At 39.0% G+C, this 42,513-nt stretch carries 30 protein-coding genes and 2 pseudogenes; 22 read left to right on the plus strand and 10 right to left on the minus strand.

Going from position 1 to position 42,513, the window contains the following annotated elements; all coding sequences use genetic code 11:
- Positions 1–630 precede the first annotated feature (630 nt).
- Positions 631–2,406: an SWIM zinc finger family protein gene (locus tag RM049_RS01735; protein WP_322703049.1), complete on the minus strand. Its 1,776-nt coding sequence runs from the start codon at positions 2,404–2,406 to the stop codon at positions 631–633.
- A 429-nt stretch (positions 2,407–2,835) separates the two neighbouring features.
- Between RM049_RS01735 and lpdA the strand changes: the two genes are divergently transcribed.
- The 4 genes from lpdA to RM049_RS01755 all read left to right on the plus strand — a co-directional run bounded on the left by lpdA (position 2,836) and on the right by RM049_RS01755 (position 6,549).
- Positions 2,836–4,260: a dihydrolipoyl dehydrogenase gene (gene lpdA / locus RM049_RS01740; protein ID WP_322702946.1), complete on the plus strand. Its 1,425-nt coding sequence runs from the start codon at positions 2,836–2,838 to the stop codon at positions 4,258–4,260.
- 118 nt (positions 4,261–4,378) lie between these two features.
- Positions 4,379–5,269 (plus strand): indole-3-glycerol phosphate synthase TrpC, encoded by an 891-nt coding sequence (gene trpC, locus RM049_RS01745; RefSeq protein WP_322702947.1) that lies wholly within the window; start codon positions 4,379–4,381, stop codon positions 5,267–5,269.
- A 242-nt stretch (positions 5,270–5,511) separates the two neighbouring features.
- Positions 5,512–5,763 (plus strand): DUF5340 domain-containing protein, encoded by a 252-nt coding sequence (locus tag RM049_RS01750; protein ID WP_069072137.1) that lies wholly within the window; start codon positions 5,512–5,514, stop codon positions 5,761–5,763.
- 117 nt (positions 5,764–5,880) lie between these two features.
- On the plus strand, positions 5,881–6,549 hold the full coding sequence (locus RM049_RS01755; RefSeq protein ID WP_322672108.1) for a carbonic anhydrase: 669 nt from the start codon (positions 5,881–5,883) through the stop codon (positions 6,547–6,549).
- A 420-nt stretch (positions 6,550–6,969) separates the two neighbouring features.
- Here RM049_RS01755 and RM049_RS01760 read toward each other — a convergent pair whose 3' ends face one another.
- The 6 genes from RM049_RS01760 to RM049_RS01785 form a co-directional block, all read right to left on the minus strand.
- Positions 6,970–7,128: a YqaE/Pmp3 family membrane protein gene (locus RM049_RS01760; protein ID WP_322672109.1), complete on the minus strand. Its 159-nt coding sequence runs from the start codon at positions 7,126–7,128 to the stop codon at positions 6,970–6,972.
- Between the two features lie 141 nt (positions 7,129–7,269).
- The gene (locus tag RM049_RS01765; protein ID WP_322672110.1) at positions 7,270–7,617 is read right to left on the minus strand and encodes a translation initiation factor; all 348 of its coding nucleotides are present in this window, start codon (positions 7,615–7,617) and stop codon (positions 7,270–7,272) included.
- Positions 7,618–7,833: 216 nt separating this feature from the next.
- Positions 7,834–8,328, minus strand: coding sequence for an ureidoglycolate lyase (locus RM049_RS01770; protein WP_322672111.1), 495 nt, complete (start codon positions 8,326–8,328; stop codon positions 7,834–7,836).
- A 115-nt stretch (positions 8,329–8,443) separates the two neighbouring features.
- Complete coding sequence (locus RM049_RS01775) at positions 8,444–9,463, minus strand: RpoD/SigA family RNA polymerase sigma factor (protein ID WP_322672112.1); 1,020 nt, start codon at positions 9,461–9,463, stop codon at positions 8,444–8,446.
- A gap of 1,323 nt (positions 9,464–10,786) precedes the next feature.
- Positions 10,787–11,218, minus strand: a complete 432-nt coding sequence (locus RM049_RS01780) for a bifunctional diaminohydroxyphosphoribosylaminopyrimidine deaminase/5-amino-6-(5-phosphoribosylamino)uracil reductase RibD (RefSeq protein WP_322702948.1) — start codon at positions 11,216–11,218, stop codon at positions 10,787–10,789.
- Positions 11,219–11,290: 72 nt separating this feature from the next.
- Positions 11,291–11,677, minus strand: coding sequence for a hypothetical protein (locus tag RM049_RS01785; protein WP_322702949.1), 387 nt, complete (start codon positions 11,675–11,677; stop codon positions 11,291–11,293).
- Between the two features lie 1,103 nt (positions 11,678–12,780).
- Between RM049_RS01785 and RM049_RS01790 the strand changes: the two genes are divergently transcribed.
- The 10 genes from RM049_RS01790 (at position 12,781) to RM049_RS01835 (ending at position 25,261) form a co-directional block, all read left to right on the plus strand.
- A complete protein-coding gene (locus RM049_RS01790; RefSeq protein WP_322672116.1) occupies positions 12,781–14,988 on the plus strand; it encodes a polysaccharide biosynthesis tyrosine autokinase in 2,208 nt (735 codons plus the stop codon).
- Positions 14,989–15,058: 70 nt separating this feature from the next.
- Entirely contained in the window at positions 15,059–16,012 is a 954-nt protein-coding gene (locus RM049_RS01795) for a glycosyltransferase family 2 protein (RefSeq protein WP_322702950.1), read from the plus strand.
- A 119-nt stretch (positions 16,013–16,131) separates the two neighbouring features.
- Positions 16,132–17,454, plus strand: a complete 1,323-nt coding sequence (locus RM049_RS01800; RefSeq protein WP_322702951.1) for a flippase — start codon at positions 16,132–16,134, stop codon at positions 17,452–17,454.
- Between the two features lie 24 nt (positions 17,455–17,478).
- Positions 17,479–18,426, plus strand: coding sequence for a glycosyltransferase family 2 protein (locus RM049_RS01805; RefSeq protein ID WP_322689580.1), 948 nt, complete (start codon positions 17,479–17,481; stop codon positions 18,424–18,426).
- Positions 18,423–19,652: an O-antigen ligase family protein gene (locus tag RM049_RS01810; RefSeq protein WP_322702952.1), complete on the plus strand. Its 1,230-nt coding sequence runs from the start codon at positions 18,423–18,425 to the stop codon at positions 19,650–19,652. Before RM049_RS01805 ends, RM049_RS01810 begins: the two co-directional genes overlap by 4 nt.
- Before the next feature lie 48 nt (positions 19,653–19,700).
- Positions 19,701–20,972, plus strand: a complete 1,272-nt coding sequence (locus RM049_RS01815) for a glycosyltransferase family 4 protein (RefSeq protein WP_322702953.1) — start codon at positions 19,701–19,703, stop codon at positions 20,970–20,972.
- A gap of 24 nt (positions 20,973–20,996) precedes the next feature.
- Positions 20,997–22,013 (plus strand): hypothetical protein, encoded by a 1,017-nt coding sequence (locus tag RM049_RS01820; protein ID WP_322702954.1) that lies wholly within the window; start codon positions 20,997–20,999, stop codon positions 22,011–22,013.
- Between the two features lie 128 nt (positions 22,014–22,141).
- Positions 22,142–23,035, plus strand: coding sequence for a glycosyltransferase family 2 protein (locus tag RM049_RS01825; protein ID WP_322702955.1), 894 nt, complete (start codon positions 22,142–22,144; stop codon positions 23,033–23,035).
- A gap of 104 nt (positions 23,036–23,139) precedes the next feature.
- Positions 23,140–24,291: a glycosyltransferase family 4 protein gene (locus RM049_RS01830; RefSeq protein ID WP_322702956.1), complete on the plus strand. Its 1,152-nt coding sequence runs from the start codon at positions 23,140–23,142 to the stop codon at positions 24,289–24,291.
- Positions 24,292–24,436: 145 nt separating this feature from the next.
- Positions 24,437–25,261, plus strand: coding sequence for a WecB/TagA/CpsF family glycosyltransferase (locus RM049_RS01835; protein ID WP_322689543.1), 825 nt, complete (start codon positions 24,437–24,439; stop codon positions 25,259–25,261).
- A 283-nt stretch (positions 25,262–25,544) separates the two neighbouring features.
- Here the strand turns inward: RM049_RS01835 and RM049_RS01840 are convergent, their stop codons facing one another.
- Entirely contained in the window at positions 25,545–26,702 is a 1,158-nt protein-coding gene (locus tag RM049_RS01840) for an endo-1,4-beta-xylanase (RefSeq protein WP_322672125.1), read from the minus strand.
- Positions 26,703–27,102: 400 nt separating this feature from the next.
- Here RM049_RS01840 and RM049_RS01845 point away from each other — a divergent pair.
- The 7 genes and pseudogenes from RM049_RS01845 to RM049_RS01875 all read left to right on the plus strand — a co-directional run.
- Positions 27,103–27,586 (plus strand): annotated as a pseudogene (locus tag RM049_RS01845) (hypothetical protein); the annotation flags it as partial.
- A gap of 5 nt (positions 27,587–27,591) precedes the next feature.
- Positions 27,592–27,715: pseudogene (locus tag RM049_RS39190) on the plus strand (ABC transporter ATP-binding protein); the annotation flags it as partial.
- A 439-nt stretch (positions 27,716–28,154) separates the two neighbouring features.
- Complete coding sequence (locus tag RM049_RS01855; RefSeq protein WP_322703050.1) at positions 28,155–29,558, plus strand: Rieske 2Fe-2S domain-containing protein; 1,404 nt, start codon at positions 28,155–28,157, stop codon at positions 29,556–29,558.
- A complete protein-coding gene (locus tag RM049_RS01860) occupies positions 29,551–30,408 on the plus strand; it encodes a nucleotidyltransferase domain-containing protein (protein ID WP_322702957.1) in 858 nt (285 codons plus the stop codon). Before RM049_RS01855 ends, RM049_RS01860 begins: the two co-directional genes overlap by 8 nt.
- A gap of 320 nt (positions 30,409–30,728) precedes the next feature.
- Entirely contained in the window at positions 30,729–34,343 is a 3,615-nt protein-coding gene (gene nifJ / locus RM049_RS01865) for a pyruvate:ferredoxin (flavodoxin) oxidoreductase (protein WP_322702958.1), read from the plus strand.
- A 1,119-nt stretch (positions 34,344–35,462) separates the two neighbouring features.
- A complete protein-coding gene (locus RM049_RS01870; protein WP_322702959.1) occupies positions 35,463–38,384 on the plus strand; it encodes a hypothetical protein in 2,922 nt (973 codons plus the stop codon).
- A 70-nt stretch (positions 38,385–38,454) separates the two neighbouring features.
- The gene (locus RM049_RS01875; protein WP_322689548.1) at positions 38,455–38,607 is read left to right on the plus strand and encodes a hypothetical protein; all 153 of its coding nucleotides are present in this window, start codon (positions 38,455–38,457) and stop codon (positions 38,605–38,607) included.
- A 64-nt stretch (positions 38,608–38,671) separates the two neighbouring features.
- On the opposite strand, the gene RM049_RS01880 is transcribed toward RM049_RS01875, so the two are convergent.
- On the minus strand, positions 38,672–39,586 hold the full coding sequence (locus RM049_RS01880; protein WP_322702960.1) for a DUF1338 domain-containing protein: 915 nt from the start codon (positions 39,584–39,586) through the stop codon (positions 38,672–38,674).
- Positions 39,587–39,672: 86 nt separating this feature from the next.
- Entirely contained in the window at positions 39,673–40,992 is a 1,320-nt protein-coding gene (locus RM049_RS01885; RefSeq protein WP_322702961.1) for an acetyl ornithine aminotransferase family protein, read from the minus strand.
- A gap of 308 nt (positions 40,993–41,300) precedes the next feature.
- Here RM049_RS01885 and RM049_RS01890 point away from each other — a divergent pair, with 308 nt between their 5' ends.
- Positions 41,301–42,338 carry a serine/threonine-protein kinase gene (locus RM049_RS01890; RefSeq protein ID WP_322702962.1) on the plus strand — a complete coding sequence of 346 codons (1,038 nt, stop codon included), beginning with the start codon at positions 41,301–41,303 and terminating at the stop codon, positions 42,336–42,338.
- Positions 42,339–42,513: the final 175 nt, after the last annotated feature.

The following is a 42,513-nucleotide window of genomic DNA, read 5'->3' on the forward strand; positions in this document are numbered from 1 at the left end:
TTGGATATCCTGTGGTGGTGGAATTTGTTGTGATAGGATGAAATCACCACTTGGTAATTGTGTAGTATCAACAGCCTGAGCTTGCAGTGGACTTAAAAATGTACTGCTAAGTAATAGAAACATACTCAGCGGTAAGCAGGACACTATAAGATTCTGAGGGTATTTATCAATCATCGCACTGGACTATTTTTGTCAGTAACTATGGGATTATACGGGGACTGCTTCAGATGTGAATCTTACTTCATCTTTTGTCGCTAAAGTTGATGTCTTGAGCAAATCTCAATTTAAAAGCTAAATCATCTGGTGATTGCAGACTTAAAAGTATTAATGAGATATCTGGTGAAATTAAATTAATTATGCGTTGCCCGAAATCCTTGGTAAGCAAAATTTATGTAGTCAAAGGCTTTCCGTACCACTACGTGGAAGCAAACTATGCGTAGTATCTCCGTGCTTTTTTTACAGTTTAAATCTGATACCAAATTTCTGATTTAGTGTGCTGCAATCAGTAGACGTCTTGCAAAAGTAACTTTTGCCTTGAAGTTGGGGAAAGGTGAAAGGTTAAAGGGTAAGGGAAAATTCCATCCTTTCCCCTTTTCCCCCAAGAGTGCAAAAGTGCTTTTTGCAAGAGGTCTACTCCATACCACTTTCCTTAAACATTCCCATCAATTTACGTTTACGAGCGTGAGTTTGCATCAAGTTTTCCCGATAGCTTAACCAGTCAGCTTTCTTCCCAGATTTCAGGTAGGCATTACGCGCCTTTTTCAACCATTCAACCGCGTAATAATAGTATTCGGCTTTACCTGCATCCATAATCTTTTCGGCACGGCGACGAGCATTAGCAATTACCCAACCAGGATTATGAGGAATAGCAGCATCCATGACTCGGTGAATTAACTCTGAACGATCGGAACTTAGTTCGCTAGCGATCGCAATTGCATCATCAATTAGCCCTTCATACAAGAATATATCCACCTTGGCTGATTCTGTTCCCCAACCATTATAAGTACGGACAATTCTCAGCAGGTCTGTTTTGACACTTTCCCAGTTTTCCCCAGCCAATTCTGCCATCTTTTGGTAATCCACAAAGCAGGGCTTCATTTGAAAAGCCGCCTTGATTGCTGATAAAGCAGCTTCACTATTACCTAATTTAATAGCTAAATCACTTGTCCAAATTGCCAATTCATACTGACAATTACCCGGTAAATTTAATCCACTCTCGGCTATATCTAGTGCTTGCTGTAATGCTCCCTGAACGCTGAGTGTTTTGGCTAGGGCAAAGGCTTCTTCCATTGAGTTCATCTGGGTTTGAGCAGCATCAATTGCTTCTTCCACCCTGCCTAAACGCCCCAACATTGTCAGATATTGCTGGGTTTGCCCTTCCGCTTCTGCTAAATACAGGTATTCTTGATAACGTTCTTGACGTTCGAGAATTTTCAGGCGAATTAATGCCAAATCATCAGCATAATCTGGTACGTCTTCTTCCCATGCTCCCCTTTCAGTAATGTTACCTTGGAGAACTTGTACCAGTGGCGGATAATCCCAACCTTGGCGTAAAGCCTCCATAACTAGACCAAAATCAGCATTCCACTCATCTTGCCAAGCTTCCAAATTTATTTGAATATCAACTTTTTCTTCTGGAGTAAGTTCGGCGATTAGAATTGCTTCACACCAAGCATTATTTAATTCGCCGACAACTTCGTCATTTTCAGCGCCGTATTCGGCAACATCATCCCAATTTTCCGCACAGGTAGAGGTAATCGCCTCCAAAATAGCGATCGCATTTTCACCTTCTCCCCGTTCGCTAAAATCTACCGCAGTTTGCACTACACTCAGCAAATCTTCGCCAATCGGGTCATCTTCGTATCCCTCCTCAAAGTAGCGCACGGTATCCTTGAGAATCTGCCGTACTTGCCGCCGAAAGGGAGCCGGATCGAGAGTATTGCGGCGTACGAATTTTATGGTTGTTTGGTTGTCAGCAGGATTCGTCATCCAACTTACATGACGGTCAATCGCCTCAATTAGGGGGGGGTATTCCGCTACCAACTCTTGCAGCAGCCTTTGAGTTTCGATATAATTCAGGCGATTTAGTAGTTCTTCCAGGGTGGGGCGCTGCTCAATATTTTCTGAGTTACGCGCACAAACGAGCATCGTCGCTACAATGTGTTTGCACCAACCTTCATAGTCGTAGGCACAGGTGCATTTTACTGAGGTTAACCCACTGCTATCGAAATTCAGGCTGACATGATAAGGTCTAGCTTCAGTGCCTACAACATCTGCCTGAAGCAGATGACCGCGTTGGATAACGGCATTAACAGCACCAGCGTTATAATATGCCTCGCCTCGCTGGAAAGATTTGGCGTTGGCATGACGGCGGATAGTAAATTCACTAATTTGGGGAATAGACATCGAGCGATCGCCTGCGTAAATCTTCTGGATCAATCCTAAATCCAGCTTAGTGTTACGCTAACGCGCTGTAAAGAAAAAGGTGTGGCGATTCTGAATGAGACTGCAATTTCTATTCATTAACTAGCTCAGAACTGGAAATAAGTTTCATTGTCCTGCAAATACTCACTTAATTTATTGTCGCTTTTCTGGGAAAACCAACCCATATAATGAAAATATCCATATTTTCGCCAGAAGTGAGTGAATCATAATTTGAGTTAGCAATACCCAAACCTGAAATCAGTGAACAGTCTAACAGTAAACAGTCAGGGTAATGTAAGGTAAGGGATTTAGAGTTCAGCGATAAAACTGATAACTGATAACTGTTAAAAGGGTTGCGCTGAGTGTCGGTCAAGTTGAGAATAAATAGGCGAAGCAGACGGGGAAACTAACGTGAGTCAAGGATATGATTACGATTTAGTAATTATCGGCGCTGGTGTAGGCGGACATGGCGCAGCCTTACACGCCGTAAGTTGTGGTTTGAAAACAGCAATTATTGAAGCTGCTGATATGGGAGGAACCTGTGTTAATCGGGGCTGTATTCCTTCTAAAGCACTGCTGGCAGCATCTGGACGCGTGCGGGAGTTACGCAATGCCCACCACCTCAAGTCACTGGGAATTCAAATTGGTAGCGTAGAATTTGATCGCCAAGCGATCGCTAATCATGCTAATAGTCTCGTCTCGAAAATTCAAGGCGACTTAACCAACAGCCTCAAACGTCTAAAAGTTGATATTATCAACGGTTGGGGAAAAATCGCTGGGGCGCAAAAAGTCTCTGTTACCGGAGACGGGGGTGAAAAAACCATCACAGCCAAAGACATTATCCTTTCGCCAGGTTCAATTCCTTTTGTTCCTCCAGGTATTGAAATAGACGGCAAAACTGTCTTTACCAGCGATCAAGGTGTCAAATTAGAGTCCTTACCAGACTGGGTAGCAATTATTGGCAGTGGTTACATCGGCTTGGAATTTTCTGATGTTTACTCAGCTTTGGGTTGTGAAATCACCTTGATTGAAGCCCTAGATAAGTTAATGCCAGGATTTGACCGCGATATTGCCAAACTTGCCGAACGAGTGCTAATTACTCCCCGCGATATTGAAACAAAAGTTGGGATATACGCCAAAAAAGTCATTCCCGGTTCACCTGTGGTAATTGAGTTAGCAGATTTCAAAACCAAAGAAGATATAGATGTCATCGAAGTAGATGCTTGCTTGGTGGCTACGGGACGCATCCCAGCGACCAAAAATCTTGGTTTAGAGTCTGTGGGTGTGGAACTCGATCGGCGGAATTTTATTCCAGTAGACGATCGCATGGCAGTACTATCAGCAGGTGAAGTCGTGCCGCATCTGTGGGCAATTGGCGATGCTAATGGGAAGATGATGTTAGCCCATGCGGCTTCTGCTCAAGGCATCATCGCGGTAGAAAATATAGTTGGGAGGGAAAGAATAGTAGACTATCGCAGCATCCCCGCAGCGGCGTTTACCCACCCAGAAGTCAGCTATGTAGGCTTAACTGAAACAGCAGCTAAAGAGTTGGGACAAACTGAAGGGTTTGAAATCGCCACAAGTAGGAGTTACTTCAAAGGAAATTCCAAAGCGTTGGCAGAAAATGAAGCCGACGGTATTGCCAAGGTGATATATCGCAAAGACACCGGAGAAGTCTTGGGTGTTCACATTTTCGGACTGCACGCCTCAGACTTAATTCATGAAGCGTCAGCTGCGATCGCCAACCGTCAATCTGTGCAAAGTCTCGCACATCTAGTTCACGCCCACCCGACACTCTCAGAAGTCCTGGACGAAGCTTATAAACGAGCCATTTAGTCATTTGTCCTCTGTCATTTGTCCTTTGTCAATAAACAAGGACAAATGACCAATGACTAATGACCAATGACTAATGACAAATGACCAATGACCAATGACTAATGACTAGTGACTAATTATGCAAATCCGTCGCCGTTCACCTAACCCAGCTATTTCCGTGTCCATGTTACGTTATCAGGCTGCCGTACCTGATGCAGCGCCAAACAATATTTTGGAAGAAATTGTCTGGCATAAAGAAGTAGAAGTTGACCAAATGCGTGAAAGGCTGCCTTTACGGGAATTGCAACATCAAGCACTCTCTGCGCCACCAACCCGTGATTTTGTTGCCGCTTTGCGTCAAGGTAAGACAAAGCCAGCATTGATTGCCGAAGTGAAAAAAGCTTCACCTAGTAAAGGCGTTTTACGAGCAGATTTTGACCCAGTAGCGATCGCCCTGTCTTATCAGCAAGGAGGTGCTAGTTGTCTTTCTGTGCTGACAGATGTCAAGTTCTTTCAAGGTAGTTTTGACAATTTAGCCAAAGTCCGGGCTGCCGTAGATTTGCCCCTACTGTGTAAAGAGTTTGTCATCTATCCTTACCAGATGTACTTAGCGCGGGTTCAGGGTGCAGATGCTATTTTGTTGATTGCAGCTATCCTGAGCGATCGAGATTTGCAATACTTCCTCAAAATTGCTAACAACCTGAAAATGGCAGTTTTGATTGAAGTCCATAGTTTGGCAGAACTTGACCGGGTGTTAGCCTTAGAAGGAGTCTCCTTAATAGGTATCAATAATCGCAATTTGGAAGATTTCTCTGTCGATCTGCAAACTACTTGCCAACTTTTGGCTGCAAGAGGTAGACAATTGCAAGAGAAAAATATCCTTGTTGTCAGCGAGTCAGGACTACACAACCCAGAAGATTTGAGTTTAGTGCTGACAGCAGGTGCATCTGCTGTACTCATTGGAGAATCTTTGGTAAAACAATCAGATCCCGGTGCTGCGATCGCTCGTATATTACCGAGGAATTTTTAAAATAAACACCCACCTGCCCTAAAAGGCGCAGGGCAACTGCACATAATAGTTAAGCAATTGGGCATACTATGCGTATACACGCAGCACTTTGCTATCAAATATCATCAATATCTTTGCCAAATCTTCATTGCTAATCAAACCAAAGCCATAAGCAACTAGTTATTTATTATGTAACAATTTATTAACAAGAAATAAACTGTAACTCATACAAAATCCCAAATATGAAATCAAAAGTTAACTTCATGGAGCAAATTCCTCTACCTTCGCCTATTCACTACGAACTTATACTTCAACTCTTAGAAAGACAAACTATGTTAGCAGTAAATGATAACCCAGATTTACGGCATCAGGTGAATCAGCTAATTATTACTCTCCGTAAAGCTGCTGTACAGCAAAAGCGACTAGAAGAAATTTGCGAGTTTTCCTCTGTAACTATCGATCACCGTTGGTCAATCAACCATCATAACGATAGCAAAGTTGTTGCCCCCGATTGAAAAAGATTGTCATCTTTATAAGATTTTAGTTCAGAGAAAGTTCATCTTGATTTAGACAAAACTGTAGATCGGTTAAAATAAAAAATTGATGAGATTCTCTCTCGAATTTGACGAAAGATGAAATACAACAGCATTGATGAACTCCTCAGAAATAATCAGGCTTGGGTTGCCGAAAAGCTAGCTCTAGATCCAACTTACTTTCAAGAATTATCTAACGGACAAACACCACCTTTTCTATACATTGGGTGTTCTGATAGTCGTCTGGCATTAACAAAATTTACCCGTACAGAACCAGGAGAGCTATTTGTACATCGTAATATTGCCAATCAAGTTTCTCTAACGGATATAAACTTTTTAGCCGTTTTAGAATACGCAATTTTACACCTGAAAGTGGAACACATTATCGTTTGTGGTCACTACGATTGCGGAGGAATTAAGGCAGCTTTAGAAGGGCGAACGATTGGAATTCTTGATAACTGGGTAAATCCAATTCGGGAACTGTATCTACAGAAACAAGAAGAAATTGATGCTTTGCCAACAAGAGAAGAACGTTTGAATCGCTTGGCAGAAATCAATGTTGTGGCGCAAGTGAAAAATATTTATCAAACTTCCATCATGCGTCAGGTACTCCATGAGCGAAAAGCGCCTATGGTTCATGGCTGGGTACTAGATATACACACTGGGTTAATCAAAGATTTAAACGTTTCAACTGTGCAATGGCAATTGCACATTTGCCCCTTGCTTTTAGAGTTTAGACTCTATGCCATGTTAACACATGAGAGTTAATTCGGTATTTTCAGCCACACCGAAGCGTGCATTATAGAGTTGATAAATCGTGTTTTTACAAATCTTATTTAGATATCGAGTTTTATTGGGCAGTGCTTACGTGTATTTAAAAAATAAAATAGTATTTTTAGAGTTTTTTGTTTATTAAAGTAATGTCAAGATCGGGTGATTACTGATAATAAAATCTAGCAATATAAGTTGGATTAAATGTCAGTGAAACTGAACATAAACAAGCATCAAATATTGACTTTTCTCTTTCAAGAGAAACTACAAACATTATAAGTATTAAGTAAACCTGATATTACAAATGAATATAGAACAGTAAATTTCCTAATATTTTTTATAGAGGCAATTCATGAATTGCCTCTATTAGAATTAGTAACACTGATATGGATACGCTTAACCTACTCCGACAAAAAATTATTTCTTCGCAATTATCCACACTGCATGAATAATTCCAGGAATGTAACCAAAAAGCGTCAAAAGTATATTAATCCAAAAGTCTATACCAAAACCTACTTGTAAAAAAACTCCCAAAGGTGGCACGAAAATGGCACACAGAATCCGAACTAAATCCATTTAAACCTCCTGTTTATCTCAGAAAAGACAGCTTGTTGGCAAACTGATTCACCACTGTTCAAGCATATTTGTACATTTCAAAGATAACATTTCCTCTCTTCATCTAGATCGCGGTTTATATACGGTAAACCGCACTCAAGATTAGCCACCGCTAATTTTGACTTTGTAACCTAGCTTGGTCAAAATCTCAAGAATTTTCTGTTTGTGTTCGCCCTGAATTTCAATTTCGTTATCTTTAAGTGTCCCGCCTGTCCCACACTGGGTTTTTAACTGCTTCACCAAATCTGCTAAGGTTTCCGGTTTGGCTTGAAAACCGCTAACGACTGTGACGGTTTTGCCTTTGCGTCCTTTGCGGGAAGCTTGTACTTTCAAGTTTTGTTGTTGTGGGGGTAGTTCTGGAATTGGTCTTTCTGTGGCGGCGGAGTTGTCGTTGCCAAATTCACGGTAGACAAAGCTTTTGTCAGAAGATTGAGAATTGGAAGAAGACATAAATGAATGTTTAAGAAAAATTTCAAAAGCAGTGGAAAGTTCTACGCAACTATTCTACTGGGATACAATTACTAGGCTAACATTATACTTCTATACATCATAACCAAACTGACGTAATACTTGAATTAATCTTTCCTTCAGTAGAAAGTAGATTGAAATGGTTAAACTGATTCCAGAAAATGGCTTGTATATATCTATAATTCAACCTAATTTTACTTAAACCATCTCAAACTCTAATTGATGACTCTTGAGAAAATCATGGGTGAAATGATCCACCATATTTGTATCAGCCAGTTCCAAATTATAAAAATCCACAGCTTCATGGTCAAAATGAGGGCCAGCGTGCCAAGTACCCTCATGTAGCTTGATAAAACAATTCCCCGGAATGCGGAAAGCAGCAATTTCTTCTAATGTTGGTTCACTCACATCATTATGAGGAGGACAAACTGCAATTAACCAATCCTTCCCTTCCAAAGAACCCAGACATTGAGTGCATTGCATATGGCGAGTAATTTTGTGGAACTTTCGTCCTATTTTCTCCAACCGCATAAGATAAAATCGTGGAATCCCGTTTTGCAGGTTTAACTGGGCATCTTCCCCATCGTAAGTTTTGCCATCAAGACTTGCAAAAATAACCTGTCCATAACGCCGAAAGTTTTCAGGAGTCACCCATTGCACTTGCAACTGTTGCACTGTCTTTGATGTGCTCATATCAAATCATTAAGAGAGATTATCTAAGTTTATTTTCGCCCATAATGACTGAATTTTACATAGTTATGATGGTGACTTCCTGAGTTTAAATGCCCTAAACTCTGAAAAAATAACCTCAGCTAGCTAGATAACTACGTACTTGTTCTTTTTGGCGCCGGAGGAGACTAAGAGCTTTTTGTTCTATTTGACGCACCCGTTCTCGACTAATACCCATGCGATCGCCAATCTGTGCTAAAGAAAGTTCATACCCATCCGTTAGACCAAAGCGCAGGGTTAATATTTCTCGCTGCTGGGGAGACAGCTTTGCCAATAAGTCTTGTAAGTCTTGGTGGAGAGATTCTTCAACGGCATAATCTTCGGGAGAAGGGCCATCATCCTCCAGTATGTCTTGCAATTCTGTATCTTGTTGTTCGCCAACTCGCGCCTCTAAAGAGAAGGGTTGACGAGCTAAGTACAAACACTCTCGAACTTGGCTAGGTGTCAAAGATAAGGCAGTGGCAATTTCAGCAGTAGTAGGAACGCGACCTAAGTGTTGAGATAATTCTCGCTGTACCCGTTTAATTTTGTTCAGTTTCTCAAAGACGTGGATAGGTAAACGAATTGTACGTCCTTGTTGAGCGATCGCCCGTGTAATTCCTTGACGAATCCACCAGTAAGCGTAGGTAGAAAACTTATAACCAAGGGCGGGATCGAATTTATCTACCCCTCGCTCTAAACCTAAAGTACCTTCTTGAATTAAATCCATAAATTCCAGATTACGGTGCTGGTATTTCTTTGCCACAGCTACCACTAACCGGAGATTAGCCTGAATCATTTTCTGCTTGGCCTGGTGTCCTAAATTTAGCTGTTGCTCTAGCACCTCCACACTTAACTCCACCCGATCTGCCCATTCTTGTAGCGTGGGTTCGTGGTTTAATTTGACAGCCAATTCTTCCTTAGCAGCTAATAAATTCATCATCTGCTGCACTTGTTGGGCAAAAATAACCTCTTGTTCGCGAGTCAACAAATCTACACGCCCGATCTCTTGCAGATAACTACGCACAATATCATCTGTAGATCGAGGCTTTTTATCTGCGGTTAAACTTTTTTTCTTCGTTTTTTGAACTTCGGTATGTGGAGATGTTAAGTTGCTCATGGTTATTTGCTCCTCTGTAACCTCATCAATTTATTGGTATCAAGTCTAGATATTCAGACCCACAGCCATTTCACACTGCTAATCATAGATATCTTGCAAAAGTACTTAACACCCCATCCTTTAATTTCCTTCCCACTTTTGGGGAAGGTAGACAAAGCTACGCTTTGGCGAGGTGGGTTTATTAGTTTGTAATTTATGCAAAAGGTCTAATCAATTTGCAACACTGATGAATTCTGGTCTATGATACATTACAAGTTAATTGTTGGAGATAATAAACCCAAAATCAACCTACCCCTTAATAATAACATCATCACCGATCACAAATCAAATACCTAAAGTATCATTAGCATATCCTTTGAAGTGATTACATTCCTCTCTCATTGATTTTTGCATATTTTAAAATACAATTAATAATTAAATTTAGTCTAGTTATCCAATGCGTTTACTGTAAAAGTAAAAAATCCTGAGCCACGATTCTATTTTCTAAGAGATAAATTATTAATACCAACTTTTAAAATATCACAAAAACTTTATTTCTTTAATTTTTCATAGTCTACTTATCAATCAATGTAATCTCATTAAATAAAAATTTATTAAGTATAAAATATCCATTTCTTAACTAGTTTTTTTTGTAATACAATCTAAGCATATCAAGCCAGATATATAGTGGGCGATCGCTAAACATGAAAGAACTTCTCCTGCTTCCCTCTTTAATAACCGCTTTCTTTAAGAATCTGGTCAAATACTTTAGTAATGAGGCATCTGGTGAAATTAATTATGCGGTATCCAGAACACTTGCACAGACTAGCACTGCTACATCTGTACATTCATTCTTACTCATATCTCTTTCCTGGGATTTAGGACGATCGAGAAGACGCAGATATCTGTGACAATTGCACTTATGTTATAATTTAACGCAGACATCTGTACTGGATGCGGTATAATCAACTTGATTACTTCTAGAGAAATTTTATGGACTAAAAGTGCTAACAGTGGTAACACTAACATCAAGGATGATACTTGGCAAGACAGTAACACCCGCGATCGCCCTAATTAATATCCTCTTGAAGCGAAAAGATTTTTGTGTAAGGGTATCTAGTTGATTGTTATGCAGCATAGCTTAAACAACAACATTCCCACTTTTTGGAGAAGTCGGAAATAGTCTAAAACTCCTAATGAAGGAATATCTTACAGCTTTCTCGCTTACTAGTTTCAACTTTTAGTTGCACAAAAGCACAGTTATGTATTTACATAGATGGTTGGCTGATTGCAAATATTTTTAGGAAAATGGTATGATATTAAAGTTTTAATCTAACTCTTCAACTATGACTTTAGTAGATATAGGCTAAGAAAAGCATTCACCTCATTGGCACATAACCCAACATTAACTATTTTTCCTGCAATTCTGAGAATATCTAATCCTTTACCATTATTGCGGTGGTCTGGATCGAGTATAGATACATATATTTCATGTATCCGACAATCTTTAGCGATCGCTAAAGCACATGCAGGTGTGCGTCCATGAAAAGAACAAGGTTCAAGAGTTACATACATTTTCAACGAGTTGAAAGCTTTGCCTTGAATCTGTTTAAGTGCGTCAGCTTCAGCATGGTGTTTTCCTGGTGCTTGCGTGTATCCTTGAGCTACGATCTCTTGGCCATCTACGATGGCACAGCCTACTGGTGGGTTCGGCAAACATTCCGGCAAAGCTTTTCTACTTTGAGCTAAAGCAGCCAGCATAAATATTTCATCCATATTTGAGCTTAAATTATCTAGATAAATCACATTACCAAGAATTAGCTATTTTTTGTTAAAAAAGTTCCCATATCAAAATTTAGTAACTGTCACACTAATACCAGAATCCAGTTTCGGAACCTTGAGATATTCAATTGGTTCAGTACTTGGAGTCTTGATTGGCTCCTGACATTGCTTAAAAAAAGCGCTTGGGTTATTGATGAACTCAAGCGGGTTAATTTTTTGGCATCCTCGCTCCTGCATTAGCGAAATTGATTCAGCAGTTTGTTTTGAATTATTAGTCTGTCCGAGAAAATTACTCCATGTAGTATTAATCGTAGCTGGTTCTGTCAATAAAACTCCAGCGCGATCGCGATCGCCTATTGTTATGGAAACATTTTCTTGATTAGCATAGGCACTCTGACTGAAAGTGAGTGCGCTAATCACAACGGCTAAGATAATAGAAGAGGATTTCATCATTCAATCTCTCAACATTTAATGTCAGTTTAATAATTACAATTGCCTAGATACAAAAACCAAGAAATAGCAGCCTAGCTTGAGTACCTTAGATTAACACAGGTAATAATAAATATAGGGAAATTTTATTAAAAATATAGTAAAATCTGACGGAAGTTTGCCTACGTTGAACAAGTTGTTTGAGCTATTTGTCTGCTTAATTGAGATAGTAGCTGGATTTTTGCTATTTTGTACTAGTCTGATGTAAACTAATTTTTTGCTCTAACCACGCTGTTATTTGATACTCCTTTGCTAGGCTACGTTAAATCTAAGCTGAAGCCAATTTACTTACTAGCCGTCTATATTTCATGCGTGTTACCATACAGGTACATTTATATTAAAAAATGTAATGTGTTTTTACATAAAGGCAAATTAAACTGATTGCGAACCTTTATAGGTTCAAGACTCAAATCATGCAATTTTATGATTGCTAGTCCTGTATTATTCCCAAAATTGACTATTATTTAGAGCAAGAATTAATTGTTAATTAAAGTTTTGAACTAGCTTATGTAAAGATTCATCCAGTCTTTATAAGTATGTGTTTTCACTGTCCAAAGTCTATCTCTGAAGTGCTTCCATTGTTTATAGAATGGCACAATCGCTCTATTCCTTACCCTGAACGAATTAACTCCTCTTGTCTTTTCAAAATCAGAAAACCGAGACTGAATATATTAGTATATTGTATAAATTTTTTGTAAAGATATAAAAATCAATGTTCTTACATAATATGATAGTGATTGTTAGCTTACTAATCAATACTTGTATTAGTAGTAAGACAAAACGAAATTAACCAAAATTAAGCCCTAAAAATGTAAAGTAACTAAATCAAGGATAAAATTGTGATTTATCCTGTTTTTGCTCTCACTATAATATCAATTTAAGTTAAAATTGCGGCTTACAAAAGTATATAGTTTACTTCAGATATTGAAGAAATCAGCAGCAATGTATTAACTAAGAATTAACGCAAATATTAATATCGCAAACTAGACTTCATTAGCACTGTAGTCAAAATTTTGAGAACAATTTTCTGTAAATAAATAGTCTTTTTATAAAAGTTTAGATATATTATGACGATGGAATCTTTACCAAGTTTTGAAGAAGTAAATATTCAGAAATACTTAGAAGTTATTCGACGGCGTTGGCTACCTCTAGTTGGAATTTTCACTATATCTGTTAGCCTTGGATGCTTGTATGCATTTTCACTAAAACCTTCATACAAGGCAGAAGGAAGTTTGATGATTAAAACAAATCGCTCTTCTTCACTCACAGGCTTACCAGATGACATAGGACGCCTAGAAGCTTTAAATGTGAACGACAATCCCCTGGAAACTCAGGTGAGAGTTATTGGATCGAATCCAGTAATTGAGAAAACGATTAATTCCCTCAATCTTAAAGATAGCCAAGGCAAACTGCTCTCGATTCCCGATTTGGCAAAACAACTAAAAATAGAAGGAATTAAAGGCACTGATGTTGTACAACTTTCTTATAAAGGTGGCGATCCAGAACTAGCTGCCAAAATCGTTAATGAAGTTATTGACAGTTATATCGATCTAAATATCAAGGCTAATCAGAATGAAGCGCGAACAGCCAAACAGGTTCTTGTAACGGAAGTACCTAAAGCTGAGGAAGTTGTCAGAAGAGCCGAATCAAAACTGCGGCTATTTAAAGAAACGAATAAAGTTGTTGTTTTGGAACAAGAAGCAGCCGCAGCAGTCGATACCATTTCTAAGTTAGGAAACCAAATTTCTCAAGCTTTAGCTCAACTAGATGATGTGAAGGGTCGTCTAGAACAGTTAAGCAGTGAAGCTCAGATAGATTCACGGCAAGGTGTAATCGAATCTGAATTGAGTCAAGCACCTGGAGTTCAGAAAGTGCTAGCCCAACTTCAAGAAACAGAAAGCCAACTTGCACTAGAGCGTACCCGTTTTTCACCTGAACACCCTACAATTACTAACTTAGAAGAAAAAGTCTTAGCTCTTAAGAACTTGTTAAAAGAGCGGACAGGACAAGTAGCTGGTGGAGCACAGATAACACAGGGAAGTTTACAGGTTGGACAACTGCGGCAAAGCCTAATTGCAGATATTACTCGTGCTCAGGCAGAACGTGTTGGTCTGGAGAGACAAATTGTCACACTCAAACAACAGCAAAATGCCTATATCAAACGAGCAAATAATTTGCCAAGGCTAGAACAAAGTCAACGAGAGCTAGAACGGAAACTGCAAGCAGCTCAAACGACTTACGAAACACTCTTAAAGAAACGCCAAGAGATTGATATTGCACAGAATCAAAAGATTCCTAATGCTCGTGTTATTTCCTATGCTTTAACCCCTGATAAAGCAGAAGGGCCTCGGAAAATGCTGTTTATTATTGGTGGAGCAGGAGTTGGTTTTTTCTTAGGTATCATTGTCGCCTTTACTTTAGATTTGATAGACCGCTCAGTGAAGACCGTCAAAGAAGCCAAAGAAGTCTTGAGATACAGTGTTTTGGGAGTGATTCCTACACAAGGTAGAAATGGTAAAGATCATTCTTCTATACCAGGACTGGATAGAGCCATTCCCAAAGTTATTGGCAGAGATATTCCTTACTTCCCTGTTGGTAATGCATATCAAATACTACAAGTGAACTTGAAGTTCCTCTGTTCTGATAAACCGCTCAAAAGCATTGTAATTACAAGTTCCGTTGCCAAAGAAGGAAAGTCTGACGTATCTGCAAATTTAGCTGTGACTATGGCTCAGGCGGGGCGTAGGGTGTTATTGGTGGATGCAGATATGCGTCATCCCATACAGCATCATATCTGGGGGCTAACAAATACAATGGGATTAAGTAATGTACTAATTAATCAAGCTTCTTTAGATACAGTTGTTCAGGAAGTCATGCCTAATCTGGAAGTTCTTACTTCTGGAGTTTTGCCTCCCAATCCAGTGGCAATGCTAGATTCTCAACGTATGGCAACATTAATTAGTAACTTTGGGAGAGATTACGATCTTGTAATTTTTGATACTCCTCCATTGTCAGGAATAGCAGATGCTGCTGTTTTAAGCACTTTGACTGACGGTATCTTATTAGTCGTTCGTCCTGGAGTGGTTGACTTGAACAGTGCAAATGCAGCTAAAGAGTTTTTAACTCAGTCAGGTCAGAAGGTATTAGGAATAGTCATCAATGGTGTGAATAATAAAAATGAACCTAATAATTATTTTTATGACACTAAAAAACGACAAATTGAACAAGATTTGGTATTTTCTAGCAGCTTAACTAAATTTCGCCAAGAGCGTTAAGTTTTTTTATAAATTGTGAAAGCTAGCATCACTACAACTATCTCAATCTAATTTTTTGACTATAGTAATAATGGATAAAACTAAAATTAAAACTTCTTGTTTAATTAATAATTACAATTATGCTGAATTTTTATTTGAGGCAATTGATAGCGCTTTAAATCAGACAGTCAAATTTGATGAAATTATCATTGTTGATGATGCATCTACAGATAATTCTGTGGAAATTATCAACAAATTTACTCAAGTAGCTAATGTTAAGGCTATTTTTAAAGAACAAAATCAAGGACAATTATCATCTTTTAATGAAGGTTTTTTAGCTGCTACTGGTGACATTCTATTTTTTTTAGATGCCGATGATATTTATGAACCTCAATATTTAGAAAACGCCCTAAATTTTTACAATAGACGCAGTGAATGTGATTTTGTATTTTGTGCGTATAAAAAATTTGGAGCAGTAGAAGGCATATTTCAAGACGATCTAGTTGATTTAGATTTGGGTTATTCAGTAATTAAAACTTTATATAATGGTGAATGGATTGGTTCTATAACTTCAACATTATCAATACGTAGAGAAATAGTCAGAAAATTTTTACCTATTCCAAATTTAGAAGATTGGCGTGTAAGGGCTGATGACTGTTTGGTATGGGGAGCTTCTTTGGTGGGGGCTAAAAAGTTTTATATGTCTAAACCTTTAGTAAAGTATAGAATACATGATAATAATAAATATCATAATAATACTTTTTTAAAGGTAGACAAAAACTATGAATACAAAAGATTCTGGAAACGTAATTCACTGTTTAATTACATTATGCAAAAAAACAATTTTAGCTCTCCATTATTTTTAGCTTTTACATCTATCAATGAGTTCCAAACAATACCATGCCCAAAATATAAAGATTTTGTTATTTACTTGAAAATAATATTTTTATTTGAGCATAGTTTGTATTGGAAAATCAAAGGCATTGTTTTCTTATTTAGCTATTTCTTTAAAATTTTGATCGATGGTAAATTAAAAACCTTGTAGGTGATAATAATGTGAGTTTTGGAATAAATAAACTTTATTTTGTATATGAGAATATTATAAATTTACATAAGCGAGATTGATAGGTATAAAAAACATCATATGATTAATTTATAAAAATAATGTTAAGCAAATTAAAAATTAAAAACTTATCGAAATTTAAATCTCGTTCTGGACTGCGTGCAATTATTGCTAATACAGGTTGGTTATTTGCTGATCGCATTCTACGTATGGGTGCAAGCTTAGTTGTAGGAGTATGGGTAGCACGTTATTTAGGAGTGCAACAGTATGGTCTATTTAACTATGCTTTAGCTTTTGTTGCCTTATTTAGCCCAATTTTTACTCTCGGACTAGACGATGTAGTAGTTCGCCATCTTGTTCGTCAATCATCAAATAAAGAGGAAATTTTAGGAACTACTTTTTGGCTAAAATTTTTGGGTGGAATTGCTTCTGTTTTATTGGCAGTTAGCACGATGTTTTTCTTAGGTGAGCATGAAACACTAAAGATATGGCTAGTGGCAATTTTAGGAATAGCAGGAGTTTTTAGGGCATCTGATACTATTGAACTGTGGTTTCAATCACGGATACAGTCGAAATACAGTGTAATAGCTAAAAACACAGCATTTCTACTAAATACTGTCATTAAAATCGCACTAATTTTAACAAAAGCACCATTGCTAGCTTTTGCTTTGGTAACATTAGCAGAATTTGCAATGAGTGCAATTGGTTTACTGATTGTTTACCAAGTCAAAGGATCTTCTTTGTGGTTATGGCGTTGGAGCATTGCGGTGGCCAAAACTCTTTTGAAAGAGAGTTTACCTCTAATTTTTTCGGGGTTCGCCATCATGATTTTTATGAGAATAGATCAGGTGATGTTAGGTCAAATGATCGGAGATAGTGAGGTTGGAGTTTATTCTGCTGCTGTGCGTATTTCTGAAATTTGGTATTTTATTCCAGGGGCTATTGTTTCTTCTGTTGCTCCGGCAATTTATGCAGCAAAAGAAAAATCAGAAAGTCTTTACTATCAGCGAATAGGACAATTATTCAGTCTAATGACATGTATATCTTTAGCAATTGCTCTTCCAATGTCCTTTTTATCTGACAAGATAATTATAGTGATGTTTGGAAGTGGATATGCAGATGCAGGAGCAATATTAGCAGTTCATATTTGGACTTCTTTGTTTGTATTTATGGGTCTTGCAACATCACCTTGGTTTATTGCTGAAGGTTTGAACCACGTTTCTTTAGGTAAAACTTTATTTGGAGCAATACTAAACATTATTCTCAATTTATTACTTATTCCTAAATATGCAGGACTTGGAGCTGCGATCGCAACAATAATATCTCAAGCTGCTGCTGCTTTTATATGCAACGCATTTGATTCCAGAACACAAAAACTTTTTAAGATTCAGGTGCGATCGCTTATTCATTTTTACAAATACTGATCGTTATTATTTAACTTTTATATGATGCAAACACCAGTAACTTTTATTATTTTTAAACGCCCCCAAATAACAGAAAAAGTTTTTGAAGCCATTCGCCAAGTAAAACCAACAAAACTTTTTGTAATTGCAGATGGGCCCCGCACTGACCGCGAAGGTGAGGCAGAAAAATGTGAAGCGACTAGGGCAATTATTGAGAAAGTTGATTGGGATTGTGAAGTAATAAAAAATTACTCTGATATTAACTTAGGTTGTGCAAAACGGGTATCAAGTGGTTTAGATTGGGTCTTTAATAATGTTGAAGAAACAATTATTTTAGAAGATGATTGTATCCCTCACCCAACTTTTTTTAGGTTTAGCGAGGAACTGCTGGAAAAATATAGAAATGATACCAGAATCGCCACAATTTCTGCTCAAAATCTTCAACTTGGACAAAAACGTACAAATTATAGTTACTATTTTTCTCGCTACAACCACTGCTGGGGTTGGGCAAGTTGGAGACGTGCTTGGCAACATTATGATTTGACTATCAAACTCTGGAAAGAGGTGCAAGCAGAAAACCTTTTACATGACATTCTTATAGATCAAAAAACGGTAAATTCTTGGCAACGAATATTTCAATCTGTTTATGACAATCCTACAGGTATAACCTGGGATTACCAATGGACGTTTGCTTGTTGGATGCAGGGAAGCTTAAGTATTATTCCCAATGTCAATTTAATCTCTAACGTTGGTGTTGGTGCAGACGCAACTCATTTCAATTCAAATCAAGAATTTTCTTTTATCAATATGCCCATGCAGGCGATGGAATTTGCCTTAAAGCATCCACCATTTATTGTCAGGAATGTAGAAGCAGATAAATTTATACAAAAAACAGTTTATAAAGCAAATGTATTAGATATTCTTAAAGAAGAAGTAAAGAAAAGATTGAATTATTCAACGATAAAAAATAGAGCAATTAAATTTCAGAAATGAAAATAAAACTAACAGAAAAAATATTAACTATTTTGCTACTACTAATTTCTGTAGGGGCATTAACAATACACCCTGCACAAGAAGTTTCAATGTCTACACTTGGAGGTGATAAGCTAGATACCTTGTTCAATATAGTTTCATATTTAATCCTATTTTATTTCCTAATTTTATACTGGAAAGGTTTTATTTATGTAATTATTAGAAGTCCACTACAGTTTTCATTACTAGCAATAGTTATATTTTCTCTTTTATGGTCAGAAGACCTAAGTTCTAGTCTCACTTATTTAAGAGGTCTAATCCGAATATATTTTCTTGCCATCTATTTAGCAATGCGTTATCCCCTTAAGGAACAAATTAAGCTGATAGCTTGGGCACTTGGGGTAGCTGCATCATTATCTATGCTATTTTCTGCATTCGTACCAGGTTATATTCACGAATCACCTGAGTTACTAGGTATGTGGAGTGGAATTTATGGTCATAAAAATGAATTAGGTTACATGATGGCTTGGAGTGCAGGAGTTTTTTTGCACCTGGCTCTTAGTGGTCATCGATATCGTTGGTTGATGTGGGCATTATGTGGGATATCTATATGTCTAATTATCCTTTCACGTTCAACAACATCTTTAACGATTTTATTGACAATGATATTACTTTTACCTGTCTATAGATCCCTGAAGAAAACTAATTATAAGTTACAAGTTATTACGATCACTTCAACTTTGATGTTGCTGATGATTTCTTCAATATTACTTCTCAATAATGCCGAAACTGTAGTTGGTACTTCTGGTAAAGACCTTACCTTCAATGGACGCTCTGATCTCTGGGAGCTAGTAATTTCTAAGATTTTGGAGAGACCTTGGTTAGGTTATGGATTTTCGGGATTTTGGACTAGTAATGCTGCATCCAAATTAAGAGCTACTTACGATTGGGCAAGTAACGCCCATAATGGTTTTTTAGAATTATTATTAGAATTGGGATTCTTAGGGTTTTTGACTTTTGCAGCAGGGTTTGTCCGGTTTTTCGTAATGGCACTGACTCGAATTATTTCTATCGCTAAAAAGCCAGAAGATTATTGGCCAATGCAGATGCTAATTATCATTGTCATAGTGAATTTTTCAGAAGCCAGATTATTAACTCCTAGCTGGAATTGGTTAATGTATATCACCACATCATTATCTTTGACTATTGAATCTCAACGAAATTATAAAAAGATTTTATTCAATTAGTTTTTATGACAATCAGAAATAGTTTTAGTGAATATTAAGTTAATAAAAATGAAAATTTTACATATTAGTACCCATGATATTAGTGGCGGTGCAGCTAGGGCTGCATATCGTTTACACACAGGTTTACAAAATATAGGACTACAGTCACAAATGTTAGTACAGGAAAAATCTAGTAATGATAAAACAATAGTTGCACCTAAAATTAGACTGTTTCAAGGCATCGCTAAGGCAAAGCTGACAGTTGAAAGTTTGCCATTAAAGCTTTATCGTCAAAAGAAAAATACCCCATTTTTTACTCAATGGTTGCCAGATAGAGTTATTCCTAAAGTTGCTCAGATTAATCCAGATATAATCAATCTGCATTGGATTAGCGGAGGTTTTATGCAAATAGAAACCTTTGCTAAACTGAAGCGCCCTTTAGTTTGGACTCTCCATGATATGTGGGGGTTTACTGGAGGATGTCACGTTACTGGAGAATGCGATCGCTACAAAGTATCCTGCGGGGCTTGTCCTCAACTCAACAGTGGTAATGAATGGGATTTATCCCGTTGGGTATGGCAACGCAAAGCAAAAGCTTGGAAAAATTTAAATTTAACCCTGGTTTCACCAAGTTCTTGGCTAGCAGAGTGCGCTTGTTCCAGTTCTTTATTCCAGAATTTGCGAATTGAGGTAATTCCTCACGGATTAGATACTCAAAAATATCGACCGATTAATCAATATTTTGCCCGCGAAGCACTCAATCTACCTCAAAATAAAAAGCTGATACTATTTGGAGCTATAGAAGCGACAAGCGATAAAAATAAAGGATTTCATTTGTTGCAACCAGCTTTACAAGAATTGAGTAAATCTGGCTGGAAAGATGACTTGGAAGTTGTGATTTTTGGAGCATCTCAACCCGAAAATCCACCTGAATTAGGCTTCAAAACCCACTATTTGGGACACTTACACGATGCTATATCTTTAGCAACTGTTTACTCAGCTGCTGATGTAATGCTTGTACCATCTCTTCAAGAATCTTTTGGACAGACAGCTTCAGAATCATTCGCTTGTGGTACTCCAGTTGTGGCGTTTAATTCTACTGGCTTAAAAGATATTGTCGATCATCAGCAGAACGGCTATTTGGCTAAACCTTATGAAGTTGAGGATTTTGCCAAAGGAATTACCTGGGTTCTTGAAAATGAACAGAGATTGCAAAAACTTTCATTTTATGCACGTGAGAAAGCCGAGCAAAAATTTACCCTGGAACTTCAAGCACGTCGTTATTCAGCCTTGTTTCAGGAAATATTGATGATAGCAAAGAAATCTTCATTGAGTAATTAATTTATTAAATCAATACTTCATACTATGTCAATACCTATAGCTTTTATAATTTGTACAGAACCTGGTCGTTTAGAAGGTCAATCTTTGATGCTTGCAGAAAGTATTCGTAAGTTCTGCGGCGAATTGAAAAATACACCTATATATAGTTTCCATCCTAGAGTAGGTGAACCGATTTTAAAGCAAACCCAACAAGCCTTTGAAGCATTGCAGGTGACTCATCAACAAATCCCGATAAATCGAGAATTCCATGAATATTATTTAGCTAATAAACCCCTAGTTTGTGCCTATGCAGAAGAAAATATCGATGCAGAAATATTGGTTTTTTTAGACAGTGACAAATGCTTTTTTTCTGAACCAAAAGAATTTTTATTGTCCGTAGATTGTAATGTGCGGATGCGTCCTGAGTATGGACAAGGAATTGGTTCTACAGGTTTGCAAGATCCTCAAGAATGGTATTGGCAAAAACTATATGAAGTACTGGGAGTAAAGCGTGAGGTATTTGTTGACACACCCATTGGTAATAAAAGAATCAGAGCCTACTGGAATTCTGGTTTGATTGCTGTAAGAAAAAGTGCGGGTATATTTAGAACTTGGAAAGAGAACTTTGAAAAAGTAATGCGCTTGGATATTACTCCTCCCCAGGGTATTTATTTTGTTGAGCAGTCTGTTTTGTCTGTAACTTTATGTGCCTTGGAAGAAAACGTTGAACATCTTCCCCCTAATTATAGTTATCCATTACCTTTACATAACCGTTTATCAAAAGAACTACAAATTAAACATTGGGATGATATTGTATCCATTCATTATTTCAACTTATTTTTTTATAACGATTGGCATGGACAAATAAAAAATTTGAAAAACTTTAATGTCAATTCAAAGAAATATCAATGGTTATCTGAAGAGGTTGTCAGACTTAATATGCCTCGTGTATCAGTTTGGCATAGATATTTGTTGGGAATCAGAAGAATGGAACAAAAACTAAAAAGCTTTAACTTAGATATTAATTTCAGTGGATGGATAGAAAACAGGGTGAAATTTTAAACTGACATCACGATATATGAAAGTTAAAATTTTGATAATTGAGATTATGAATAAAATCCATCCAAAACGTATCTAAATTTATTATTTAGATTAACTCTTTTTGTACATATTATTATCAGGAAAATGAGATGAAGAAAGCGAATATAGCTGTAATTATGACATGTTATAACAGACGGAATACAACTCTTGCCTGTCTAAATGCTTTATATCAGCAAAAAAATTGTTGTGATGTTTATTTAACCGATGATGGGAGTTCTGATGGGACTACAGAGGCTGTTAAAGCAGAATATCCAGAAGTACAAATTCTTCAAGGTAATGGCAATTTATTTTGGGTGGGAGGAATGCATCTAGCTTTTAGTGAGGCAATCAAATATCAATACGATTATTATCTGTGGTTGAATGATGACACATTTTTGGAAGCCAATGCTGTGAGTAAACTATTACAGGTTCATCAAAATTTGACAGAACTTGGTTATCGAGACTCAATTGTAGTTGGTTCAACTAAAGACTCAATTACAGGAAAAGCAACCTATGGAGGAGCGGTAAAATCTAAAAAGTGGTATTCTAACAAATTTGAATTTTTAGAACCAAGCTCCGTTATCCAACAATGCGATGCTATGTATGGTAACTGCGTGCTAATTCCTAAAAGTGTTGCTGCCAAAGTTGGTAATATTGATACAGCTTTTGTTCATAGTTTAGGAGATTTAGATTATGCTCTAAGAGCGCGTAAATTGGGTTGTAAAATATGGGTAGCTCCTGGGTATATTGGTACTTGCACTAAAAATTCTATCCGCAATAGTTGGGCAGATACCAATTTAAATCTCTTAGAACGCTTGAAAAAAGTACTACAAATCAAAGCTTTTCCATTGAAATCATGGACTATATTTTGTAGCAGACACTCTGGGCCATTCTGGATATTGTACTGGTTCTTACCCTATATTAGAGCAATTATTGGTTACAAAAATTTAGCAACTTCTCCGACATTTTCTGAGGATATTAATCAAAGTAACTCAGAAGCTTAATAATTGCACGATAGTTATTGATGGATGCTATTTAGAGAAATTATAACTATCTTAATCATTTGAGAAATGTAATTTAAAATTATAAAACAATCAACAATTATTTTATGGGTAAACGCTTACTGATTGTTTCAACCCTCGATTCTAGTCAGCCATTTGGTGCATTTACTAGACCTTTTTATCTAGGACAATATCTTACTAAGGATTTTGATGTTTTTCAGCTAGGTTTAGATTGTTCATCTGTTAATTATGCACCTTCTTTTTCTACTGGATCGAGAAGCTTGAAGTCATATATTCAATCCATAGAAAAGTGCATCGACGAGTTTTGTCCAGACATTGTGTATGCTCAAGAAACACTACCTGGATTGGCTGCTTTAATTTCACTAAAGCTTAGAAAACACAGTAGCTCCTCTCTTGTCTTAGATTTTCATACATTTTCGCCTTATGAATACTGGATGCGCTTGTTTTCAGTTGCCAATCCTTTCAAAGAGTTTGCACAATGTATTAAGACATATATTGCTCAGGGAATTTTAATATTTTCTGGTAGTCCAATTATTGCAGCAGGTGAATCAATTCCTAAACTAATTTCCCAATGGTATGGAAAAACTCCACAACAAATTTATTCTATCGGGAATGGAGTTACTGAAGACTTACTCAATACTGAAGTTTTTCCAGATAAAGACCCCTATCAGGCATTCAGACCAGCTAAAATAGTCGTTATCATTGCTCCCAAAACATTTCAATTTCCAACTAATGATATGTCTGTATCAATGGCTATTGAGGTTGCTAAATACCTTGAAAATTATCAGGAAAAAGTACATTTTGTTGTCATTGGTAGGGATAGTAGCGATATTTCAGAACCAATACCCTCTAATATTTCTTTTTTAGGCTTTTTACCTAAAAGGGAAGATTTTATCGCCCATTTGAAATATGCAGATATTGCTTTATTGCCATTTTCAAAACAAGCAGTAGCAGGTGGCGCTCGCAATAAAGCACTAGATTATTTCGCTAGTAGAAAATTAGTTGTATCAACGCCAGAAGGTTTGCGAGGTTTAGAAGAATTTCGCCACTTGGAACATCTGTTAGTAACAGGATACTCTAGCGAAGAAGTCGCTAACACAATACTGGATGCTGTTTCAAATATTGATAAATATCAATCACTTGTAGATACAGCATATAGTTTAATTACCGAAAAGTATTCGTGGAATGCAAAAGCACAAAATATCGCAGACATCCTTCTAAGGATAAGTGCTTTTTAGTTATATTCAAAAAATAATTTTTAACTAAAAAACTGAGATATTTCAATATTTAAGTACTTTTGTATTGAAATATTCCTGATTGATTTTACAATACTTACCTTGACTTTGAGATAACATCTCATATTTATCAAAAGAAAAATAAGATATGAAAAAGCGATTTTCTTATAAAATTATTGGTGCTCAAGTAGATGCACTGTCTATCCTTGACTTAAATTCATTGATTAAAGAATCTATTGATCGAGATGAAAAATGGATTATTGCTAATCACAACTTACATAGTCTTTATCTCTTCCATAACGATCTAAAAATGCAAGCTTTTTATTCCAAGGCAGAATATACCCATATTGATAGTATGCCTTTGGTGTTTATTGGAAAGCTATTGGGTTTTCCAATTAAACGCGAACAAAGAGTAACCTATGCTGACTGGGTATGTCCTCTAATGGCAGAAGCTGCTACTAAAGGCTGGCGTGTATTCTATTTAGGTTCAAAGCCAGGAGTTGCTGAAACAGCAGCAAATATTTTATGCCAGAAATTTCCTGGTTTACAGATTGCTTGCGCTCATGGCTATATTGATATAGATAAAGATAGTCAAGAAAATCTCGCCACTGTAGCTGCAATTAATGCTTACAAACCTCATATATTAATGGTGGGAATGGGTATGCCACGCCAAGAGTATTGGATTTACGAAAATCTTGAACATCTTCATACCAATACTATTTTGACTAGTGGAGCCTGTATGGACTATATAGCAGGAGCAATACCTACTCCTCCTCGCTGGATGGGAAAGGTGGGATTAGAATGGTTGTATCGCTTGTTGTCTGAACCGAAAAGACTTTGGAGACGTTACTTACTAGAGCCTTGGTTTGTTGGCACATTATTTTTACGAGAAATTTGGAGTATCTCAAGTAAACGAAAAAAAAATAACCTCCTGGTATTTATAAGTACGAAATTTCAAAAGTTCGTAGCTTGATCGAGTCTCTTAGACTCTTACCAGTAGGTCGCTCAATTTGTCACGAATTTATGAAATGTTGTACTAAGGTTTAATGATTAATTAGTCAGGAAGCCTTATTCAACTTTCATAATCGTGAATAACTAAAAATATTTGCATTTATTTTGTTTAGAATAATACTTAAAAATCCTATAGCAGTTCCCGGCATAATGAGGTACATTTTCAAAGCTACTAAGCTTGGTAAACAAGATTTGGGTGTACCTCAGTTGCTGAGGAAATACTATGTTTATGCCTAAGTGGAGTATTAAGTTGATTCCTGAAAAGCCTGGGCTATAGCATCGCGAGCTGGTTTAGATTGCAGGTTCTCATCGAAGGGAAGCGGACGCAGAAATTTCCAGAGACTTGGATTGTTTCTAAAGGTTTTTCTTGGCATCCATTCAGGGTGACGTATCCAGGTATGACGGTCGGTAAGTCCCCATGTAATCACAGTATCGACTTGATTCTCAAAGCACAGGTCAAGATATCGCTTGTAACTATCGGCTACCATTTGGTCTAGGCTTTTGATACTATCGGGTAGCGGGGTATCAATGATAATATCTAATTCTGTAATTATTGGTTTCACTTCAAGATCGTTAAGCCGTTTTAAGACCGAATTAAGTCCTTTCTCGTCAAAAGGATATGCAGTAGAAAACCATAGATGTGATTGGAGACCTGCCCCATCAATTTTTACGCCACTATTCTTCAGATATTCGACCATTTTTAAGAAACGATCTGATTTCCATGTAGCGCCTTCGATGCCGAAATCGTTTAGGTAAAATTTCTTGCTGTTATCAACTGAAGCGGCAATTAAAAATAAGTCTCGAATCAATTCTGGTTTTACCCCTTTACGCAAACCGATTGTTGCATTATCAGTTTCATTTTCACTATCAGCAATAATTTCATTGGCAATATCCCATGACTTTAAAACGGGACTATTGCGATAATGCCCCATGACTCCTTTGACATGGCGTTCGATCATCTTAAGTGTAGGAGGGTATGTTGCCCAGTCTGGTCTTCCCATATGCCAGAAAAGAGTATGCCCGTGCAATTCTATCTTATGTTTTTGGCAGAAATTAGCGATCGCATCTGCTGATTCAAAGGTAAATTGTCCTGGCTGTGGTTCAGTGGCGTCCCATTTTAATTCACCATTCGGTGTCACAATCGAACATTCACGAGCCATGAGGTCCGCGTAATCCTTATCTTTGAGCAAAAATTCACTAGAAATTGCTGCACCATAACGCTTTCCTTTGGCGGCAGCTAATTGCCGAAGGGGAGAATTTAAATTTTTACTTGTATAATCTGCTGCAATAGCATTCGTGTTTTGGTCTTGTTTTTGGTTATCCTTTTGTAAAAACCCCATAGTTAATAAGGCAGAAAGGGTTGTGTATCCTGCTCTCCTTAAAAAATTTCTCCGATAAGTCATAAATTACACTTAATAAAAAATCCATTAATTATTATTTTACCGTATAAAAATATATTGATTCTTATTTGACCATTCTACCTCCAGAATTTACGGAGTTTTTCCAAATCAAATCATAGTTTCATACTTAAGTGGCAAAGATGAAAATTGAGAAATATTACATCTAGGGCAAAACTAGATTAAACTATAACGCATGTTCGATTTAGATCGAAAGTTATGGGGTGATGAAACAATTGATTTTATGGAACAATGTGCGTTATTAGGCAAAATGCTTACGGCATATTTGCCGCAACATAGGGTAATAGTGAAGAGTTAGATTTGATAACTAAATAACAAAATATTTATCTCTAACAATTATTAATTATTTGATATTTATTGATGGCTAATAATTTGTTTATCCGCGATTAACTCAGTAGATAAAAAATTTAGAGAGAGTAAAAAAGATTGTTTAAAAGCTATCAAAAAAGCTTTCAATAAAGGGTTAGTTGCATTAGTAATTGCAGCTACTGCTATTACGGGTGGAATTATTGTTTATGGGATTTCTCAGTTTGGGTTAGTTGGTCAACCTGAGAAATCTCAGCCAGTAGAAACCACGCCCAAAAGTCAAAAAGTGGCTGCGTTAGGACGACTAGAACCGGAGGCTGAGGTAATTAGCTTGTTTGCACCCTTGGCATTGGATGGCGATCGGGTTAAAGCCGGACAGGTGGTAGCAATTTTAGATGCACGCGAGCGATCGCTTGCAAACTGCTGTACTACAAGCCCAACAACAAGTCAGAGTTGCTCAAGCTAAACTCGCTCAAGTGCAAGCTGGAGCAAAAGCAGGAGAAATTCAGGCCCAGCAGGCAAGTGTTGAACGTCTCCAGGCCCAATCCCAAGGAGACAGAATAGCGCGAAGCTAGCTAAAGAACAAGGATGTACGATTTTGCTAGTTACCCACGACAATCGATCCTCGATATTGCCGATCGCATCATTTATATTATATGGAAGATGGTCAACTGAAGACTGGCAGCAAGTAATACCAATTCGTAGTTCGTCAAACTTACTTAAGAATGGCTGTTTAGAAGTCATTTATAAAGTCAAAGTCAAGATAAAATTGAATTTAGTAAGCAAAATACCTAATTGCTTTCTCAAAATACTTAAATGCTTTATCAAAATGCTTAAATGCTTGCTCATTTCAGTAGATTCAGCAAGTAAAAAGGCATATTGCTTTATCAAAATGCTTAAATGCTTTCTCATTTCGGTAGATTCAGCAAGCAAAAAGGCATATTACTTTCTCAAAGTGCTTAAATGCTTTCTCATTTCAGTACATCGCGCATTCATTTTGGCGTATCGTTGAGCCATTAGCTAGCGATGTCTACGACGGGCTACGCCTACACCTTCAATTCATTCAGCAAGAATCCTGCAACGGCTGACTGTACTAATATAGTTGTGTAAATTAGGTTTCTAACTCTTGTGATGTCAACTCAGTTTTCATGGACTAAACAGTGGTATCCTATTATTCCTTTAAGCTACTTAGATAATTTGAATCCCACTCCTATCACTCTTCTGGGGAAAAAATTGGTGATTTGGAGAGACAAAAATCAAAAGTGGATAGTAATGGATGATGTTTGTCCTCATAAGTTGGTGCGACTATCTATGGGAAGCGTCACTGAAGATGGAAACTTAATGTGTAGACATCACGGTTGGTGTTTTGATGGTGAAGGTAAATGCACTAAAATTCCCATGTTGGCTGGTAGCCAAGCAGAAGTAACTGCTTGTGATAGTTTCAGGTCAAGAGTTACAACATATCCTACACAAATTATCCAAGAATTGCTTTGGGTATGGGCAGATGATAGTTCAACAGCCTTTGAGGATTGTAATTCAAAGCAGCCAGCTACCATCCCTGCATCAGAACTAGATATATCTTCCTCCTCCTGGCAGATGACAGAAGTTCCGGTTGGTTACACTGTGTCTGTTGAAAGTACTTTTGATCCTTCTCATGCAGAATTTCTTCATGAAGGAATAGGTCTTTTTTCACCTAAAACAGCTGTGCCTATGGAATATTTTGAATCTGTTGGAGAAATATCTGCTCAAGAAGGTTTTACTCTCAAACATCAAGGCTACAATCTCTTCAACAAAGATATGGAGGCGATACGAAAGTTTACTCCACCCTGTTCTAATACTACTATATATCGTTACCCCAACGGCAAAACTAATATTTTTCAGTTGTATTTTGTTCCTACACAACCAGGTTATTGTAAGTATATTGGCAAGTCGATTTCTGATGGAAGTGCAGTTAAAAGAAATTTTTGGTTTAAGATTCTCCCAAAGGATTTACAAACTGGGTTACAGCACTTATCCACATACAAGCTAAGTGACCAAGATTTATCAGCTATGCATTCGCAGGAAGTGAATCAGTCATCATTAGATAAAAAATGGCAAAAGGCATACTTTATGCCTTCTCCTTCTGACGTAGGTATTATAACTTTCAGAAAATGGCTAGATGAATTTGCTGGAGGTAGTCCTTCATGGCAAGGATGCCAAGAAGGCAGTATTAAACAATTGAATGATGAACAACTATATGACCGATGGCATAGACATACAAAGCATTGCCCAAGTTGTCGTAATTCTGTGGTTTTTCTAGAAAAGGTACAAACCTTTAGTAATATTGGCATTCTGGTATTTGCACTATTAACACTAGTTTTTGTTTCAATAGGTGTGAACGTAAGTCTAGTGATTATATCAACAATAATTGCATTCTTGAGTTATTTTTTATCAGATAAATCTAACAATATCAAACAACTTTTTTTTAGTAGTATTCCCCAGAGAGGTTTACCTTTGGTTAAACTTTATGGCAGCAATAAGAAAATCTATGAATAAGGAATCGCCTCAGTTCATCAGCCATATTGTTTCAAGTTTACGGTCAATTGAGGGAATTACAGCGATCGCATTGGGTGGTTCACGGGCACGAGGCAACCATACCCTAAAGTCAGATGTAGATTTGGGGATTTATTACAATCCAGAAAAACCACCCGATTTAATTGCTCTAAATCGCCTCGCCTGTGAGCTTGATGATAACCATCGCGTAAATTTGATTACTGCGATCGGGGGATGGGGAAAGTGGATTAACGGTGGTGGTTGGCTTGTGGTAGAAGGTGTAGGTGTGGATTTTCTCTATCGCGATTTGGCGAAGGTCAATCGTGTGATTGATGATTGCCATAACGGACGCATTACTATTGATTATCAACCAGGACATCCTCATGGGTTTGTGTCCTCTATTTATATGGGGGAAATTGCTCTTTGTCAGCCACTTTACGACCCTGATGGTGTTTTAGAAGCTTTGAAGGTAAAAACAAAACTGTATCCAGTTGGGCTGAAACAGGCAACTATTGATACTTTCGCCTGGGAAATAAGTTTTTCGCTGTTGGTCGCAAAAAAGGCGATCGCACGCGATGATGTTGTTTACGCAGCAGGTTGTTGTTTCCGCAGTGTGGCGTGTATGAATCAGGTTTTATTCGCGCTCAATGAAGATTACCTGTTGAATGAAAAAGGGGCAATCGCAGTTGCTAATAGGTTTGCTATTTGCCCGCAGAACTATCAACAACGGCTTGAGCGAGCGTTTGCACTTTTAGCTGCCGATGCAAAATCAATAACTGAAGCGATCGCGATTCTTGAAGCGATTGAGGATGATTTGAGTCAATGGTATGGAAATCGGCGATTAGTAATGTAATATTCCCGTCCCTATACCCCACAAAAAAGAATAAATCATCTAAAAGTCTTTGAAAACAAAGACTTTTGTCATTGAGTACATTATTAATACATATTAATAGATGCAGTATTGCAGATGAGATATTAATAGATGCAGTATTGATTGAAAGTTAATTTAAGAGCCTAAAGGTATCAACAAACTATGCTTTAAACACGGAGTAAATCCTACCGTGAAATTTTTAATGCAAATAATACACTTACTTTCTAGTACTGGCTATTTCTGATTCTTATATTCACGTGTTCTGAATAATGCAGCTTAAAGGCGGGGACAAAAATCATATTATGAACAAAACCTTTGCAACCATCGACGGGAATGAGGCTGTTGCCCGTGTTGCTTACAAATTAAATGAAGTGATTGCTATTTATCCCATCACCCCCTCTTCAGCAATGGGTGAATGGGCAGATGCTTGGTCAGCAGAAGGTCGTCCCAACCTCTGGGGTACTATTCCTAGCGTCGTGCAGATGCAGAGCGAAGGGGGAGCGGCTGGTGCTGTACATGGGGCTTTGCAAACAGGTTCTCTGAGTACCACCTTCACGGCATCTCAGGGATTATTGTTGATGATACCCAACTTCTACAAAATTGCTGGTGAGTTGACTAGCGCCGTGGTTCACGTTGCCGCCCGCTCTTTGGCTACTCATGCTTTATCAATTTTTGGCGACCATAGCGACGTAATGGCAGCCCGCGCGACTGGCTTTGCCCTGCTGTGTTCCGCTTCGGTGCAGGAAAGTCAAGATTTTGCTCTTATTGCTCATGCTGCTACTTTAGAGGCGCGAGTCTCCTTTATGCATTTCTTTGATGGCTTCCGCACATCACATGAAGTGCAGAAAGTCAAACTGCTCTCAGATGATGATTTGCGATCGCTCATCCACGATAACTTAATACTCGCTCACCGCAGCCGCGCCCTCACCCCAGATCGTCCAGTATTGCGCGGGACTGCCCAAAACCCCGATGTCTACTTCCAAGGACGTGAAGGTGCTAACCCTTATTACAACGCTTGTCCAGAAATTGTCCAGCGGATCATGGATGAATTTGGAGAACGCACGGGAAGGCATTATCAAATTTATGAATATTACGGCGCTAACGATGCCGAGCGCGTTATCGTTCTGATGGGTTCAGGTTGTGAAACCGTCCATGAAACAGTAGATTACCTGAACGCCCGTGGTGAAAAACTTGGTGTAGTGAAAGTGCGACTTTACCGCCCCTTTGATATCCAAAGGTTTGTTGCAGTGTTACCAACTAGTGTACAAGCGATCGCAGTTCTCGACCGCACCAAAGAAGCAGGTAGCGCTGGGGAACCTTTGTATTTAGATGTAGTGGCTGCTATTCATGAGGCGTGGGGAGATAAAAGAGCAGGGGGAGCAGGGGAGGCAGGGGGAGAAAATACTTGCTCATCCCCTAAAATTATTGGTGGTCGTTACGGTCTTTCTTCTAAGGAATTTACTCCGGCGATGGTGAAGGGCATTTTTGACAATCTTGCTCAAGCTAAACCGAAAAATCACTTTACGATTGGGATTAATGACGACGTTAGTCATACTTCTTTGAGCTTTGACCCTAATTTCTCTACAGAATCGGATAATGTTGTTCGGGCAATGTTCTATGGGTTAGGTGCTGATGGTACTGTTGGCGCTAATAAAAATTCTATTAAGATTATTGGTGAAGAAACCGATAATTACGCCCAAGGCTACTTTGTCTACGATTCCAAGAAATCTGGCTCGATGACCGTCTCTCACCTCCGCTTCGGTAAAGAGCCAATTCGTTCCACCTACTTAATTGACCAAGCCAACTTTATTGGTTGTCATCACTGGGGATTTCTGGAACGCATAGATATTTTGAAGGCTGCTATTCCTGGGGCAACTTTGCTGCTTAACAGTCCTTATGATGCGGATACCGTTTGGGAATATCTGCCGCTAAAGGTGCAGCAGCAAATTATCGATAAGCATTTGAAATTATATGTGATTAATGCTAGCCAAGTTGCCCGTGACAGTGGTATGGGTGGCAGAATTAACACCATTATGCAGGTATGCTTCTTTGCTTTAGCGGGTGTCTTGCCGCAAGAAGAAGCGATCGCTAAAATCAAACAAGCGATTGACAAGACTTATGGTAAAAAAGGTGCAGAAGTTGTCCGTATGAACCTGCAAGCTGTAGACAACACCTTAGACAACTTGCATAAAGTAGATATCCCACAAACAATCCACATTTCTAACTCCTCACTTCTAACTCCTAACTCCTCACTTAACTCCGCTCCCGAATTTGTGCGAGAAGTTCTGGGCAAAATCATGATTTGGGAAGGTGATGACTTACCTGTTAGCAGACTACCATTTGATGGTACTTTTCCTGTAGGTACTGCCAAGTGGGAAAAACGTAACGTTGCCGAAGAGATACCTGTATGGGAACCGGATGTCTGCGTTCAATGCGGTAAGTGCGTTATGGTTTGTCCCCATAGTGCCATCCGTGCCAAAGCTTATCAAGCGGATGAGTTAATTAATGCACCAGCAACCTTTAAATCAACTGGTGCAAAAGATAAAGACTTTGCCAATCAAAAATTTACCATTCAAGTTGCTCCAGAAGACTGCACGGGATGTACGATTTGTGTAAATATTTGCCCTGCTAAAGATAAATCTGAGCCATCGCTGAAAGCAATTAACATGGCAAAGCAGTTGCCTTTACAAGAGCAAGAGCGGAAGAACTGGGATTTCTTCTTGAGTTTACCTAATCCTGACAGGCGATCGCTAAAATTAAACCAGATTCGCCAGCAACAACTGCAAGAACCTTTATTTGAATTCTCTGGTGCTTGTGCAGGTTGTGGTGAAACACCTTACTTAAAATTATTAACACAATTGTTTGGCGATCGCGCCGTCATTGCCAATGCAACAGGTTGTTCTTCAATATATGGTGGGAATCTTCCTACAACTCCTTGGACAATTAACGCCCAAGGACGCGGCCCCGCGTGGTCTAATAACCTATTTGAAGATAACGCCGAATTCGGTTTTGGCTTTCGTCTTTCCCTCGACAAACAAGCTGAGTTTGCGGCACAATTGTTGCAACAATTGGGAAGTGGGGAAATAGTTTCTGAGGATTTAGTTCAATCTATTCTCAAAGCTGAACAAAAATCTGAGGCTGATATTTGGGAACAGCGTGAAAGAATAGAACTGTTGCAGCAGAAGTTAGATGAAATCGTAACTTTCGATCCTAATCTCAAATCTAAAATCCAAAATCTCAAATCCCTTGCAGACTACTTGGTGAGAAAAAGCGTCTGGATTGTTGGCGGTGATGGTTGGGCTTATGATATCGATTTTGGCGGTATCGATCATGTAATTGCTAGTGGTCGAAATGTCAATATCTTGGTGATGGATACAGAAGTGTATTCCAATACAGGCGGTCAATCTTCTAAAGCGACGCCAAAAGCCGCAGTTGCCAAATATGCCGCCAGTGGTAAGCCAGCACCAAAAAAAGACTTAGGGATGATTGCCATGACCTACGGAAATGTCTACGTAGCGAGTGTAGCGCTTGGTGCTCGAGACGAACATACCCTGAAAGCATTTTTAGAAGCAGAAGCTTATAATGGCCCATCAATAATTATTGCTTACAGCCATTGCATTGCCCACGGCATTAATATGACCACAGGAATGAATCATCAGAAAACTCTGGTAGAATCAGGTCGTTGGTTGCTGTATCGGCATAATCCAGAGTTGCTTAACCAGGGTAAAAATCCTTTGCAATTGGATATGCGCTCGCCTACGCAATCTGTAGAACATTCGATGTATCAAGAAAATCGCTTCAAGATGCTCACCAAGAGTAAACCCGACGTTGCCAAACACTTATTAGAACAAGCCCAAGCTGAAGTAGATACACGTTGGCAAACGTACCAATATCTGGCAAAACGCGATATTCTCTGAATATTAACCCTAATTTTAGTTATAAAAATTGCGACTTAACTAACTCAAGTCGCAATTTTCGTTATAAAAACCCATTTTTTTTGTTACAAACATCAGAATTTTCGTTACAAAAAACCATTTTGGTTACTAAATTCATTATTTTTGTGACAAACATTAAAATTTTCGTTATAAAAAAACCATTTTGGTTACTAAATTCATTATTTTCGTGACAAACATCAGAGTTTTCGTTACAAAAGCACCATTTTAGCTACTCAAATCGTTATTTTCGTTACTAACGCTATGGTTTAAGGTGTGTTGAACCCAAACTTTAGTCAACAAACGCGCAAATGTTGGGTTTCATTCCTCAACACAATCTATAAAAAGAGTGCAATGTCTACGATGGACTGTGACGCTCGAATGCAAGAGCCTGTTGCAAACCAGACTCACTAACGCAACTCTTGGAGACGCTGCGTGTAGCTTGTTTCCCCGTAGGGATACGCTATCGGTGACGCAAAAACTTTATATAGCACTTCCTAAAATTCACTATAACTTTATCAAAATCACACCCAGCTTCTTGACAATGCTTAGATATTTATAAGAGTATTTAAGTGATTTAACGGTTATCAAAGTAATTTTTGCTTGCAAAGTCAGATCGGTTAACTAGCTGACACCAAAAGAGCACTATCAATACAATTCGTAATTGTAATATTGTAATTCGTGATTAAATTTTATAATTACGAATTACAAATTATTCAATTACTGCGATCGGTCGGATGTGGCAGCAGAGAGGCATCAAAGAGGGTAAGCGGGGAAATATTAATAGATAGCTCAATTTTAGAAGAGAGCAGGTGCGATCGCCCAATCTACAACGCAGTAACAAATTGACAATTTAATGGCAGTGCGGTAAAGGCTGGAAGAGCAAATTAGATTAGGATTTTCGTAAAAAATTCTGACCAAGCAGCTTGGTACTCAGCCTCATAGTACAGATTGGTGTAAATGAGCCACCCTTATAAAATGTCTAAAATCCTTATGCAATGGGAATTACGAATTACCCGTTCATGCAGCGTCTTGTAGAGAAGCGGTACAAGTGTCTTTGCTAATGACCAAGGACAAATAACTTATAAAAACTAAACTGGAGACATGATGGCAAATTCAACTTTTAACCTTTTAAATCTCAACGCCACTCAGGGCTTTGCTATTAACGACATCAATAAAGGTGACAGTGCACGAAGTTCTGTCAGCAATGCGGGAGACATAAATGGCGACGGCATCGACGATGTGATTATCGGGGTATTCCTTGCTTCCCCCAACGGCTTATACAGTTCAGGGCAGAGCTACGTGGTGTTTGGCAGCAAAGGCGGTTTTGATGACGAATTCAGCCTTTCCTCCCTCAACGGCACCAATGGCTTTACTATCAACGGCATCAATGAAGGTGACTTATTAGGCTCTGTCAGTAATGCCGGAGACATCAACGGCGACGGCATCGACGATGTGATTATTGGTGCACGCTCTGCTGACCCGAACGGCTCCAATTCAGGGCAGAGCTACGTGGTGTTTGGCAGCAAGTCTGGTTTTGATGCCCAATTTAACCTCTCTACCCTCAACGGAACTAATGGCTTTACTATCAACGGCATCAATGAAGGTGACTTCTCAGGCTGGTCTGTCAGCAGTGCCGGAGACATCAACGATGACGGCATCGACGACCTGATTATCGGGGCAGGCTATGCTGACCCTAACGGCTCTAATTCAGGGCAGAGCTACGTGGTGTTTGGCAGCAAGAACGGTTTTGATGCCCAATTCAACCTCTCAACCCTCAATGGCACTAATGGCTTTGCCATCAACGGCATCGAAGAAAATGACTTCTCAGGCTGGTCTGTCAGCAGTGCCGGAGACATCAACGGTGACGGCATCGACGACCTGATTATCGGGGCATTCCTTGCTCACCCCAACGGCTTCGGTTCAGGGCAGAGCTACGTGGTGTTTGGCAGCAAGAACGGTTTTGATGCCCAATTTAACCTCTCCACGCTCAACGGCACTAATGGCTTTATTATCAACGGCATCAATCAAGAAGACCGTTTAGGCTCGTCTGTCAGTAGTGCGGGAGATATCAACGGCGACGGCATCGACGACTTGATTATCGGGGCACCAGATGCCAGGCCCAACGGCAATTACTCAGGGCAGAGCTACGTGGTGTTTGGTAGCAAAGGCGGTTTTGATGCTCAATTCAACCTCTCTACCCTCAACGGCATTAATGGCTTTACTATCAACGGCACTAATATAACTTACTACTCAGGCTCGTCTGTCAGCAGCGCGGGAGACATCAACGGCAACGGCATCGACGACCTGATTATCGGGGGAGGATTGGGTTTAGGGGAGAGCTACGTAGTGTTTGGTAGCAAGGACGGTTTTCGTCCCCAACTCGACCTCTCCACCCTCAACGGCACTAATGGCTTTACCATCAAAAGCGCCACAGGTAGCTTATTTAGCTCCGCTGTCAGCAGCAGTGCGGGAGATATCAACAGTGACGGCATCGACGACCTGATTGTCAGCACACTATATGGCGACTTCAGCGGACCTTTTTATAACTCATTGCAGAACACCTACGTGGCGTTTGGCAACCGCGCTCCCGTTCTTGACCTCAACGGCAATTCAGAGGGAATTGATTTTAGCACTACCTTTAGCGGTACTCCCGTCTCCATCCTCGATCGCAATTTCACCCTAAGTGACAATAATACTACTACCTTAGCTGGTGTCACCATTACCATTACTAATCTTTTTAATGGCGCAGCCGAAAGTCTTAATGCCACTGCTATTGGTAACATCACTTCTACCTACAACCCCACCACGGGCACTCTCACCCTGAGCGGCACAGATACCATTGACAATTACCGACAAGTTCTTAACAGCCTTACCTACAATAATACTGCTGCCGCTACTGCTAACACTACAATTGAGTTTGTCGTTAATGACGGGCAAGGTTTTAGTAATACCAGTGCAGTAGCAACTACCACCTTGGGTATTGTCCAGAAATTCATCACGGGAACTAAGAGTGCAGATATCCTCATCGGCACACTCAACAACAACATTATCGATGGAAAAGCTAGTAACGATATCCTCACAGGTAACGGTGGTCAAGATAAATTTATCTTTCTCCCTGGCGATGGTATCGACACCATCACCGATTTTGGCGGCATTGGCAAAGGCACAAATCCTTCATCAGGGGTGATTTCTCAAGTTGACACGCTGAACTTTACAGGATTGGGATTAACTGCTAGAAATCTGCAATTAACTCAAAATGGTAACAATCTAGAAGTCACTTTTGAAGATATCGCCAACACCAAAGTCATCCTGCAAGACTTTCAACTAGAATACTTGGATAATTTACCAGTATTAGGTAGCAGAGCTGCGATCGGCAATATCCTGTTTGATGGACAGACTAACATCACTGACAGTTTTGATGTCTTCGATGCCAACTCCACTCAAACTAACTTGTTTAATAAGAATACGGTGACATTCCTCAATGACCTTAACAATAACATCACAGGTTTTGACGATTCCAATGATGTGATTAATGGTCAGGGAGGTGATGATATCATCAACGGCAAGGGTGGCAACGATTTGCTACGAGGCGGCGCTGGTAATGATACCCTCATTGGTAATGATGATACCCTCATTAGTGGTGAAGACTATGATACTCTCGTTGGCGGTGCAGGTGCTGATAGATTTGTGTACAAAAAGGATTTTTCCCAACTTTCTCCTTCTACTCTTGTAGTAAATACCATTAGTGACTTTAATAGTTCTGAAGGTGACAAGATTGTACTGGATATAACTTTCTTTAATGCCATTACCTCTGTTGCGGGAAATGGTTTTAGTAATACCAGTGATTTTCAAGTCACTAATTTAGCAGGCACTAGCACGGCGAAAATTGTCTATGACGCTGTGAGTGGGCAGTTGTTTTACAACCAAAATGGCAGTGCGGCTGGTTTTGGCAGTGGTGGTCTATTTGCAACTCTAACTGGTGCGCCAACTCTCACTGCATCAGATTTTGTCTTGCAAGTGTAGTTTGTCCAAAACACGAAACTACTAGCTCGGAATTTTGAAATTGAATCCTTTACTAATACCAATTCAATTAATGATTGCAACACATTTTTGGGTAAAGACGCGACGCCAGTCGCTACAACGGGGAGCCACTGCGGTCTTCTCCCAAGGGGAGACGCCAAGGGCGATGGGGTTTCCCCAAGTGGAGCAAGTGGCGTGGGAACCCCCGCAACGCGCTGGCTTATGAATCGCGTCTCTACAAATGGTCTATTTGTTGCATTCTTTTTTCCAATTGGTATAATAACTCTCGGCTATTTAGATAGACGAGTCATTTCAAACAATTGTTGGGCATTACTTCCTAGAAAAGCATCGAAAAGTACCTGCTTTCCAGATTCCATTTCTACTAGATAGCGCTGGGCAATTTCATAATAGGCGTAAGTCCAAGGAATCTGAATTTCTGCACCACTGTTATCATCTAATACTGTCACTATTTCGGTGACTGCTTGAGTCGCAGTTTGCCGCAAACCACAAGCAATATTTCCCTCTATCTCTGCTTTCATTGGTACACCCAGGTTAGCTAAAGCACTGGCGGTGGTATCAATATCTGGATATTCTGGGGTATTCTGTCCATTAACGTAACCTGTAAAGTGGTTGACAGCATATCCATGCAGCAACACCCAAGCCCCATACTGAGTAACCTGATTCACTTCTTCGACAACAGAACGCTGGGGAGGTAGCCAAGGACGGGTGAAGACTTGTTGGAGTTGTTTGGCGATAATTTCCAAGTCCGCGTCTTTTTGTAGAAGAGTAAGGGGGGAGATGAGTTTGTCTGGGATTGAAGATACTGTTTTAGAGATGAGTTGGGCAATATTGCTAGGCAATTCCTCGACAATCAACTCGCTGATAAACAGCTTGGGTAAATTAAATTCCTCTTGCTGCGGATGATGATAATGACGGGCGTACAAATGAGTTTGAGCAAAAATATACTCTCCAGCCGCCACATAACCCAAAGCTTCTGCAAGTTGTGCGAGGTAGTCAATTCCTAAGTTAAGTTTACCTTGTGGAGTATCTACTAATAAACGCAATGACCGAAAGGCGATGTGGTCGTTGGCGACAGTCCCACCCGCAGCAGTAATCATTTGCTGGTAGGTACGGGCATGATTTACCCTAGCGCTGTATTCTTGCCAAAGTAATTTCCATAAATTAAGGGCTATTTTATTTGTCATTTGTCATTTGTCACTTGTCATTTGTCATTTGTCATTTGTCGTTGGACATTAAGCACTGGTTATTTCTTTTTGTTCTTCCTAATATTTTAAGAGCTTAAAATCTCGCTGATAATCTGAAGGGCAGTTTGAATTTGGTTGCTGTCGATAACTAAAGGTGGACAGAAACGAATTGCTGCTTTACCGCAACCTAGCAATAATAAACCGCGTAAAAAAGCTTCTTGAATAATGCGATCGCGCAATTTATAATCGAGATTACCCTGTTCATCCAATAAATCTACCGCTACCATCAAACCTTTACCTCGTGGTGGTGATACTCTGGGAAATCTTTGATGCAATTGGGTAAGACTAGCTTGTAAGAATTCTCCCATCTGGGTAGCGTTGGTCATTAAACCACTTTCCAACAATCGCAATGTGGCAATACCAGCAGCACAAGCTACGGGATTACCGCCAAATGTAGTAGCGTGAGAACCAGGAGGCCAAGTCATTAACTCTGGTCTAGCAAGTATCGCTCCTAAGGGCATACCACTGGCGATACCTTTAGCAGTAGTAATGATATCAGGCATCACATTCCAATGCTCGATCGCAAATAAGCGACCAGTCCGCCCCATCCCTGCTTGTACTTCATCCACTACCATCAGAATACTGTAGCGATCGCATATCTCCCGAATTCGCTGCAAGAAACCATCTTCAGGTACGATATACCCACCTTCTCCTTGAATCGGTTCGACGACGATCGCCGCTACTTCTTGCGGTGGTAAAATCGTTGTAAATAGCTGTTGTTCTAAATAATCTAAGCTAGCGTGAGTGCCATAAGGGATATGAGTTACCCCAGGAACTAAAGGCCCAAACTTAGCTCGCTGCACTACTTTGGAACCAGTCAGAGACATCGCTCCATAAGTGCGTCCGTGAAATGCACCTAAGAAGGCTACGATTAGCGATCGCTTGGTGTAATATCGAGCTAGTTTGATGGCTCCTTCGTTCGATTCTGCCCCGGAATTGCTGAAAAATATCTTTGCAGGAAACCCAGCATTACCCTGTGGGTGGGGAAAGGGAGCGCGAATTGCTAATTGTTCCGCTAGTTCCACCATCGGCTCATAATAAAAATCTGTCCCTGACATGTGCAGCAGCCGCGCCGACTGTTCTTGAATTGCCTTGACGACTTCCGGGTGAGCGTGTCCGGTGGCGGTAACGGCAATACCTGCGGTCATATCCAGAAATACATTGCCATCCACATCTTCTACCATACAGCCCTGACCGCGAGATACAACTAACGGGTAATCGCGGGTATAAGAAGGAGAAGTTACGGCGCGATCGCGTTGTACAATTGCTTGAGCGCGAGGCCCAGGTAAGGAAGTTACTAAACGGGGTATAAGAGGTAAATTTAGGTTAATAGGAATACTTAACATAATTTTTTCTATTTTTTAAAGATTACTGATGATTAAACGCTAAAGCTTGATTGCTGACAGTAGCATTTGATTCTATTACTGTAAGAATTACGCATTTACCGAAAAAGCTTTATAGTAAAGATTTTCGTATTTTGTAAGACTTTGCCCGTGTTTATAACACAACTTCTGCGATCGCGTCATATTACATTTTTTGAAGCAAGCATAACAGTTGTACAAGCTACAGAACATTTGTTGAGAGAACCTGTATTACATCCACAGGAGAATTGCTATATGCAAAAATTAATACAAGTCTCTGAGATAATCAACCAATGACTTGGGCATTTGGACAAAAGTTACACCGCGATCGGTATGAAATTAAGCAACAGTTAGGACAGGGGAACTTCGCTATTACTTATCTTGCTGAGGATCGGGATGGCAAGAATGTTCTGATTAAAACATTGGATTCCAATTTGCTCAATCAATTAAGTAACGAAGACCGCGATCGCTTAAAATCAGGTTTTGCAGATGAATCCCGTAAACTAGCAATATGCAAACATCCGAATATTGTTCAAGTCATTGATACCTTCGAGGAAGGTGATTTAAAATGCATGGTCATGGAGTATATTCAAGGAGATAATTTAGCCAATATTGTCCAACCGCGAGGATTTCTCCCAGCAAAAGAGGCTCTAGATTACATCCAACAAATTGGGAAAGCACTCATTGCAGTTCATAAACAAGGATTTTTACATCGAAATGTGAAACCAGAAAATATCATTTTGCGGTCGGGTACGCATCAGGTTGTTTTGATAAACTTCGACTTAGCACGAAGATTCGTTGATAACCCAGTATCAAGTCGCGGTAACTTAGTTGACAAATTTACACCAATTGAACTGTATTCCAACTCTCCTAGACAACAGGCGCGGCGTAAACCTTGGACTGATATTTATTCTCTTGCGGCAACTTTATATTTTTTATTAACAGGAAAACTGCCAGAAAGTGCAATTGAGCGCCAAGATAACAATAAGCGTTTAATTCCACCTAACGAATTGAATGATAAGATTAGCGATCGCGTCAATCAAGCGATTCTCCACGCAATGGAACTACAACCCGACAACCGTCCCGAAACAGTAGAACACTGGTTAAAAGAATTGGGTTTAAACACAGCAAGTCTTTCTCTTCCCAAACTTCTTTGGAAACAGCCTTTATGGGCACGGATATTAGAACTTATGAGTGTATTAGCATTATTTGCAGCCTTGATATCAGGAATCAAAGATGGCACAGACTTATTCAAAGATTGGTTTCCAGGCAAACCAGCACCCCCGACACAACAAACCCCATCGTCTTCCACTCAACCACAAAATAGGTAGTAGGCCACGTCTACGCAAAAGTTAGTTTTGAAGTCACATTTGTTGCTTTTGCGACTCCAAAAGTTAGTTTTAAAGTCGCATTTGTTGCTTTTGCGACTCCAAAAGTTAGTTTTAATGTCACATTTGTTGCTTTTGCGACTCCAAAAGTTAGTTTTAATGTCACATTTGTTGCTTT

The sequence above is a fragment of the Nostoc sp. DedQUE04 genome, from assembly GCF_034530995.1.
GTDB lineage: Bacteria > Cyanobacteriota > Cyanobacteriia > Cyanobacteriales > Nostocaceae > Nostoc.

What these genes read in the sequence shown, in the direction of transcription:
- RM049_RS01800 (WP_322702951.1), top strand. Translation starts at nt 16,132, where the DNA reads ATGTTAAGCAAATTAAAAATTAAAAACTTATCGAAATTTAAATCTCGT.
- RM049_RS01855 (WP_322703050.1), top strand. Translation starts at nt 28,155, where the DNA reads ATGTCAACTCAGTTTTCATGGACTAAACAGTGGTATCCTATTATTCCT.
- RM049_RS01805 (WP_322689580.1), top strand. Translation starts at nt 17,479, where the DNA reads ATGCAAACACCAGTAACTTTTATTATTTTTAAACGCCCCCAAATAACA.
- RM049_RS01890 (WP_322702962.1), top strand. Translation starts at nt 41,301, where the DNA reads ATGACTTGGGCATTTGGACAAAAGTTACACCGCGATCGGTATGAAATT.
- RM049_RS01815 (WP_322702953.1), top strand. Translation starts at nt 19,701, where the DNA reads ATGAAAATTTTACATATTAGTACCCATGATATTAGTGGCGGTGCAGCT.
- nifJ (WP_322702958.1), top strand. Translation starts at nt 30,729, where the DNA reads ATGAACAAAACCTTTGCAACCATCGACGGGAATGAGGCTGTTGCCCGT.
- RM049_RS01870 (WP_322702959.1), top strand. Translation starts at nt 35,463, where the DNA reads ATGATGGCAAATTCAACTTTTAACCTTTTAAATCTCAACGCCACTCAG.
- RM049_RS01825 (WP_322702955.1), top strand. Translation starts at nt 22,142, where the DNA reads ATGAAGAAAGCGAATATAGCTGTAATTATGACATGTTATAACAGACGG.
- RM049_RS01750 (WP_069072137.1), top strand. Translation starts at nt 5,512, where the DNA reads ATGGAGCAAATTCCTCTACCTTCGCCTATTCACTACGAACTTATACTT.
- RM049_RS01790 (WP_322672116.1), top strand. Translation starts at nt 12,781, where the DNA reads ATGACGATGGAATCTTTACCAAGTTTTGAAGAAGTAAATATTCAGAAA.
- RM049_RS01860 (WP_322702957.1), top strand. Translation starts at nt 29,551, where the DNA reads ATGAATAAGGAATCGCCTCAGTTCATCAGCCATATTGTTTCAAGTTTA.
- RM049_RS01835 (WP_322689543.1), top strand. Translation starts at nt 24,437, where the DNA reads ATGAAAAAGCGATTTTCTTATAAAATTATTGGTGCTCAAGTAGATGCA.
- RM049_RS01810 (WP_322702952.1), top strand. Translation starts at nt 18,423, where the DNA reads ATGAAAATAAAACTAACAGAAAAAATATTAACTATTTTGCTACTACTA.
- RM049_RS01755 (WP_322672108.1), top strand. Translation starts at nt 5,881, where the DNA reads ATGAAATACAACAGCATTGATGAACTCCTCAGAAATAATCAGGCTTGG.
- RM049_RS01875 (WP_322689548.1), top strand. Translation starts at nt 38,455, where the DNA reads ATGATTGCAACACATTTTTGGGTAAAGACGCGACGCCAGTCGCTACAA.
- RM049_RS01795 (WP_322702950.1), top strand. Translation starts at nt 15,059, where the DNA reads ATGGATAAAACTAAAATTAAAACTTCTTGTTTAATTAATAATTACAAT.
- RM049_RS01760 (WP_322672109.1), bottom strand. Translation starts at nt 7,128, where the DNA reads ATGGATTTAGTTCGGATTCTGTGTGCCATTTTCGTGCCACCTTTGGGA.
- RM049_RS01770 (WP_322672111.1), bottom strand. Translation starts at nt 8,328, where the DNA reads ATGAGCACATCAAAGACAGTGCAACAGTTGCAAGTGCAATGGGTGACT.
- RM049_RS01765 (WP_322672110.1), bottom strand. Translation starts at nt 7,617, where the DNA reads ATGTCTTCTTCCAATTCTCAATCTTCTGACAAAAGCTTTGTCTACCGT.
- RM049_RS01885 (WP_322702961.1), bottom strand. Translation starts at nt 40,992, where the DNA reads ATGTTAAGTATTCCTATTAACCTAAATTTACCTCTTATACCCCGTTTA.
- RM049_RS01735 (WP_322703049.1), bottom strand. Translation starts at nt 2,406, where the DNA reads ATGTCTATTCCCCAAATTAGTGAATTTACTATCCGCCGTCATGCCAAC.
- RM049_RS01830 (WP_322702956.1), top strand. Translation starts at nt 23,140, where the DNA reads ATGGGTAAACGCTTACTGATTGTTTCAACCCTCGATTCTAGTCAGCCA.
- RM049_RS01780 (WP_322702948.1), bottom strand. Translation starts at nt 11,218, where the DNA reads ATGGATGAAATATTTATGCTGGCTGCTTTAGCTCAAAGTAGAAAAGCT.
- RM049_RS01840 (WP_322672125.1), bottom strand. Translation starts at nt 26,702, where the DNA reads ATGACTTATCGGAGAAATTTTTTAAGGAGAGCAGGATACACAACCCTT.
- RM049_RS01820 (WP_322702954.1), top strand. Translation starts at nt 20,997, where the DNA reads ATGTCAATACCTATAGCTTTTATAATTTGTACAGAACCTGGTCGTTTA.
- RM049_RS01775 (WP_322672112.1), bottom strand. Translation starts at nt 9,463, where the DNA reads ATGAGCAACTTAACATCTCCACATACCGAAGTTCAAAAAACGAAGAAA.
- trpC (WP_322702947.1), top strand. Translation starts at nt 4,379, where the DNA reads ATGCAAATCCGTCGCCGTTCACCTAACCCAGCTATTTCCGTGTCCATG.
- RM049_RS01785 (WP_322702949.1), bottom strand. Translation starts at nt 11,677, where the DNA reads ATGATGAAATCCTCTTCTATTATCTTAGCCGTTGTGATTAGCGCACTC.
- RM049_RS01880 (WP_322702960.1), bottom strand. Translation starts at nt 39,586, where the DNA reads ATGACAAATAAAATAGCCCTTAATTTATGGAAATTACTTTGGCAAGAA.